Source organism: Burkholderia lata, from assembly GCF_902499335.1.
In the GTDB taxonomy this organism is placed as follows: Bacteria; Pseudomonadota; Gammaproteobacteria; order Burkholderiales; family Burkholderiaceae; genus Burkholderia; species Burkholderia lata_B.
The window spans coordinates 55,019-110,810 of record NZ_CABVQK010000004.1; the positions used below are offsets into that span (position 1 = coordinate 55,019).

Below are 55,792 nucleotides of genomic sequence, written 5' to 3' on the forward strand. Positions count from 1 at the left end.
ACCGCCGCCATCCCGGGCCGGCCGGCCTGCAACGCCGCTTCGAGCACGCCCGGTGCGACAAGACCCGCGCGGCTCGTGTTCACCAGCAGCGCGCCGGGCTTCATCCGGCCCAGATCCTCGGCGGTCACGATGCCGCGCGTGGCCGGCACGAGCCGCATGTGCAGCGAAAGCACGTCGCAGGTTTCGAAGAAGGTGCGCTTGTCCGGCGCCGTATTCCACCCGTCGTCGCGCGCACGCTGCAGCGATGCTTCGCGCGCCCAGACCAGCACGTTCATCCCGAACGCGGCGCCGTACCGGGCGACCTCCGCACCGATCCGGCCATAGCCGTAAATCCCCAGCGTGCGCCCGCGCAGCGTCCGCCCGACCCCGATCTGCCAGTTGCCCGCCTGCAGCGCGCGCATCTGCTGCGGAATCCGGCGCATCGCGGCGAGCACGAGGCCCCAGGTGAGCTCGGCGGCCGCGTAAGAAGGCGTGCCGGCATGCTGGTTCGACGACACAATCACGCCGTGCGCGGTGCATGCGTCGATGTCGATGTGCGGATAGACGCTGCGCTGGCTGATCAATCGCAGCTTCGGCAGCCGCGCGATCAGCGGTGCGCGAATCTGCGTGCGCTCGCGGATCAGCACCAGCACTTCCGTGTCGCGCAGGCGCTCGGCCAGCGCGTCGACGTCCTGCACGTGATCGTTCCAGATCGTGACCGCATGCCCGTCCAGCTTGCGAAAGCACGGCAGCGTGCGCAGCGTGTCGAAATAATCGTCGAGGATCGTGATGTTCATGGGGAGCGCTCCTGGCAACGCCGTCATCCTGAACCGGAAGCGCTTCGCACGGAAATGAATTTATCTTGCCGATTCCTGCATTTTTCTGATCGACCGATTTTTGCCATGCGCGGGCCTCGCACGCACGCTCACTGCGCTGCCGAGCGCATGTCCGGCGCCGTACCGGCAACGACCGGACACGATTGCGGCATTGCCTGCCCGAACAGCACGGCCAGCCCGCAAGCGGACGTGAACATGCCGAGACCGTCATGCCCGACACCCGGCACTTCGACGACCTGCTGCGCGAGATCGTCAGGATGCCGCTTCTTCAGGTAATCGAAATAGGCGAGCCCGCGTGCGAGCCGGTACGGGCCTTGCGCCATCGCCGCGCACGAACGGTCGATGAAATGCGTGTACGGATTCGTATCGGCCTGCCCGAGCAGGTACACGACGTGGCGCGCAACGTAACGCGTTTCGAGATCGCGCCCATCCTGCGACGCAACGTAAGGCGGCGCGGACTCCAGGCCGTACTTCCATTGCGTCGCCCGCGGGCAGGTGCCGCCGGCGATCGCGTCGGCATTCGGCCGTTCATCGTCGAAATACAGGTAGCTCGACGGATTCGCGACCACATAGCGCACCGCGATGCCGGCCCGCACCAGCGCATCGCCTTCGTGTCCGGCCACCGCATAGCGCTGCAGCAACTGCGCGCCGGCGGAATGGCCGATCACGACCACGGTCGACAACGCGGGATACAGGCTGCGGTCGGCGAAATGCGCCAGCAATGCGTCGAGCGCGGTGAACGAACTGATCGGCCCCGGCTGACGGGCCGCGTCGCCGCCCTTCCATCCCTCCTGCGTCCACGCCAGCGTCTGCGCGGGCAACGAAAACGCGCGCGTATCGGCGCGTGTCAGGAACTGCGGCGCGACGACCATCGTGCCCTTGCCGGCAGCGCCGGCCTTCTCGACGACCTTGAGTCCCGATGCGTAGTACGCGTCGGCATTGCGCAGCGTGCCGTGAATCACGATGAACACGCGTGTGACGTCGGGCACGGCCTGGTCGAGCGGACGATCGGCGTAGACGGGCAGCGCCGCGCTGCCCTGCGGCGTGTCGACGGTCAAGCGCTGGTCGGCGACGGCCTTGACCGGTGCGTCGAGGCGTGCGCGCTGCGCGGGCGTGGCGGCTTCGGCCGGACGCGCACCGCCCGGCACGCCGAGCACGGCGCTGGCTGCCGCGAGCGAAACAGCATATGACAGCGCTCGGGCGGCCGGCAGCACGCGCGAGAACCGGAGGCTTGCGAAGGCGACGGAAATGAGTGACATGGCGGCGGATCGAGTAGCAGGTATGACTTTAACGGCGATGGTCGCAGAATCCGTCGCGCGCTGCCGGACTGTTGCGGGAAGCTGGCCAGTCGGCCGGTTCTGCGCCGAGTTCGGCCTCCCGCCCATCCCCGGCATCAGCGTGCGTCGATCGCCTGGATGCCCGGCCAACGACCGAATGCCAACGTTACGCAACAGCGCTCTCGTTCAATTACAAATTCGGCACATTTAAAATAAAAATCAGAATAAATTATTTACACCCAATCAAATTTCAAAAATCCATCACATACAATACAACCGCCGATCCAGATAATTAATTAAAATCTTGATCTGCATCCCGTTTCAATTATCGATATTGTTTCAACAATAGATAAGGAGAAGCGATCATGGCTCAAGTTACGCTTTGGGGCAGTGTGCAGGGCAACGGCACGGTCGTGGATGGCTCGGGCGGATTCACGGTGAAACGTGAAAGCACGGGGACGTATCAGCTCTCGTTCAGCACCGCATTCACCAAGACGCCGGCGGCTACCGGGTCGCAATGGGGATACGGCGGCGGGCAGAACACGCTGGACAACGTGATCTTCCCGGCGCTTTCCGGCAGCGGGGCCACGATTCAAACCGGCGACTCATATGGAAAATACAGCGACCGGAATTTCAGTTTCGTCATTATCGGCACGATCAGCTGATACTCGATCGAATCTGCATTCATTCTGAAAACCGGGATTTCATGAAAATACCACTTCTTAAATCCTGAGCGAAATGCAGCCGCCATCGGTTCGTCAGCTCGACGAACCCGGGATGCCGGGATGAAGCCCGCGAATTCGTCATTTCGCGGACACCGATTCCCGGCGTCCGTCCTCGGACCCGCCAGCCGCCGGTGGGCCGATTGCACTGCGCTGGAAGCGGATCGTCAGGATCATCGACATCCCGACGATCGACAGGCTGGGTGCACGTCAGCCCGATGCTTCTGACGGATCGCGCTGCATCCGTTGCACGATCGCGTCCAGTTCGCCGATGTGCGTGGCCACCGCCTGCTTGCCCGCCTGCGCCCATCCGTCGAACGACGTCATCCCGCTCACTGCGCCGACGAACGCCATGCCGGCACGCTCGGCCGCCTGCGCATCCACCGCATGATCGCCGACGTAGATCGCCGAGTGAGCCGGCAGGCCAAGTCGCGCCAGTGCCTGCACGAGCCCTTCCGGATCCGGCTTGTGACGCTGCACGTCTTCCCCGCCGATCAGCACGTCGACGAGCGACTGCAAACCGTTGCGCTCGAGAATCGCCTCGATCCGGTAACGAAACTTCGACGACACGATCGCGACGGCGAGCCCTTGCTCTCGCAACCGGGCAAGCAGCGGCGGGACTTCGGGATAGATACGGGTGCCGGGCACCATGATCTCGTCGGCGCGCGCCACGAAGAGACGCGCGAACGCGTCGGCCCGCGCCGGCTCGGTTTCACCCGCCAGCAAGCGAAACATCTCGTGCAGCGGCAGCCCGATCACGGCACCGATCTGCGCCGGCGTCGCGCCGGCGGCATCCAGCTGATGCAATGCGTATTCCGTGCATTCGATGATCGCGGCGGACGAATCCGCCAGCGTCAGATCGAAATCGAAGATGACGGCCCGAACAGACATGAAAGGACTCCGCAAACAAAAATGGCGCGCGCACGATGCGCGAACCGGCATGACGTTGCGATGCGCACTGGCGTGTCGATCGATCAGCGTTCCTGACCGGATTGCTCGCGATCGGCCGCGTCGAACCCGTCCGGGTCGCGCTTCGCCCATTGTTTCGCCCACCCCAGCAACGGCTGCAGTGCCGCCTCGAGCCGCCGGCCTTCGGCGGTCATGCAGTAGCCGCCCTCGCCATGCTCGACGAGGCCCGACGCCTTGAGCTCGGTCAGGCGCGTGTTGAGCAGGCGAGCGTTCGTTGCGCAGGCTTCCTGCAGTGCACGGAAAGTGAGCGGCTCGCCGCGCAGCTCCCACAGGATGCGCAGCGTGGTGCGGCGCCCGAGCAGGTCCAGCACGACCATGATGGGTCGCCCTGTCGTCGATCCGCGAACGCGCTGTCCGATTTTCGGTGTGGTCATGCTTTACTTTTTAAAGCAATCGCCAGGCAGAGTCAATCGCTTGAATCGAGCCCCGCCTCTGCTTTACTTTTTAAAGCACGACGCCTACGCTTCCACGCATGCATCCTCTCAGGCACGGGGTTCACATGACTCAGCGCATTGCATCCGCATCACCGCCGTTCGCACCCGACATCGCCGCGTCGATCGACCGGATCATGCGGGGCCGCCCGCCGTTGCGCCTCTTCACCACGCTGGCGCGCGACGCGCGCCTGTTCACGAAGTTCTTCGCCGCTGGCCTGCTGGACAAAGGCCATCTCGACATCCGGCAACGCGAGATCGTCATCGACCGCACCACCGTGCTTTGCGGGTCCGAATACGAATGGGGTGTGCATGTCACCGTGTTTTCGGCGGCCGCCGGGTTGACCAGCGAGCAGATTCGCTCGCTGGCCCACGGCTCGGCCGACGACGCATGCTGGAGCGAGGAGGACCGGTTGCTGATCCGGCTGTGCGACACGCTGCATCGGCATTGCGACATCGACGACGACCTGTGGCACGCGCTGCGCCCGCATTTCAGCGACGAGGCGCTGCTCGAATTGCTGATGCTCGCGGGCTTCTATCGAACAGTGAGTTATCTCGCGAATGCACTGCGTCTGCCGCTTGAAGCTCATGCTGCGCGGTTTCCGACACCCCCGTCGGCGTGTGCGTTTCATTCCCGTGATTTGCCAACGGAGGATCGACCGTGATCACCGAAATCGTCTTCTTCAAGCTACAACCCGACGTCGATGTCACCATGCTGAAAGCCCGCTATGAAAGCACCGCGTCGAAGTGGGCGCAAAACCCGGATCTGCTGCACAAGTGGTATTTCTACGACGCGGCAACGCACGAAGGCGGCGGCGTGTACGTGTGGCGCACGCGTGAAGCCGCCGCGCGCTGGCACGGCGACGAATACAAGGCGATGGTCGAGCGGGTGTACGGCTTTCCGCCGGTGATACGCGTGCTCGATACGGTCGCGCATGTCGATGCGACGCAGGGGCGGTACGAGATCCTCGGCCTGCCCGACTAAGGGCCAGATCTCGCCGTTGCGGGGCGACACGCTCCTCACCCTCTGCATTCGCCACGATCTATCCCCGTCATCGCGTTTCGCTATCAACCCCATTGCCAACAATGCTTTCAAACATATCGTCAAGTTCCGATATAAGATTCGCCCATCGACGATACTTCGTTGCCTGACCGAAACGCCTACCCCATCCATGCCGACCGAACTCGACATCGACGCGATCCTGAAAGCGCTCTCGAACCCCGTGCGCCGGGAAATCCTCAACTGGCTGAAAACGCCGGGCGAGCATTTCCCGAACCAGACGCTGCCGTATGAACACGGCGTCTGCGCGGGCCAGATCGACGCGCGCTGCGGGCTGTCGCAATCGACTGTCTCTGCCCACCTCGCGACACTGCAGCGCGCGGGGCTCGTGACGTCGACGCGGATTGGCCAGTGGGCTTTCTTCCAGCGCAACGAGGCCGTCATCGACGCATTTCACGACGCCCTGCGCCGCGAACTCTAGTCAACACGGCCGAACCGGCCATGCGGAGCGCTGTCGCCCATGACGCGACGGTTTCCCGCCTTTCGTGAAGAGGTTATTTGCCATGCCCACACTGTTCGATCCCGTCACCCTCGGCGACCTGACCCTGCCGAACCGCATCGTGATGGCGCCGCTCACCCGCTCCCGCGCGGGTGCGGCGCGCGTGCCGAACGCACTGATGGCCCGCTACTACGCCGAGCGCGCCACGGCCGGCCTGATCATTACCGAGGCAACGTCGGTCACGCCGCAGGGCGTCGGCTACGCGGATACCCCCGGTATCTGGTCCGACGAGCAGGTCGAAGGCTGGAAACAGGTGACGCAGGCCGTGCATACGGCCGGTGGGCGCATCGTGCTGCAACTCTGGCACGTCGGCCGGATCTCCGACCCGGTGTTCCTGAACGGCGACCTGCCGGTCGCGCCGAGCGCGATCGCCGCCGGCGGCCACGTGAGCCTCGTGCGTCCGCAGCGCCCGTACGTGACGCCGCGCGCACTCGAACTCGACGAAATCCCGGGCATCGTCGCCGCGTACCGCAAGGGTGCGGAGAACGCGAAGGCCGCCGGCTTCGACGGTGTCGAGATCCACGGCGCGAACGGCTACCTGCTCGACCAGTTCCTGCAGGACAGCACCAATCGCCGCACCGATGCGTACGGCGGCCCGGTCGAGAACCGCGCCCGCCTGCTGCTCGAAGTGGTCGACACGGCGATCGACGTGTGGGGCGCCGGCCGCGTCGGCGTGCACCTTGCACCGCGCGGCGACGCGCACACGATGGGCGATTCCGATCCGGCGGCAACGTTCGGCTATGTCGCGCGCGAACTCGGCCGCCGCAAGATCGCGTTCATCTTCACGCGTGAGTCGTATTCGGGCGACCACTTGAGCCCGCGCCTGAAGGAAGCGTTCGGCGGCCCGCTGATCGCGAACGAGCAGTTCACGCTCGACACCGCGCAGGCCACGCTCGCGAACGGCAGCGCCGACGCGATCGCATGGGGCAAGCTGTTCATCGCGAACCCCGACCTGCCGCGCCGCCTCGAACTCGACGCACCGCTCAACAAGCCGGTGCCGGAGACGTTCTACGCGGAAGGCGAGACGGGTTATACCGATTACCCGGCGCTGAGCGACGCGGCCTGACGGCCGGGCAGCGCGTGTTCAGCCGCGTACGTCCGTGCGCATGAACACGCGCTGCGTCTCGTCGAGCCCGAGCGCGACGTGGTGCGCGCGGATCGCACGCAGCGCGGCGTCGAGCGTCGCGTCGTCGACGATGCCGAAACCCAGGCGCGCGTAGTACGGCGCATTCCACGGCGCGTCGCGAAACGTCGACAGCACGACCTCCGCGATGCCCTCCTGCGCGGCGCGCGCTGCTACCTGTTCGATCAGGCGCGCGCCGATCCGCTGTCCCGCATGCGACGGCGCGACATCCAGTTCTTCCAGATACAGCCGCTGCGCATCGAGCAGCCGGTAAAACGCGAACCCGACGCACGTGCCTTGCGGATCGACCGCGACATACGCGCGACCGTCGTCGATACGCACGAGCACGGCAGCCGCATCGGTCGGCTCGGCTTCGGCAATGTGGGTCATGCCGATTTCGCGAAACCGCTGCGCGGCGGCGACTTCCACGGCGGCCATCGCGGCCGCGTCTTCCCGCGTGGCGGGACGGATCAGAATCGATGCAGTCATGACGGAAATTCAGGCAGGCAGTCTGGAACGGCCGTCACTATAATCGAAACTTCATACGTTTCGAACGCCCGACCCACGAGGTTCGTCATGACGTTGTCCGCGCTCGCCGTCTTCGCTGTCACCCTGCTCGTCACCGCCGGCACGCCCGGGCCGAGCGTCGCCGCGCTGGTTGCGCGCGTACTGACGAACGGCGTGCGCGACGTGCTGCCGTTCCTCGCCGCCATGTGGCTCGGCGAAGCGCTGTGGCTCACGCTCGCGGTCGCGGGGCTGTCCGCGTTCGCACGCACGTTCGAGACAGGCCTGATCGTGCTGAAGCTGCTCGGCGTCGCGTACCTGCTGTTCCTCGCATGGAAGATGTGGATCGCACCGACCGAGACCAGCGCCGACGACCTGCCGCGCGGCCAGTCGCCGTGGCGCATGTTCGTCGCGGGCATGCTGGTCACGCTCGGGAATCCGAAGATCATGGTGTTCTATCTCGCGCTGCTGCCGACCATCGTCGATCTCACGCACGTCGGTGTGACCGCGTGGGCCGAGCTGGTCGGCACGATGCTCGCCGTGCTGATCCTTGCCGACTGCTTCTGGTCGCTGCTTGCGTCACGCGCACGGGCATTCCTGACGTCGGCGCGCGCCAAGCGGATCGCCAACCGCACGAGCGCGACCGCGATGGCCGGTGCGGCGGTGGCGATCGCGACGCGGTAAGCGCCACTGTCCGGCGCACATCGCGCCGTGCCCCTCCGTTGCCCCCGGGAACCCATATGAAAACCTGGCTATCGGCTGCCCTGCTCTGCCTGTCCGCCACCGTCGCGCATGCGGCCGGCGTCAAGTTCGTCAGCATCCCGGCCGACGCGGCCGGCCCCGAGCTGCGCGCGGCTATCTGGACGCCATGCGCAACCCCCGCGCAATCGCTCACGATCGGCCCGTTCCTGCTGAAAGGGCAACGCAACTGCCCGACCGTCGGCGACAAGCTGCCACTGGTCGTGATTTCTCACGGCCATGCCGGCACGTACTTCGGGCATCACGACCTCGCCGAAACGCTTGCCGACGCGGGCTACGTCGTCGCGGCGATCAACCATCCCGGCGACACGCATGCCGACACGAGCCGCGCGGCCGACCTGAGGGAACTGGCGGAGCGGCCGGAGGACATCAAGCGCCTGGTCGACTACATGCTGGCCAACGGGCCCGACGCCGCGCATATCGATCGTGCGCGGATCGGCTTCTTCGGCTTCTCGCGCGGCGGCTATACGGGCCTCGTGCTGGCCGGCGCCAATCCGGATTTCGTGCACGCGCACGTGGCCTGCCCGGACCCGACCTGGCTGATCTGCAAGCAGATCCGCGACCATGACCTGCCGCGCCAGCCGCTGACGCACGATCCTCGGATCAAGGCCTACGTGATCGCCGACCCGATGAACGAATTCCCGACCGCCGATACGCTGAAGGACGTGCACGCGCCGATCCAGCTCTGGGCATCCGAAGCGGGTGGCGACGGCGTGGAGCCGGAAACGGTCCCCGCGCTGGCCGGCATGCTGCCGCAACGACCGGAATTCCACATCGTGCCGAATTCCGCGCATTTCGCGTTTCTCGCGCCCTGCTCTGAATCACTGGCGCACAACTCGCCTGAAGTCTGTACCGATGCGAAGGGATTCGACCGCACGGCCTTCCACGAAACACTCGACGCGAAGGCGCTCGCGTTCTTCAGCGCCAATCTCCGTTAACAGCGAAACGTCTTGCGCCAGACGCCCGGCGCCGGCACATGGTCGTTGCACGCGATCAGCGCGCGCACCAGCGCCCAGTCATCGTCATCGCAGAAGTCGAGCAGCATCGCGCCATACGGGCCGTGCTGCTCGCGCAGTCGTTCGGTGAGCCGCACATGAATGCCCTGCACCCTGCCGTCGCCGTGCGCGACCACCGACGGATTCGCGCCCATCCCGGTCCCGCTGCAGAAGTTGATCGCCCAGCGGCCGCTATCCGGCGACGGCAAGTCCGTGAGCAGCGCATCGATCGCGCGCCACTTCCAGCCGATCGACGCGGCCACCGGCACGCGATATTCGTCCTGGATCACGAACGCGCCGTCGGGATGATCGATCGTGAACGTCGCGTTGTCGGGCCACGCGGTCAGGTCGATGCCGAGCGGCCGGCTGCTGCGAAAGCGGCGCAGCAGCACGATTGCGCCGCGCACGTCGCCGAGCGCGGGCAGCGTGCCGCCGGCATGCCAGCGCAGCCGCGGATGCCGGGCACGATGCGCGTCGAACGTCGCATCGAAACTGCGCGTACACGCGTGCGCCGGCCATTCGTCCTTCACCGACATCACGATGCATTCGCGCGGATGCGCTTCGAGAAAGCGCGCACAGGTTGCCAGCACGTCGTCGAACGTCATGCCGAGCGCGATGCCGCCGTGATGGATGTCGAATGCATCGCGCGCGTGCCGGCAGCGGATGTCGAGCAGCCGCACACCATGCGCGAGCTGTGCATCGAGCGGCGCACGCTGGGTGCGCACGAGCAAATCGTCGACGGTATACGCACAGGTGTCATGGCTGCCCGGTAGGGTCAGCGTATGCAGCAGCCGCGCATCGTCGAGCGCCGACATCCAGTCGGCGGGCGGCATGCACGTATCGTGGCTCGAAGGGATCATGAATCGATGAATGACAAGGAAAGAAAGCCGTGGGTAACGGCGTCGGATGTCGCGGTGCGGGCGGGCGTATCGCGCTCCGCGGTGTCGCGCGCGTTCTCGCCGACAGCCAGCATCGCACCGCAGACGCGTGAGCGCGTGATGGTCGCCGCGCGCGCGCTCGGCTACCAGGTCAACCTGATCGCGCGCGACATGATCACGCAACGCAGCAGCATGATCGGCGTCGTGACGGCCGGGTTCGAGAATCCGTTTCGCGCGCGGCTGCTGTCGGACCTGATGGCCGCGCTCGGGCAGCGCGCGCTCACGCCGCTCGTGACCAATGCGGAAGATCCGCGCCAGGTCCGGCAATCGCTCGAACAGCTGCTCAGCTACCGGATCGCGGGCCTCGTGATGACATCGGCGTCGCCGCCGCTGTCGGTCGCGCAGCAGTATCTCGAACACCGGATCCCGGTCGTGATGATCAACCGCGAGGCGAACCTGCCGGGCGCGGACATCGTCGTCAGCGACAACGCGGCGGGCGCCGTCCATGCGGCGCAGCGGCTCGTGCGGGCCGGCGCGCGCCGGCTCGCGTTCGTCGGGCCGCGCGGCGCGAGCTACAGCGCGCAGTCGCGCGCCACCGCGTTCGAGCATGCGATCGGGCGCGGCGACGCGTTCGACGCGACGCTCGCGCACGTGCTCGACACACCGTCCGATACGCATGCGAGCGGGATCGAAGCCGCGCGGCAACTGTTCGCGAGCGGCAAGCGGCCCGACGGCGTGTTCTGCTCGTCGGACCTGCTCGCGCTCGGCGTGATCGATGTCGCGCGCAGCGAATTCGGGTTGCGCGTGCCGGACGACGTGCGCGTGATCGGCTTCGACGACATCCCGGCCGCCGATTACGACGCGTATCGGCTCACGACGCTCCGGCAGGATACGCGCGGCCTTGCGCAGGCCGCAGTCGACCTGCTTGCCGACCGGATGCAGACGTTCGACGGCCCGTCGCGCACACGCATCGTGCCAGTCACGCAGGTAGTGCGGGCCAGCTGCGCATGACGGATTGAAATCGGGCGCGGCGACGCCGCGCGTCACTTCAGCCCGCCCGCGAACCCGCGCAACAGGTAGCGCTGCACGTAGCCGGCCACGGCCAGCGTGGGCAGCGACGCCATCAGCCCCGCACTCATCAGGTCGCCCCAGTCGATGCCGTTCTCCGTCACGTAGCCGGCAATCGCCAGCGGCAGCGTGAAGCGGCTCGGCGTCGACACGAACAGCAGCGCGATCAGGAATTCGTTCCACGCGGCGATGAACACGAAGATCGCGGTCGCGATCAGCCCCGGCGCACACAGCGGCAGCACGATCTGCACGAGCCGTCGCGCCAGGCCCACGCCATCGATGCAGGCCGCTTCCTCGTATTCGATCGGCACGTCACGCACGAACGCGAGCAGCATCCAGATCGCCATCGGCAGCGCGTAGATCTGGTACGCGAGCATCAGGCCGAGCGTCGAATCGAGCAGGTGCAGCCGCTTCGCGAGCGCGAACAGCGGCACCGCGATCGTGATCGGCGGCATCAGCTTCAACGCGAGCACGAGCACCAGGAACAGCAGGTCGAGCCGCGCCGGAAACCGCAGCCGCACGAGCGCGTACGCGGCCGGAAACGCGAGCGCCAGCGCGAGCAGCGTCGTGCCGAAGCCGACCAGCAGCGAATTGAACAGCGGCGCGCCGATACCGTTGGACCATACCGATACGAAATGTTCGAAGGTCGGCGCGGCCGGCCAGATCCGCAACGGATGATCGAGGCGTTCGAGCGTCGGCATGAACGCCGCGCCGGCCATCCACAGGCACGGCAGCAGCAACAGCACGAGCGCGGCGATGCGCAACGCCCACGGCATCGCGCGACCGAATGCGGCGCCCGGGCGGGCGCCCGTGATGCCTGCGGATTGCGCGGTCATGCGCGCCGCTTGCGAACCGTCTGCCATACGTACCCCGAGACCAGCAGCGCGGACGCCGCGAGCATCAGCACCGACGCGGCGCTCGCCGGCCCGACGTTGAAGAAGCGGAAGCCCGTGTCGTAGATATAAGTCGACAGCGTCTGCGTCGCGTTGCCGGGGCCACCGCCCGTCAGCGCATAGACCTTGTCGAACAGCTTGAACGTGTCGATCGAGCGCAGCAACATTGCGAGGCCGATCTGCGGCGCCGCGAGCGGCAGCGTGATGTCGCGCAGGCACTGCCACTCGCTCGCGCCGTCGGTGCGTGCGGCTTCGTACAATTCCTGAGGGATCGACTGCAGCCCCGCGAGCACGATCAGGAACGCCATCGGCGTCCACTGCCACACGTCGACGAGCGCGAGCGACCACAGCGCGAGATGCGGATCGGACAGCCAGCGCACGCCTTCGATGCCGAACGCCGCGAGCAGCGCGTTCAGGAAACCGTCGAAGTTGAGCCAGTTGCGCCAGATCGCCGAGCACACGAGCGTGGACAGCATCATCGGCAGGATCGCGAGCGGCAGCGCGATGCGCCGCCCCGGAAACGCGCGTACGAACAGCAGCGCGAGGCCGAAACCCAGCGCGACTTCGGCGAGCGACGCGACGATCGTGAAGCGCAGCGTGTTGCCGAAGCCGGCCGTGAACGCGTCGTCGCCGAGCACCGCGCGATAGTTCGCAAGCCCGGCGAATGCGCGGCGGCCGGCCGAGTAGTCGACCTGGCAGAACGAATCGATCAGCACCTGCGCGACCGGATACAGCGCGAGCGCGGCGAGCACCAGCAGCGCGGGCCCGAGCAGCGCGACGAACGGCAGGCTGCGGCCGAAGGCTTTCATGCGCCGCGTCCCGGCGAGGGTTCGAGACGCGCCGTCACTTGCCGGCCGCGGCCGTCGCCTGCGCGATCTTCTGTTGCGCCTGGCGCAGCGCGGCGTCAGGCGCGGCCTGCCCCGTCAGCGCGAGCTGCAGCTGGTCACCGAGAATGCTCTCGACCTGCTGCCAGTCCTTCACGCGCGGCCGCGCACGGCCGGCTTCGAGCGCCTTCAGCTGATCCGGATACCAGCGGTACTGGCGCACCAGCGCCGGGTCGTTGAACACGCTGCGGCGGGTCGGCGGAATGCCGATGCCGGCGAGGCGCGTCTGCGTGTCGCGCGCAGTCAGGTACGCGAGGAAATCCTGCGCGAGCTTCGCGTGCGGCGCGTCCTTCGGAATGCCCATCTGCCAGATGCCGAGCATCGGCGCCGGGCCCGCGGTCTGCCCGGGCGGCGGCTGCAGCGCGATCTGGCCGACCACGCGCGACTGCTTCGGATCGTCGAGCGCCGGCACCCACGCCGGCCACACCTCGATCGACTGCGCGGCCGTGCCGCGCTGCAGTGCATCGCGCACTTCCGCCGCGCCGTACACGTCGACATCCTTCGGCGCGGACGCCTTCAGCGCGAGGAAGGTCTTCAGCGCGGCCTGCGCTTCGCGCGAATCGATCGTCACGTTGCCGGCATGGTCGAACACGTCGCCGCCGTAGGCCCACAGGATCGGCAGGAAGCCCGTCACGACCGGGTTGCCCTTCGTGCCGCGGAACACGACGCCCGACACGCTCTTGTCCGCGCCGCCGACGGTCTGCGCGATCTTCAGCACGTCGTCCCAGTTGCGCGGCGGCTGCAGCTTGTACTTCGCGAGCAGGTCCTTGCGGTACGCGAACATCTCGACGTTGCCGACGATCGGCAGCGCGTACAGCGCACCGGCCGCGTTGCGGCCGAGCGCGACGGCGGACGGCACGAGATCGGCGTCCGCGAGCGACGCGGGCAGCGGCTTCAGCCAGCCGTTGCCGATGAATTCGGGTGCCCACGTGTCGTCCATCATCACGAGGTCGTACGCGCCGGTGCCTTCGCGCATCGACAGCTTGAGCTTCTGGTACAGGTTCGCGTTCGGCAGCTTGAGCAGCTCGATCTCGGTGCCCGGGTGCAGCTTGTTGAAGCCGGCGACGGCGTCGGCCAGCCCCTTGCCGTAGATGTCGTCGCGGCCTGCGATGACGAGATCCGCGGCAACTGCGTGCGTGGCGGCGAAGGACAGCGCAAGGGCGGCGGACAGCGCGCGCAGGCGGCTCAGCAAGGTCATGAGGTCTCTCTCGTTCGGCGTGATGACGGGACGGCCAGGCGTTGCACACGTGTGCAACGCGGGGGATGCTTGTGGCCGCCTGTAGCGAACGCCATTGTTCACGCCAATCGTTAAGAATTTATGGCACGCGGCGGAAGAGGCCGCCGCCGTGCCCGGCCTCCCCGGCCGCCTGGCGGGTCCAGCCCCACCTCCCCGGCCGGATCTCCCCGGCCGGATCAGAAGTTCACGCGGATCCCGGCCATCACCGCCAGTTGCCGGCTGGAGTTGCTGTTCGCGAGCACCGGTATCTGCGCGTAGTTCACCGCGTTGCCGTTCGCGTCGGTGCCGAGCCCCTTCCCGCTCGCGATCTGGCCGATCGCGACCGCATACAGCGCCGTGCGCTTCGACAGGCTGTAGTTCGTGCCGACGTTCACCTGGTGGAACCGCGTCGTGCCGCGCCCGTCGGTATGCGCGGCGTTGAAGATATAGGCGACGCCGCCCTGCAGCGCGGGCGTGAACATGTAGGTGGCGTTCAGTTCGCCGATGTCGAACGTGAACGCCTGCGTGCGCGGCTGCGCGGCGGTCGAGAAATAGCGGCTGTCGCCGAGACGCGTATGCGTATAGGTGAGCGCGATCGTCGCATCGCCGAACGTGACCGACCCGCCCGCGCCGAACGCGCGCATCGAGCCGGCGTCCTGCAGCAGGCAGTACATCGCTCCCGGGTTGCTGCACGCGAAATCGCCGATGTAGCCGCTCGCGCCGCCGAGCGCCGCGTCGAGCGGCTGGTGCAGGTCGAGGTAGCCGACCGAGAACGCGACCGGTGCACGCGTGTAAGTCGCGGCCACCGCATAGCCGCGCTTCGCGGAGAAATCGCCGGCCTGCCCGCCGAAGCTGAACGTGCCGCCGAACGTGAGGCCGTTGAAATCGGCGCTGGTGAACTTCACGGCATTGTTGAAGTTGAACGCGGCGTTCAGGTTGTCGACGTCGCCGAGGTGCGAGCCGTACGGCGTCGCCCAGTTGTTGCTCGACACGTATGCGCCGAGCATGTCGGTGTACGAGTCGTACTGGCGGCCGAGGCCGAGCGTGCCGATGCCGTCCTGGCGCAGCCCGACCCACGCCTGCCGGCTGAAGGCCGTGCCGCCCTGCAGCGCCTGCCCGTTCGCCGACAGGAACTGCTGCTCGAGCGTGAACACCGCATTGAGCCCGCCGCCGAGCGGCTCGGCACCCTGGAAGCCGAAGCGCGACGGCACGAGGTTGCCGCCGCCCATCTGCCACGCATGGCCGCCGCCCGTGCTGCCGTCGGCGCGCGTGAACTGCTGGTTCGTCGAGTAGATGATGCCGGTGTCCACGGTGCCGTACAGCGTCACGCTGCCCGAGGTCTGCGCGTGTGCGTGCATGCAACCCAGTGTCGCCGCAGCCGCGGCCAGTCGTCGTCCGATCTTCATGCCCCGCCCCTCTGTTGTCATCGATTCGCAGTGCAGATCGATGGAGTTATCGATATGGGTGACAGGACTCTATCCAGCGAAAATTCAGGACCTCTATCGCAAATCGGCAAACAGTGGCACACATGGCCCGCGACGTCGCCCGGCGACGCCGTCGCGGCGCGCGTGCGTCATTCTGGGCGCGTCGTCTGGGAAGGCAGCTCGCCGAACAGGTCGCGATACTCGCGCGCGAAATAGCCGAGGTGCGTGAAACCCCAGCTCGCGGCCGCCTCGCCGACGCCGAGCTGCTGCACGGACGTCGTGCGCAGCATGCGGCGCACCGCGTTCAGCCGGATCGTGCGCAGATAGCCGACCGGCGTGACGTCGGCCACGCGTTGGAAGCTCGTTTGCAGCGTGCGGCGGCTGCAGCGCAGCGCGCGGCACAGTTCGAGCACGGTGACGGGTTCCTCGGGCCGGTCGCGCAGATGCTTCTCGCAACGGCTCACGATGTCGCTGTAGGTGGCGTGCGTGATGTCGCGGCGCTCGACGCCGATGCCCTGCTCGAGCGCATCGAGGAACATGCCGAGCATCGCGTCGCGGAACATCTTGCGGGTGGCCGCGTATTCGAGGTGGCCCGGATTGCGCTGCGCATCGTCGATCAGCGCCGACAGCCGCACGCCGAGCGCGACGCCCTGCTCGTCGGACAGCCGCGTCACGTGGCGCAGCTTGCGCGCGCCGGATGCGCCGAATTCGGCTTCGCACAGCTCGTCGACCATGTCGGACGCCGCGCTGATCCCGACGAGCCCCATCCCTTCCGGCGTGTGGAATTCGAAATCCTCGCCGGCGCGCAGCGCGAGCAGCGCATAGCCGTCGACGGGCTGGCCCTGGAACGTGCCCGCGAGCGGCACGGACAGCGGCACCGCGAGCGACGTGCGCCCGGCCGGCGCGAGCCCGGTTTGCGCGACGCGCCGGTTGGTCGTTTCGCGGAAGAAGTGAAAATCGTCGTACAGCACCTGCGTGACGGTGCCCTTGAAGCGGCCCGGCGTCATCTGGCGGTAGACCTGATGCCAGCCCGCGATCGCGAGCCCGTGATCGTGCACGTCTTCGTGTGAGCGTGACTGGAACAGCATCGGCATCTCCGGTAAAACCCTTAAACGCGGCCGCCGGTTCCCCGGCGCGCAACGCCACAGCTTACCCGTGCAAAATCCTGCGTAGTGCGGTTTCGAACGCAAGACAGGCCGCCGACAGCGCAGTGGCCTGCTCGCCCGTCAGGCGAACGTAGCGGCGGAACGACGGCATCCGGTTCACGACCTCGCTGCCGCCGAACGGCACGATCGCGAGCGTCCAGCGGCCGTCGCGCGCGTCGATCGTGCAGTCGGTCAGGTGCAGTGGCCGCAGCGCATCGGCCAGCAACGGCTCGGCGACCAGCGCGGCCACCGTGTCGACGAATCCGCGGTCGCATCCCGGCGCAGCCACCGCGTCGATGCCCGTGCGGCGCAGCCAGCCGGTCTGGCGCACGCGCGCGCTGCCCTGCGCGGCCGGGCCGCACGCGGTTGCCGCCACCTTCACGCTGACCGTATGCATCAGGAACTGGCGGTCGACACGCTCGTCGACGCTCACGCGCACGCCGTTCGGCAGCCGGGCCGTCAGGCTGCCGGCGCCATCGGCATCGCGCTCGGCGCGCAGGTCGGCCAGCACGCGCGCGGCGATCGCACCGGGCCGATGGCCGGGCGGCGGCGCATCGGGCGCCGCGCGCCAGCGGGCGAGCGCGGCCTTCACGACGCGACGTGCTCGTTGCGCAGCACTTCCTCGACCGGCACCGGCTTGAACGGATGCCGGCGCTGCACGACGAGCGTCCAGAACAGTGCGTACAGCGCGGTGAGCCCGAGCATCGCGCCGAACGGCACGTAGATGTCGCGCGCATTCATCCCGGGCGGCGTGATGTACCAGATCGCCAGGATGATGCCGACGCTCGATACGATCTGCGGCAGCGGGAACAGCGGCGAACGGTACGGGCGCGGCAGGTCAGGCCGGCGAATCCGCAACATCACGACCGACGCGGTGACGAGCAGGTACGCGGTGCCCCACGCGCAGGTCGCGGCGAGCACGAGGTGCAGGATGCTGTCGAGATTGCCGTTGATCAGCCACGCGTGGAAGATCGGCACGATCGCCGCCGCGACGATACCGACCACGGGCGTCTTGAAGCGCGGGTGCAGATACGCGAAGCAGCGCGGCAGCGCACCGTCGATCGCCATCCCGTACAGGATGCGCGGCAGCCCGGCCATCAGCGTGTTGATCGTCGCGGCGCCCGCACAGAGGAACGCGATGCCGAACCAGATGCGGCCGAACGGCCCAAGCACCTGCAGCGCAAACGCGGGAATCGCACCCGGCGTGTCGAGCAGGTGCGTGAGGCCGTCGGGGCTCACCGGCACGTTCGCGACCTGGCGGCGGATCGCCGCGCCGTACAGGAACATGCAGATCGCGACGCCGACGAGGCCGAGCGCCATCGCGCGCGGAATCGTCTTGCCCGGCGATTTCATCTCCGGCGCGAGCGGCGTGACGAACTCGCAGCCGACGAACATGAACATCGCCATCCCGACGAGCGACAGCACCGCCGGCACCGACGTGCCGACTTCCGAGCCGCCGAACCAGCCGTCGAGATGCACGGCCGGCGCGGCCGCGAGCCCGAGGATCCCGAAGATCATCAGCGACAGCCACATGCCGGCCGTCAGCACGATCTCGAGCTTGCTGAACACCTTGATGCCGATGATGTTGGTGATCGCGAACGTGACGACGAGGCCGACGCCGACGAGCCACGAGCTGTTGTGCTTCTCGAACGCGGCATTCAGCGATTCGAAATTGACGAGCGCCATGATGCCGCTCAGGATCGTTTCCGCCGTGCCGGCGAACACGTGCACGAGGAAATACGCGGAGATCGTACCGGTGATCGCCCAGAAGCGGCCGAGCCCGCACGACAGGTAATCGTAAACCGAGCCGGCCGTCGGCAGCATCGCGGCGGCTTCGGAGAAGGTCGTCGCCTGCGCCTGCATCATCACGAACGCGATGATCATCGCGACCGCGAACGCCCAGCCGCCCATCCCGAAGCCCGACGTCGCGGTGAGAATCACCGGGCTTGCCATGATGAGGCCGACGGCACTCGCCAGCGCGGTCGGAAAACCGACCGCACCCGCGTTCAGCGCCGTGCCGCCACCCGCTTCAGCCGGCGTGCCGGCGGGCGTGCCGCCCGCTGCGCCGGTAACTCCTGACCATCCCGACATCCCTGTCTCCTTCCTGTGTCGACCCTGGCCGCCGCTTCGTCGGCGACCGGGGTTCCATGGCATTGCGGTCAGCCCGGGGCGGCGCTTCAGCGCTTCGATTCCCGGGCCCCCTGTCGATCACACCTCGATCCGATGTCGAAAAAATACGCAGGCAAAATAATCCGGTCATAGCGCAAATCGGCAAACCGGCGACAGCTGTACTGCCCGCCGCCGGCGTGCCGTCACGCTGTCATGCCATCACGCGAACGGCACGGCCTCGAAGCCCGCCGCCAGCGCGTCGACGATCCGGTCGAGCTGCTCGCGCTGGATCACGAGCGGCGGCGACAAGATGATCTTCGTGCCGACCGGGCGCACCAGCACGCCGTTCTCGCGCGCGACTTCCGCGACCGCGTTCGCATAGCCGGACAGCGGGTCGATCGGCTCGCGCGTGTCCTTGTTCGCGACGAGGTCGAGCGCGAGCATCAGCCCCTTGCCGCGCACCTCGCCGACCGCCGCGAAGCGTTCCGCGAACGGCTTCAACGCTTCGAGCAGATACGCGCCCTGCTTCGCCGCGTTCGCCGGCAGGTCTTCCTTCACGACGATGTCGAGGCTCGCGATCGCGGCCGCGCATGCGACCGGGTGGCCCGCGTACGTGTAGCCGTGCATGATCGCGCCGCCGAAGTCGGCGTTCGCGGCGAACGCGTCCTCGATCCGCGCGTTCACGACCGTCGCGCCGAGCGGCACGTAGCCCGACGAAATCCCCTTCGCGAGACACATGATGTCCGGGCGCACGCCCCAGCCGCGGCTGCCGAACATGCTGCCGCTGCGGCCGAAGCCGGTCACGACTTCGTCGGCGATCAGCAGCACGCCGTACCGGTCGCACACCTCGCGCACGAGCGGCCAGTAGTTGGCCGGCGGCACGATCACGCCGCCCGCGCCCTGGATCGGCTCCGCGATGAACGCGGCGACCGTGTCGGGGCTCTGGAACTGGATCTCGCGCTCGAGCATTTCCGCGCAGATCCGGCCGAGTTCTTCGGGATCCTGCGTGAACGGGTTGCGGTACAGCCACGGTGTCTCGACGTGGAAGCAGCCGGGCAGGTTCGGCTCGTAGTTGCGGCGGAACACCGTATTGCCGTTCACCGACGCGCCGCCGAAGTGCGTGCCGTGATAGCCCTGCTTCAACGAGATGAACTTCGTGCGGTCGGCCTGGCCGCGCACCTTCCAGTACTGGCGCGCGATCTTCAGCGCGGTCTCGATCGAATCGGAGCCGCCCGAGCTGTACAGCACGCGGCGCATGCCTTCCGGTTCGAGCATGTCGATCACCTTCTTCGACAGTTCTTCCGCGCGCGGATGCGAAATGCCGTCGAACAGCTGGAAGTATTCGAGTTCGTCGAGCTGGCGCACGATCGCGTCCTTCACTTCCTGACGGTTGTGGCCGACGTTCACGTTCCACAGGCCCGCGACGCCGTCGACGAGCTTGCGGCCCTCTTCATCGAACACGTAGCAGCCGTCGCCGCGCACGATGCGGATCGGCTTGCGTTGCTTCATCTCGTTCGGGTGCACCATCGGATGCCAGAATTTCGCTTCGTTGTAGCTCATTGCAGTCTCCACTGTCGGATCGTTTGAACCTGGGTCGTTCTGGTTCAGGGTTCGAGGTTCGGGGTTGATGCCGCGCGTCAGTGCGCGATGCAGACGGATTTGGTTTCGGTGAAGCCTTCGATCGCGTACTGGCCGAATTCGCGGCCGATGCCCGATTGCTTGTAGCCGCCGAACGGCATCGACGGGTCGAGCGGGATATGGCAGTTCACCCACACGGTGCCGGCCTCGATCTGCGGCACGAGGTTCATCACGCGCTTCAGGTCGTTGCTCCAGATGCTCGCGGCAAGTCCATACGGCGACGCATTCGCGAGGCGCACCGCATCGGCCGCGTCGTCGAACGGCACGACGACGATCACCGGGCCGAACACTTCGTCGCGCACGATCGCGCTGTCCGGATGCGGATCGGCGATCACGGCGGGCTTCACGTAGTAGCCGGGCAGGTCGTCGGCCGGCGTGCCGCCCGCGAGGAACGTCAGGCCCGCGCGGCGCGCGCCTTCGATGTGCTGGACGACCTTGTCGCGGTGGTGCGCGGAGACCAGCGGGTTGATTTGCGCGGTCGTGTCGAGGCCCGCGCCGAGCTTCATCGACTGCGCGACGCCCGCGAGGCCATCCGCGAGCTGGGCGAACTTGCTGCGGTGCACATAGATGCGCGACGCAGCCGCGCACACCTGCCCCTGGTTGAAGAACGCGCCGGCGGCGACGCCGTCGAGCGCCTGCGCGACGTCGATGTCGTCGAGCATCACGATCGGGTTCTTGCCGCCCAGCTCGAGCGAGAAGCGCGTCATGTTCTGCACGGCCGCCGCGCCGACCAGCTTGCCGGTCGCGGTCGAACCCGTGAACGAGATCTTCGCGATCGACGGGTGGCTCGCGAGCGCCGCACCGCACACACGGCCGCCGGTGACGACGTTGAACACGCCGGGCGGCACGCCGGCTTCGAGCGCGAGTTCGGCCAGGCGCAGCGCGGTGAGCGGCGTTTCCGGCGACGGCTTCAACACGATCGTGCAGCCGGCCGCGAGCGCGGGGATCAGCTTCCACACGGCGATCATCAGCGGGAAATTCCACGGCACGATCGCGGCGACCACGCCGACCGGCTCCTTGCGCGTATAGGCCGTATAGCGCGCGCCGGGCGGGAACGGGATCGACACGTCGAGCGTCTGGCCGGTGATCTTGGTCGCCCAGCCGGCCATGTAGCGCACGTATTCGACGCTCGCGCCAACTTCGATCGCGCGCGACACGTGGATCGACTTGCCCTGGTTCAGCGTTTCGAGCTGCGCGAGCGTTTCGGCATCGCGCTCGATCAGGTCGGCGAGTTTCAGCAGGATGCGTTCGCGATCGGCCGGGCGCAGGCCGCTCCACACGCGGGTGTCGAATGCGCGCTTCGCGCTGGCGACCGCGCGGTCGACGTCGCGTTCATCGGCGTCCGCGACCGTCGCGAGCCGCTCGCCCGTCGCGGGGTCGTACACGTCGAGCCGCGCGGCCGCGTGTGCGGGCTGCATTTCACCGTCGATGAAGAGGCCGAAATCGCGCGCAACGAAGGTGCGCACGGTGTCGCTGACGGCGACGAAATTCGTGGTGCTCATGGGCGTCTCGAGGATTGTCGTGGCTGGACCGCATGCGCACGGGCACGCGGGCGTCGTTCCACTGTATCGACGAGGGTTCGCGCCCGGTGAGCGCAAATTGGCAGCGCGTGGGCGCTGAGCGGACGGGTTCGAACCCCGCCGGGCTGGCTGGCGGTCGAGGCAATCAGTCGGCCCGGGACCGACGTCGGTCACCCACTGACGCTCATGCAGCCCGCTTGACCGACCAGTTCGTTTTCCTTCGCACTACCCGATGTAAACAGGCAAAAGCTGGCGCCGAGGTCGCTTTCGAATTCCATCAGGAAGTCCAGTCGGCCGTCGCGATCGAGGTCGCCCGCCCAGATCAGCGACGCGCTGAACGGCGGCGAGCTGCCGTCGAAGTCATGCAGGACCGACCGCTTGCCGTCGCCTTCTGCAATCACCGCACCGGATACCGTGTGGCGCAGTGCATACCGGCGGCCATGAAAGCCGAAGCGCAGCGGGCTGGCGCCGGGCTCGATCGCCCTTCCGTCCTTCGGAAACGCCAGGTTCGCCGCGTCGACCTTGCCCTGCCTGAGCGACTTGCAGCGGAACAGCGCCACGGCTTTTCCGAGGTTTGACTTGATGTCGACGATGTCGCCGCTCGGCTGCGACGGTTCGAACCGGACGGTTGCGAGTGCGAGCTTCCAGCGATTCCCGGCCGGAATCAGCCCGAGCCACCCGCCTCCGGGATAGTCACCGGCCTCGCCGACGTCGTCCGGGGCAATCCGGGTCGGTTGAAGCACGAGACAAGGATCGGGCTCACTCTCTTGCGCGCAGGCCGTCGAGGCCGTCGCGGCACCCAGCAGGAAAAGCAGCACGGCCAGCAGCACTTTGGCGTTGGTATTCATGAATCGGCGATCGCGAAAGGTTCGAAGTCCGGACCGCAATTATCCGACGAATTACAGGAACAGCGCCCCGACCAGTTCCGTGCGGTTCGACACGCCGAGCTTGCGGAACATGCGCATCAGGTGCGTCTTGACGGTCGGCTGGCCGAGCGCGAGATCGCGGGCGATCTCCTTGTTCGAGCGGCCGTCGCGCACCAGGCGCGCGATCTGCTCCTCGCGGTAGGTCAGCCGCTCCTCGCAGCCGATCCGGTGGATCCCGCGCCGCGCGCGCAGCAGCGGGCTCAGCGCGGCTTCGGCAACGGGCTGCAGCCGTGCGAGCGCATCGATCTCGCCGGGCGCGAACCGCCCGGCCGTGCTGTTGCCGGCCACGCCCTCAAGCGTTTCACCCGCCCCGAAGCGCAGCAGCGAGAACGCGCCGACCGTCCGGCCCGCATCACGTAGCCAGATCTCGACGACGTCGGCCACGTCGTGCCGCCGCAGGAAACGGGTCCAGTACGCGGACGCGTCGCGTCTTTCGTCAGGCAATTGGGAAGCGAGCGTGACGACCGCGCACTCGCCTGCCGCGCAGCGCGACGGATGCAGCGGATCGAGCATCCGGTAGCGCGCGACATAGGTGCGATGCATCGATTCCGGCATCCCGAACAGCTCGAAATCGGCCGGTTCGCCGCTCTGGTCGAGCCGGTAGAACACGATCGCGGACGGGCTCGCGAACGCGTCGAACGCGTCCACGCACGCGCGCAGCGCGCGTTGCCAGTCGGCGGCGTCCTGATCGGCGGGAGTGGTTGGGGTCGGCATGGTGGAATCGGCTGGCGGGCGAACCTATCGAAGATCGAAGTTCGGGCCAGCCTACCGGCGCCGAAAAGCGCCGGTGAGCACAAATCGGCAAATCGTCCCGGCCCGGCCGGCATCGCGGATTCGGCCGGGACGATGCGGGCGCGCGACGGTACGCGCGCCGCTTTCAGCGTGCGTTCGCGGCGAACGTGTCGCAGGCGCTCAGCTCGCCCGACTCCATCCCGCGCCGCAGCCAGTACACGCGCTGGTCGCTGGTGCCGTGCGTGAAGCTCTCCGGTACGACATAGCCCTGCCCTTGCTGCTGCAGCCGGTCGTCGCCGATCGCGGCGGCGGCTTTCAACCCCTGCTCGAAATCGCCGGGTTCCATCAGCCGCTGGTTCGCGCGCTGCGCGTTGTTCGCCCACACACCGGCAAAGCAGTCGGCCTGCAGTTCCATCCGCACCGACAGCGCGTTCGAGTGAGCCTGGCTCGCCCGCCGGCGCGCGGCGTCGACCTTGTCGGAAATGCCGAGCAGGTTCTGCACGTGATGGCCGACTTCGTGCGCGATCACGTAAGCCTGCGCGAAATCGCCGCCCGCGCCGAAACGCGTGCGCAGTTCGTCGTAGAAGCCGAGATCGATGTACACCTTGCGGTCGCCCGGGCAATAGAACGGCCCCATCGCGGTCTGGCCCGTGCCGCATGCGGTCGGCGTCGAGTTCTTGAACATCACGAGCGTCGGCGGCTGGTACTGCGCGTGCAACTGGGTATTGAACACGCCCGTCCACGTGCGCTCGATATTGCCGAGCACCTTGCGCGTAAATACCGTGCCCGCATCGTTCGCCGGCGCGCCCTGCCGCTGCGCGGGCGCGGGCTGCGCCTGCTGCTGGCGGCCCTGCAGCGCCGATGCGCCTTCGAGTATCACGCGCGGGTCGATCCCGAAGAAATACGACGCGGCGAACGCAACCACGATCGTGCCGATGCCGATCGTCGCGCCACGCCCGCCGCCGAACCCGCCGGCGCCGCGGCGATCCTCGACGTTCGTGCTTTCCCTTTCGTCGTCCAGCCTCATAGCCGGCCCTCCCTGTTCTTGTCGATGATCCGGCGCGCGAGCGCGCCACCGGGCGATATGTTGTCGTGGCACGATCCGTCGGCCGATGCCATGCGCGTCGGGTGCGCGCACACGCCGGGATCGCCGGCCTGCCGCTCCGCTCGCACGACGGAATCGGCCGACCGATGTGCCGCGCGTCGATACGCGGCCCGCCCGCGCTATTCTGCCGGGCTTTCGTGACTTATCGCAAAAATGTGGAGGATAGAGTGATTCGGCGCCGGACATCGTCAGCCTTTGCAAAATGGCCCGCTGCCGCCCCGGTCGCCAGGACGCGGCCCGCGTTCATCCTTTCGGCTGATACCAGCGCTCGCCCGCGCCGCCTAAAGTGACCGGAAACGACACCTTTCCGGAGCACGACATGACCCACCCACAACCCCGCACGATCGCGATCACCGGCGCGGGCACCGGTATCGGCGCCGCGTGCGCGCGCCGCTTCGCCCATCGCGGCGACCGCGTCGTGCTGATCGGGCGGCGCCAGGCGCCGCTCGACGCGCTGGCCGCCGAAACGGGCGGCCTCGCGCTGGCCGGCGATGCCGCAAGCACCGCCGACTGGGCCCGCTTCCTGCCGCAGATCGCCGAACGCTTCGGCCGCGTCGACGCGCTCGTCACGTGCGCGGGCGGCCACGGTCTCGGCCGCGCGGACGAGACCGACGACACGCAGTGGCGCGACGCAATGCACGCGAACCTCGACACCGCGTTCGTCAGCGCACGTGCTTGCCTGCCCGACCTGATCGCGCAGCGCGGCAGCATCGTGCTGGTCGCGTCGATCGCCGCGCTCGCGGCCGGGCCCGGCGTGTGCGGCTACACGGTCGGCAAGCACGCGCTGCTCGGGCTCGCGCGGTCGCTCGCGCGCGACTACGGGCCACACGGCGTGCGGGCAAATGCGGTGTGCCCCGGCTGGGTACGCACGCCGATGGCCGATGCGGAAATGGAACCGCTGATGTCGGCGCACGGCGACACGCTCGACGGCGCGTATGCGCGTGTCAGCGCCGACGTGCCGCTGCGGCGCGCGGCCGACCCGGACGAGATCGCGGCCGTCTGCGCGTTCCTCGCATCGCCGGACGCATCGTTCGTGACCGGCGCGACGCTCGTCGCGGACGGCGGCGCGATGGTCGTCGACGTGCCGACGCTCGCGCTCGACAAGCTTTGATGCGTGCTGGCACGCCGCCCGCGTGACGCACACATCGCAGGCGGCGTTTCGTGCACGTCCTCCTGCCCTTTACCACCCGCCCCCGCACCGGCCACCGCACGCGCATCGCGGCATCCGCTCGTTTCCCGCCTCCGAAAATCCGCTACCATCGACCGATCCCGCCGCCCTGCCCGGCACCGCCTTACTGTTTGAACGTCGATGAACATCCGGTTTCTTGAAACCTTCGTCTGGCTCGCGAAGCTGGAAAACTTCCGGCTCACGGCCGAAAAACTGCACACGACGCAAGCTGCCGTGTCGAGCCGCATCGCGTCGCTCGAGGAAGCGTTCGACGTGCGCCTGTTCGATCGCAACACGCGCTCGGCCACGCTCACGCCCGCCGGGCGCCGGATGCTCGCGTACGCGGAGCGAATCGTGCGGCTCGACGGCGAAATGCGGCGCGACATCGATGCGGCGAGCGACGCGGGCCTGATCCGGATCGGCGTGATCGAATCGATCGTGCACAGCTGGTTCCCCGCGCTGATGGCGCAACTGCGCGAGCGCTATCCGCGCCTCGACGTCGAGATCACGAGCGACACGACGCTGCACCTGATTCGCCTGCTCAGCACCGACGGCGTCGACCTGATCCTGCAGACCGACCCGGTGCCGGGCCCCGATTTCACGAACCTGCCGCTGTGCGAATTCCCGGTGCGCTGGGCGGCCAGCCCGCGCCTCGGGCTCGGCGGCCAGGCGCTCGACGTCGCACGCCTGGCCGAATTCCCGATCATCAGCTTCTCCCGCCACTCGGGGCCGCACGCGACGATCGAGCGGTTGTTCGCCGCCGTCGAGCGGCCGGCCAGCATCAACTGCATCACGTCGGTCGCCGCGATGATCCGCCTCGTTGCCGACGGCTTCGGCGTGGCCGCATTGCCGCCCGCGATCATCGGGCGCGAGTTGCACGAAGGCGCGCTCGAACTGCTCGACGTCGCTCCCGAATTCCCCGCACTGCCGCTCGTCGCGACGTATCGCAGCCAGGGCCTGCCGGTAGCCGCGCGCATCGCGGAACTGGCCAGCGAAGTCGCACGCGCGATGGCGGCCGCCGCGAGCCACGCAAGGACGGCAGCGCCGGCCACGACCGACAGCGTGGACAAAACACCCGCCCGTCCCGCGACGAAAACGAAAACCAAAGCCAACACACCGGCGAAAGCGAAGCGCACGACGCAAGCCGCACCGGCCGCCACGCCCCCCGCGAAACGCCGCCCGCGCCGCTCATAAGAAAACCTGTTCACCGCGAATTTGTTTTCTTGTTGGACGGGCGCGGCCCGTCTTCGGGAAACTGCGGTTCCTGACACACCCCCGTCACGAGGAACCCCGCGATGACCCGCCTTTCCCTTCCGCACGGCCAGCTTTGCGTCTGGACGGATATCGACGCCGCGCACGAAGCCGATTTCAACGCGTGGTACGACCGCGAGCACATGCAGGAACGTGTCGCGATTCCCGGCTTCACGCATGCGCGGCGCTTCCGTGCAACCGATCGCGGCCCGCGCAAGTACCTCGCGCTGTATGTGACGGACGCGCTCGACGTGTTCCATGGCGACGCGTACCGGCGCGCGTTCACGCAGCAGACCGCATGGTCGCTCGCGAACTTCGAGCGCATGACGGGCACGCAGCGACGCGTCGGAGAACTGACGATCGAGGCCGGTAACGGCGAAGGCGCGCATCTCGCGCTGTTCGTGCTGCCGCCGGATCGCATCGACGTACCGCGGCTGCGCGAGCGCTTCGACGGCGCACTGCACGAACCGGGCATCCACGCCGCGCGGCTCTTTTGCACCGCGCCCGAGCTGTCCGCGCCGATCGGTGCCGATGCGGCCGCCCGCCCGGCCGCCGATGCGCTCGTGCTGATCGAAGGCAGCGATGCGGCCACGACACGCCGCGTGGCCGCATCGCTCGCCGGGCACGAAGACGTCCGCACCTTCGACCTGCTGTGGCGCGCCGCCGCACCGCTGCATACGGCACGCGGCAACGTCGAAACCGAGGCCGCTACCGCTGCCGCCCTGCCGGCCTGATCGCCCACGCCGGCCGCACCGCAGGCGCGATGCCCGCCAGCGCATCGGCCCGGCGTTTCATCCCGTTCCCCGTCACGACATACCCGACACCATGAGCACTCTCGCCCAGCCCGCCGCCCACGCGCCCCGTCGCGTCCGCAACAGCCGACTCGCGACCGCGAGCATGATCGGCACGTCGCTCGAGTGGTACGACTTCACGATCTACAACACGCTCGCCGCGCTCGTCTTCAACCACCTGTTCTTTCCGTCGGTCGATCCGCTGGCCGGCACGATCCTCGCGTTCTCGACCTATGCGGTCGGCTACGTATCGCGTCCGCTCGGCGGCTTCGTGTTCGGCAATCTCGGCGACCGCATCGGCCGCCGCGCGGTGCTGATGCTCACGCTCGTGCTGATGGGCGTGACGACCGCGCTGATGGGCGCGCTGCCGACCTACGCGCAGGCCGGCATCCTGAGCCCGATCCTGCTCGTCGCGCTGCGCTTCGTGCAAGGTGTCGCACTCGGCGGCGAATGGGCCGGCGCGGTGCTGCTGTCGGTCGAGCACGGCGACCAGGAGCGCCGTGGGCTGTCCGCGTCGTGGACGCAGATCGGCCCGTCGTTCGGCACGCTGCTCGGCACCGGCTGCATCGCGCTGGTGACGCTGTCGACCACGTCGGGAGACTTCCTGTCGTGGGGCTGGCGCGTGCCGTTCGCGGCCAGCGCGCTGCTCGTCGTGTTCGGCTTCTGGCTGCGGCGCGGCGTCGACGAAACGCCGCAGTTCGAGCAACTCGCCGAATCGCACGCGACCGCCGAGGTGCCCGTCGCGGACGTGCTGAAGTACCACTGGAAACGCCTGCTGATCGCGGGCGGTTCGCGGATCGGTTCGGACGTGCTGTATGCGCTGATCGTCGTGTTCACGCTCACCTACGTGACGACCGTGCTGCACCTGTCGCGCCCCGTCGCACTGACGGCCGTGATGATCGGCACGGCCTGCAATGCGCTCGCGGTGCCGTTCTTCGGCGCGCTGTCGGACCGCTTCGGCCGCCGGCCCGTGTATCTCGCGGGCGCGCTCGCCGGCATCGTATGGGCGTTCGTGTTCTTCGCGATGCTCGATTCGGCGCGGCCCGGCGCGATCGTCGCGGCCGTCGCGATCGGCCTCGTGATCCACGCGGTGATGTACGGCCCGCAGGGCGCGTTCGTGACCGAACAGTTCCCGACCCGCGTGCGCTATGCAGGCTCGTCGCTCGCATACACGCTTGCGGGCATCGTCGGCGGCGGCTTCGCGCCGCTCGTGATCGCCGCGTTGTTCCGGCAGACGGGCACGACGACGGCCGTATCGCTGTACGTCACCGCCGCGCTCGTCGTCACGTCGATCGCGCTCCTCGCCGCCCGCGAAACCGCGCACAAGCCGCTCGCGGATTGAGCGTCGCCGCCAGCCGATTCATTCCTTCGCACTTCAAACGGATACCCGCATGCAAACCCTGTCGTTCAACGTGATTTCCCGGCAAGGCGCGCCGACCACCGTCAACGCCGAGATCGAACGCGTCGTGATCGCCGGCTGGGCCGGGCGCGATCCGGCGGCGATCCGCGCGCATATCGACGAACTCGCGGCGCTCGGCGTCGCGCCGCCGTCGACCACACCCTGCTTCTATCGCGTATCGGCCGCGCTGCTCACGCAGGCGCCCGCGATCGGCGTGCTCGGCGCACGCTCGGGCGGTGAGATCGAATGCGTGCTGGCCGACAGCCCGGCCGGCACGCTCGTGACCGTCGGCTCCGACCATACGGATCGTGAAGTCGAAGCCTACGGCGTCGCGGTGTCGAAGCAGGTGTGCGCGAAGCCGCTCGGCCGCGACGCGTGGCTTTACGCGGAAGTAGCGGATCACTGGGATGCGATCGAGATGCGTTCGTGGCTGATCTCGCGCGATGGCGAGCGGACGGCGTACCAGCACGGCGCAGCAAGCGGCCTGCTCGCGCCCGACGTGCTGTGGCAGCGCTTCGACGACCGCCGCACGATGCCCGCGCGCTGCGCGATGTACGGCGGCACGGTCGCCGTGCATGGCGCGATCGCGGCGATGGGCGACGGCGATGCGTTCGAGATGGAACTGCACGATCCAGTGCTCGGGCGCAGCCTTCGGCACCGCTATGCAGTGGAGATGTTGCCGGTCGTGGCATAACGGGCGATGAGGCGCGGCACACCGGCGCGGCAGCGTCCTGTCGCCGCGCCTGCCGCTGCTAGTACGGCTGAAAGCAGTGATAGTCCGGGAAGTTGATCTGCGAGTTGTTGCAATACAAAACACCAGCCAGGTCGGTGCACCCGCTCAATGCGAACATAATTGCCCCCGCAACCGACACTTTCCATCCGAAATGCAACATTGCGCACCCGTTTTCGCTTTTTTCGACGTTGATCGACATGATGCTCATCGGACGCGCCCGGGTATGTGGAAAATTGTTGTGCCGCGTGTGCTTCGGTTCGCGACGACGCCTCCCCGTGCCCGGGCGCAGGCCGAGGCACGAGCAGGCGGACGGTGTGTCGCCGGCCCTGGCGCACGCAACGACGGCGGGCACGGAGCACGCCGCCGCCCGTCACGCCTTGAACGTGATCCACGGCTTCAGCCGGACCGCGCTGCGAATGAGGCCGGCCTGCTCCTGCGCATCGATCACGGGCCCGATCGGCTTGTAGGCTTCCGGCGCTTCCTCGATGCGGCGCTCGTCGCGCAGCGTGACGCAGCGCCACGTGCCCGGCGCCTGCTCCGTGCGCATGCGCCGTACCGCCTGCCGGCGCACGCTGCGGCCGGCACCGTGGCTGCATGACCACAGCCAGTCGGGGTGGCCGAGCCCGGTCGCGAGAAACGACGCATCGCCCATCGATCCGGGAATCAGCACGAGATCGCCGTCGCGGGCGGGCGTCGCCCCCTTGCGATGGATGTTCATCCCGTTTTCGCGCAGCACGACGTTGTGCGGCACGTCGACCACGAGTGCCGAGCGGGTCTCGCCGGTGAGTTCCGCCAGTTCCTTGCGCACCATCTCGGCAAGCACGACACGGTTGAGCCACGCATAGCGCGCGGCCGTGCCCATCGCGACGAGGTATTCGCGCGCCAGTTCGCCGGAAAGCCCGTACAGGCCGCTTTCCGGATGCCTGACGCCCGCCGGCCACGCCGCGCGCGCCCGGTCCATCCAGCGGCGCCCGACGTAGAAACCGACATCGCGCGAACCGCTGTGGATCATCACGACGACATCGTCCTTCGCGAGTCCCGCACGGTAGGCCGCATGCCGATCGAACACGGCGTCGACCACCTGCAGTTCGACGAAATGATTGCCCGACCCGGGTGTACCGAGGCAAGGATCGCGGAATACCTCGCGCGACCCGACGTGTGCGTCCGGCGCGTATTTCGCGCTGCCGCCGAACCGGTCGAGGCCGATGCACGACGACAGTTCGTCGATGAGCCGGTCGCGGTCGACGTGCTGCCAGAGCCCCTGCTGCGCGACGCGATCGACGAATGCCGCCGGGCCCGCATCGAACAGCGCGCGGAATGCGTCGCTGGCGACCGGCACGTCGCGCCGATCCGCGAGAATCGCACGCGTCAGCCGCTCGACCAGCGCCGTCTCGAACGGCGCGAGCGCCGACCGCTTGAGGCCCGTGGTGACGAGACGCATCCCGCAATTGATATCGGTGCCGACCGCAGCGGGAATCACGAACGCGTCGTCGGTCGCGACGATCGACCCGACGGGCGCGACTCCGCCCGGATGAAAGTCGGGCGTCGCGCACGCCTTGCACACGCCCTGATGGCCATCCGGCGAACGGACGGCCGCGAACGCGAGCAACTGCTGAACGGCCTTCTCCTCGAGCGGGAGCGAATCGGGCAACAGGACGGACGCCTGCGTCAGTTCATTGCGCAGGTGATAGATGCCGGCGTGATAGTCGACATGGATGCCTTGCCGTTGCAAGGCCTTTTTTAAGCGAGGAAGAGTAGACATCGCTGCTGGAAATGAAAAAGGTACGACGCGACCCCCGGCTTTCCGGCGGTCGTGGGTACCTTCCTGCAGCAGCGTCGAGGAAGGGAGCGCGGATCATAGCAGAACGCGCTTGCGTTCGCGACCGCCGTTGCTCACTTGAGACACCCGAGCCCCGCCAGCGTCGCCTCCACCGCCGTGTCGAGCGGCGTCACCGGCTCGCGGCCGAGCACCGCGGTTACCCGCGCGTTGTCGAGCCGGATCGATTCGCGCCACAGGTAGCGCATCTCGAGCAATTCGCGCAGCGTCGTGACGAACGGCGCCGCGACCCACACGAACCACCACGGGAACTTGCGCACCGTCGGACGCAGCCCGTGCCGCTGCGCGACGCGCCGTACGGCCTCCGCCATCTGCGTGCCGTCCGCATCCCAATGTCCGCCGAGGTGAAAGCGTGCAAACGGTTCCAGCGTGTCGCGCCGCTCGATCAGCTCGACCATCGTGCGCGCGGCGTCCGGCACATACGACCATTGATGCCCGATGCCGTCCCGCCCCGGCACGCTGATGGCCGCAACCGGCTGCCCGGCCTTGACGAACCCCGCCGCGAACCAGCTGTTGCCGGTGAGCTTCGGCCCGAAGAAATCGCCGGCGCGCACGATGATCGTGCGAACGCCCTGCCCGGCCGCATCCTGCAGCCGGCGCTCCAGCTCGACGCGGATCGCGCCCTTGCGCGTCGACGGATGCTGCGGCGCATCCTCGACCAGCACCGGAAACGCATCGGCACCGTAGTTGTAGACCGTGCCCGGCAGCACGACGGTGGCGTGCTCCGCCTTCGCCGCCGCGATCGTGTTGTCGATCATCGGCAGCACCTGCCCGGCCCAGTTCCGGTAGCCAGGGGGATTCACCGCGTGCACGATCACGCTGCAGCCGCGCGCGGCCCGGACGACTGCATCGCGGTTCATCGCGTCGCCGCGCATCCATGCGATGCCGTCGCGCTCCACGACCTCGGCGTCGAGCCCGCGCTTCAGCGCGCGCACCTGCCAGCCCGCATCGCGCAACTGCCGAGCGACTTCCCCGCCAATCCCGCCGCTCGCGCCGAGCACGAGTGCCTGTCGTTGCGTCCCGCCCACGTGGTTCGTCATTGCCGCTCTCCTTGAATGAACTTCCTTGATGACACGCGTTCTGGCGCGCCATCGGCTATCAAGGAATTGCCGAACCCAATCGATCAGCTATACATTTATGTATGACCACCGATCTGAACTGGGAACGCTACCGCACCTTCCTCGCCGTGCTGACGGAAGGCTCGCTGTCGGGCGCGGCGCGCGCGCTCGGCATCACGCAGCCGACGGCCGGCCGCCACGTCGCGGCGCTCGAGGCCGCGTTCGGCCAGACGCTGTTCACGCGCTCGCCGTCCGGCTTGCTGCCGACCGAGGCGGCGCTCGCGCTGCGCGGCCATGCGGAGGCGCTGCGCAGCGCGGCGGCCGCGTTCGAGCGCGCGGCCGCGAGCCACGGCGCCGGCGTGCGCGGCATCGTGCGGATCTCCGCCAGCGACGTGATCGCCGTCGAAGTGCTGCCGCCGATGCTCGCGCAATTGCGGCGCAACCATCCGGGTCTCGTCATCGAACTGGTGCCGACCGACCGCATCCAGGACGTGCTCAAGCGCGAGGCCGACATCGCGGTGCGGATGGCGTCGCCCGCGCAGGAAGCGCTCGTTGCAAGACGCATCGGCGAAATCGAGGTCGGGATGTATGCGCGCGACGACTACCTGGCGCGCAACGGTGCGCCCGCGACGATCGATGAACTCGCGCATCACGCGCTGATCGGCTTCGACACGGTCACGCCGTTCATCCGCTCGGCGGGCCACAGCATGCCGCTGTGGAAGCGCGATGCGTTCTCGCTGCGCACCGACAGCAACCTCGCACAGCTCGCGATGATCCGCGCCGGCTACGGGATCGGCTTCTGCCAGACCGGGCTCGCGAAACGCGACGCGCGGCTCGTGCGCGTGCTGCCGGACGGGCCCGCGATGCAGCTGGAAACCTGGGTCGTGATGCACGAGGACCTGCGGACGAGCCCGCGCTGCCGCGCGGTGTTCGATGCGCTGGCCGACGGGCTGCGTGCGTATGCGAATGGCGAAACCGTCGAATAGACGGTTCGCGGCGACGGTCACGAACGAAGTGAACGAAGCGCCCGAGCGGCGCTATTCGTAGATTTTCCCGGCGAACAGGATGTCCGCCATGCGCCGCCATGGATTGTCGGGCACGTCGTAGAAGCGCAACCCATCCTCCGATGCCTCGGCCCAGTCGACCATTGCGTCCAGGTACTCGCCGATCGAATGGTTTTCCCAGCCGAGCGCGGCGCGCGAGTACGGCGACGGCGGCACGTCGGCCTCGAGCTGCCGCTCCTTGTTCCAGTCGTGGCCGAGCACGCGCAGGAAGTGGATCAGCGAGCGTTCGTCGATCACGCGTTCCAGCGCATCCTGCAGCTTCGCGGCCATCTGGCGTTGCAGTTCGTCGTTCATTTTTTGTCCCCTGGCGCGCCTCTCAGGTACGCGCTGCCGCATGTCGTGCGGCCCGGTTTTACATCAGCAATTGCCGCGACAGCACCTCGCGCGCCTGCGTGACGGTCTCGCGTTCGCCGGGCATCGGCGGCGTCAGCGAAAACACCGCGTCGGGCAGCGGCGGCAGCCGGTATTTCGCGCCGAGCCGCATCAGGCCCTCGCCGATCGCCGACGCGCACAGGCAGCCCACCCCGAGCCCCGCCGCCAGCATCGACTGCAGCCCCGCGACCCCCGACGCGCTGTGCACGAGCCGGTACGGCATGTGCTGCTCGTCGAGCGAGCGCACCGCGACCTGATGCATCATGCAGTCGTCCGGCAGCAGCACGAGCGGCAGCGGCTCGGGCAACTGCTCGGCGAGCGCGGGCGATGCGACCCACGACAGCGGCTCGCGCCGCAGCACCCAGCGCGTATCGGCCGACGCCGGCCGGAACGGCCCGCTCGACAGGTTCATCACCACGCCGAGATCGACCTGCCCGCGCGCATGCGCCGCCTCGATATCCGCGCTCTTCATCGCGCTGACGTGCAGGCTCAGCTGCGGGTAGCACTCCCGCAGCCGTGCGAGCAGGCCCGCGACTTCGTTGGTCCGGTAGTAATCGGTGATCGCGACGCGCAGCTCGCCCTTGATCGCCTGCCCGCGCACTTCGTCGAACGCGGCCTCGTTCAGCGCGACGATGCGCCGCGCGTGCTGCAGCAGCCGCGAGCCGGCGGGCGTCGGCTCGACCCCGCGCTTGCTGCGCACGAACAGCGGCACGCCGGCGCGCGATTCGAGCTTGCGCACCTGCTCGCTGACCGTCGACTGCGACAGGTGCAGCAGCGGCGCGGCGGCTGTCAGGCTGCCGGCGTCCGCGACCGCCGCGAAAGTACGCAACTGATCCAGGTCGAAACCGCGCATCGCCATGCTCCATCCATCGAATAACCCGATGGATGCTACCACCAATTCCCGCTTTTCCGATTCATTGACACCACCCAGAATGGGGGTCAATCGCCCGTCCACGGCCGAACCGGCGCTTCCTGCGTCGCGTCCGGCGTGAATGTGGCACTCATTCTTTCGGACCTGCTTCCATGACGAACGACACCCTTGCCCCCTGCGTGCCGGCCGGCCCGGCCGCCGCGGCGGCGCCGCGCAGCCACCACGGCTGGGCGCTGGTGGTCCTGCTGGTTGGCGCGATTTTGCCGCCGCTCGACTACTTCATTGTGAATCTCGCGCTGCCGGCCATCCGCGACGGCATCGGCGCGCGCCCGGCCGAGCTGCAGCTGGTCGTGTCGGCCTACGCGTGCGCGAATGCCGTCGTGCAGATCACCGGCGGCCGGCTCGGCGACCTGTACGGCCGCAAGCGCATGTTCATGATCGGGATGGCCGGCTTCGTCGTCGCGTCGACGCTGTGCGGGCTCGCCGGCAGCGGCGCGGTGCTGGTCGGCGGCCGCGTGCTGCAGGGCCTGTTCGCCGCGATCCTCGCACCGCAGGTGCTCGCGACGATCCGCAGCGTGTTCAGCCCGCAGGAGCAGGTGCGCGTGATGGGCTTCTACGGTTTCGTGTTCGGCCTCGCGGCCGTGATCGGCCAGCTCGGCGGCGGCGCGTTGATCAGCCTGCATCCGTTCGGGCTCGGCTGGCGCGCGATCTTCCTCGTCAACCTGCCGATCGGCATCCTGGCGCTGATCGGCAGCTGGCGCTTCATCCCGGAAAGCCGGCCGCCGAAAGGCCAGCGCATCGACGTCCCCGGCATGGCGCTGCTGTCGCTGTTCCTGCTGATGCTCGTCTACCCGCTCACGCACGGGCGCGAGGCCGGCTGGCCGCTGTGGATGGTCGCGTGCCTCGTCGGCGCGCTGCCGATGCTCGGTGCGCTGCTGGCGGTCGAGGCGCGCCGCCTCGCGAGCGGCCACGATCCGCTGCTCGACGTGCGCCTGTTCCGCAATCCCGTCGTCGCGCTCGGGCTCGTGCTGGCGTTCCTGTTCTATACGCTGAGCGCGTTCTTCCTGAGCTACGGGATCTACCTGCAGGGCTGCCTGAACTGGTCGCCGCTCGCGTCGGGGCTCGCGATCCTGCCGCTCGGGCTCGGCTTCCTGTCGAGCCCGCTGCTGATGCCGCGACTCGTCGCCCGGTTCGACGGCTATCGCGTGCTCACGCTCGGTTTCGCGATGCTCGCGGCCGGCGTCGCGACGGCCGCCGCGCTGGCTGGCGCGGCAGCACCGGGCCCCGGCTTCTACGCGGGGATCGCGGCGATCGGGATCGGCCAGGGCCTCGTGCTGCCGTCGGTCGTGCGGATCGTGCTCGCGGAAGTCGACACGGCGCGCGCGGGGGTCGCATCCGGCATGGTCACCGCGATGCTGCAGATCGGCGCGGCGGTCGGCGCGGCCACGCTCGGCGGCGTGTTCTTCGCCCGGCTCGGCGCGCATCCGGCCGCGCTCGATTATGTTCAGGGCTTCAGGACGTCGATGTTCGCGCTGACGGTCGTGCTGCTCGTGTGCGTGGCGCTGTCGGCAATGCTCGGGCCGCTGCATCGGCGGCTGCATGCAGGCACGTAAGCGGGACGGGAATCGTGGCGACGGCAGGGGTCTGACGCGGAAACGGTGCAGATGTAGCGACTCGCCTAGCGCCGGCTTATGCGTGATGCTTGCGTTGCGCCTGACGCGCTTCCCATTCGGCCAGCTCGACGCGATAGCGCGCGAGTGCTTCGTCGTAGAGATCGAAGACGCACGGCGAACAGCCGCTGTTGCAGCAGTCTTCCAGTTCGGGTTGGATGGGCGGGGTCGGACGGGGATCGTCGACGGACGGATCCCCGGAAGATTGGTTCGGCACGGCGTGGTCCGGTGAAGTAAGACGATCAGTATAGGTCGATCCGGGCCACCGCCGCTTCCAGCAGGCCGAACGGCTAGACGATTGTCAGTTCGATGTGCATCGGCGACGCGACCGTCGACACCGTCGACGTCGCCAGGTCGATCACACGCATCACCGTATCGTCATACGTCCGGAAGTAATACTTGCGCGCCTCCAGGTCGGCGATCGTGGTCCACTGCGTGTATTCGTAGACCGGCGTGTCGTGATCGACTTCCTCCTTGATCCACCCTTTCGGAATGTCGAACGTATTGATGATGTGTTCGGCCAGCCGGATCGCGTCGGCGCCGCTATGCGGATTTTCTGCGTACGTCGCGTACCCGACCGCGCGCACGAAACGCGACGCCGGCGTGATGTCGCCGGGCAGGCCCAGCATCCCGTAGCCCTGGCCATACGCCTTGAGCTTCACGTGTTTCGCGTCGCGCGACAGCGACAGCGTCCTGCTCGATGGCGTGACGCGCGACAGGTTCAGGTAGTTGTGCAGGTTGGTGCAATGCCAGTCGAACGGCGGCGAGTTGGTCATCACGCCGAGCGGGTTGTCGTGGACACGCAGTTCGCCGCCGACCGGCTCGACGACGAGCGATGCGCCGCTCGCGTCATGCAGCGTGTAATGCAAGGGCGGCGCGCCGTCGAATGCGGGGTGCGGGATATCGGCGACGACGATGCCGTCGAGCGCCTGCTTGACGTCGCTCACGCTGTCGAAGCCGGTCAGCGCCCAGGTGAGGAAATCCCACGGCGCCAACGCGCGCGCCGTGTTCTCCGGTGTCAGCGCCGGATACTCGGCGAACTCCGGGAAGTAGAGCATCCCGCCGGCCAGCCCCGCCTCGTTGATGCCGTCCACCAGGATCGGCATCTTCAGCCCGTTCATCCCGATCGCCTTGTACTTCGTCGTCCAGCTCTTGCCCTGCTTGCCGAGCGGCGGCGACGCGTACAGCGTCTTGCCGGCCTCGATGACGATCGGGACCGAACCCAGATCCTCTGCGAACTCCATGGTTCTGCCATAGACGACGTGCTCATCCAGCGTGCGGATCACAAAACTCGTACACATGTTGTTTTCCTTGTTTTGACGAGAAGCAATAGCAGGCGCGTGATCGGCCCGCCCCTCGGACCATGCGCGTCCCCGACCGCGGAATGCGCGTGTGAATCATATCGGTGCAGACGTGCTCCAGGCTCGAATCCCCGCAGAATTACTGCTACGTCAACAGTCGAATCGATTCACACCGCGAAAGAAAAAATATCGCCGCCCGGGAGCCGCCCGATCGGGACAGGCGGTTCGCACCGGCCGCAGGGAGCGCGAAAGCGAACGCATCCATAATGGCGAGACGATCGACGACATCAATCCGCTGTGCCCGACCCATTCACGCCACACAGGAGCTGCGTCATGGCCGAAGCCGTGAATCCACCGGAAGTCTGGGCGCCGTTCGGCGCGTTCTCGATGGCCGTGATCCAGGGTGATGGCCGGATCGTGCATCTGAAGGGGCAAGTGGCGCTCGACCGCGACGGCCAGGTGGTCGGCCACGGTGACATGCGCACGCAGGTGCGCCAGACGCTCGACAACATCCGCGCCGTGCTCACGACGATGGGCGGGCAGATGCAGGACGTGATCTCGCTCGTTCACTACGCGACCGACATCGATGCCTTCATGCAGGCCGGCGACATCCGCAAGACGTATTTCGCCGAGCCTTATCCCGTGACGACGACCGTCCAGGTCGAGCGTCTTTACCATCCCGATCTGCTGATCGAGATCACCGCTGTGGCTGAAATTCCGCTGGCGCGGTTTCGCCGGCCTGCATCGCGCGCGTAAATCAGCGATGCGGCGCCGCGCCTTATGACGCGCCGGCCGTAGCATTCCCGACCGGCGCGCCTGCCCAAAACCCACCCGCTTACTTCACCTGCGCGCCCGGCTTCACGGCCCCCGCGCCCACCTTGTCGGCCAGCGGCTGCCACGCGGCACCGAGCGAATACCAGTCGACGCGGCGCGTGAGCGTCATGATGCCGGCAAGGATCGCGAACAGCAGCAGCGAACCGAGCATCAGCGCGTTGTCTTCCGACAGCAGCAACCCGTAGAGTGCCGCGTACAGCACCGCGAGCAGCGCCGCGAACACCGCGCCGCGCTTCACGCTGTGCAGCACGAACGACAGGTAGAAGGCGAGCAGCCCGATGCATGCACCGCTCGCCGCGAGATACGCATACGCGAACCTGATGTGTTCGGACAGGCTCAGCAGCAGCAGGAAGAACAACGCGAGCGACAGGCCGACCAGCGTGTACTGGATCGGGTGAATGCGCAGCCGCTTCACGAGCTCGTACATGAAGAAGCTCGCGAACGTGAGCATCACGAACAGCGCGCCGTACTTCGTCGCGCGTTCGGCCTGCAGGTAGACGTTCACAGGTTCGATCACCGACACCGACGCCATTTCGATCGCGCCTTCCCCGTCGCCGGATGCGATCTGCTCGCGCGCCTTCGTGTTGAACGACGTCACGCGCCAGTTGCCGGTGAAGCCGTGCGCATCGACCGTGCGGTTGTTCGGCAGGAACGCGCCGTCGAAACTCGGATGCGGCCACGACGATTTCAGCGAGAAATCGTTCTGGTCGCCCACCGGCGCGAACGCGACGGAATCCGCGCCGCGCAGCGGCAGGTCGATGCTGAACGGCACGGCCGCCCCCGCGCTTGCATCCGCCAGCGCCGCGAGATCGACGTTCGCGTGCACGCCCTGGCGCAGGCTGGCCAGCCGCGTGCCCTGCTCGACGTCGAAGCGCGCGCCGCCGATGCGCAGGTCGGGCTGCGCGGTCAGCCCGCGGATGTCGCCGATGCCGATCGCGACATAAGCGTCGTCGACCTTGAAGCTCACGTGGCCGTCCGCCTGCGGCAGCTTCTTCAGGTCCGGCAACGGCAGCGTGCCGGACATCCTGCTTGCCAGCTCGTAGACCAGCGCCTTGTGGATGCCACGATAGCGGACGCTGGTCGTCAGCGTGCCGTCGACGTTCAGCGTCTTCGGAAACACGAGCAGGCGCTTCGTCTCGCTTCGCAGGCTCGTCTTGGCCGCGCCTCGTGGCGGCGAATCGTCACGCACGCGCGTGACTTCCGTGTAATGCACGACGAGCACCGGCCCCGCCACCGTCTGCGGCCCCGCATAGCTCGACCAGATGCTCTGCAGCGCATCCCTGCGATACGCGGAACGTTCCTGCACGATGCTTTGCACCATCTGCAGCGGGATCAGGATCAGCAGCGCGAGAAACGCGGTGATCGCGAATTTGAACAACAGGACTCGATTCATGGCCGACAAGTACCGGAGTAAAAGGGTACGGTCAGCATGAGCGGCCCCGGTGAAGGGCGATTGAAGCCGGCGTGAAGTGAATGTGTGGCGAACGTGAAGCGCGGTCAGCCGGCCGACGGCAGCGTGAGCGTCGCGCACGCGCCGCCTTCGTCGCGGTTCGCGAGCGCGACCTGGCCTCGGTGCAGCATCGCGACTTCGCGGACGAAACACAGCCCGAGGCCCGTGCTGCGATCCTGCCCGTCGGGGCGCGGCAGCGAATAGAAGCGCTCGAACACGCGCGCCAGTGCGTAGTCGGGCACGCCGGGGCCGTCGTCGGTCACGCGCACGACGGCGACGTGCGCCCTGCCCGCCGGCTGCCGCTCGAGCGTGATCCGGATCGTGCTGCCTTGCGGTGCGAAATCCAGCGCGTTGTCGAGCAGGTTGCCGAGCGCCTGGCGCAGCAGGAACGGATCGCCTTCGACGACCGCAGGGTCGGCCGGGTCGTGCGCGTCGATCGACAGGTTCACGCCGCGCTGCCGCGCGCGCGGCTCGATATCGTCGACGAGCTGCTCGAGCACCGGCCGCAGCGCGACCGGTTCGCGCACCGACAGGCGCTGCTTCTGCTCGACTTCGGCAAGCGCGAGCAGCTTGCGGATCATCAGTTCGAGGCGGCCGGCCTGGCGGCGGATGTTCTCGGTGAAACGCCGCCGGTTCGCAACCGGCATGTCTTCCTGCAGCAGTTCGGCCGCGCCGCTGATCGCCGCCAACGGGCTTTTCATCTCGTGTGTGAGCGTGTGGATGTAGGTTTCGACGTACTGCCGGTCCTCCAGCCGCTGATGCATGCTTTCCACCGCGCGCCCGAGCTCGGCCAGCTCGCTCGCGCCCTGCAGCGGCATGTCGGCCCGCTCGCCCGCCGCGATCGCGCGCGCATAGCGCTGCAGGCGCCGCAGCCCGACCACCAGCCACCACGTGCAGGCCACGCCGATCAGGATCGCGCCGCCCATCAGCAGCGCACCGTACAGCATGATCTTGCGCTGGCTGCGCGCGATGAACGGCGCGACCGTCTGGTTCGGCTTCGCGATCGTCAGCACGCCGATGATCTCGTTGCCGCGCCGGATCGGCGCCGCCACGTGCATCACGGTGCTGCTGTCGTCGTTCGGATCGCTGCGCGTGCTGCGCGCGCCGTACTCGCCGCGCAGCGTCCGATACACGTCGTTCCAGCGCGAATAGTCCTGCCCGACCGCGCGGCCGGACGAGTCGTAGCGCACGATGCCGTGTGCATCGGTGATGTAGAGACGGTAGCCGATCGCGTTCTTTTGCACGCCCCACACGTTCGCGCTGACCGGGTGTTCGTGCAGATTCGAGAGCTGCCGCGCGAACGCGCCGTTGGCGATATGGCCGTTCGCCATGTCGTCGGCGGCCAGCGTCGCGAGCACTTGTGCGGTATCGACGAGCGTATCCTCCATCGCCTCGCGCACGCCGGGCTTCACTTCCTGCACGAACACGCGCAGCGTGATCAGCGCGGCCAGGCCGACGATCAGGAAAAAGCCGAAGAAGATGCGCAGGCCGATATGCATGGGCGGTGCCGGTCGTTACGGTTGCAGCGAATAACCCATCCCGCGATGCGTGCGGATCGGGTCGCGCTCGGGGTCGATCGCGCGCAGCTTCGCGCGCAGCGTCTTGATGTGCGTGTCGACCGTGCGGTCGGCCGAATCGAATGCCTCGTGCCACACGAGGTCCATCAATTGCTCGCGCGAATAGATACGCCCCGGATGCCGGACCAGCAGCGCCAGCAGCCCGAATTCGTAGCGCGTGAGGTCGAGTGCGTGCCCGAGCCACGACACGCGCGCGCCATCGGTATCGAGCGTGAAACCCGGTGCGATCGTCTCGGCTGGCGCCGGCGCGGGCGCGGGTGTCGCTTCGGGTGCGGCCGTCCGGTAGAAACGCCGCAGGATCACGCGCACCCGCGCCGCCAGCTCGCGCGGCGAAAACGGCTTGACCACGTAATCGTCGGCACCGATTTCGAGCCCGACGATCCGGTCGATTTCATCGTGCCGCGCAGTGAGGAAGATCACCGGCACGTCGGAGAACGTACGAAGCCGCCGGCACACCTCGAAGCCGCTGAGATCCGGCAGGCCGACGTCGAGCACGACGAGATCGAAGCGCGTGTCGCGCAGATGGTCGAGCGCCGCCTGCCCGAGCGTGCAGTGGACGGTCTGCATGCCGTCGGTGCCGAGGGCGTAGATGATCGTGTCCGCGATCGCCACTTCATCTTCGACGATCAGGATATTGGGTTGATGCATGGTCTCAGGCTGGGCTCGCGCAATCCGGTGCGACATTGTACGCACGGCCGGCCGCGGCGCGAGCCCCTGCCCGTCGTGCTATGCCACGCGGCCGGTCACCGGAATCGACGCGCCGGTGATCGCCTGCGCGTCGGCCGACAGCAGGAAGCCGATCGTCGCCGCGATCTGCTCCGGCCGCACCCAGCGCGTGAAATCCGCGTCAGGCATGTCCGCGCGGTTCGGCGGCGTATCGATGATGCTCGGCAGGATCGCGTTCACCGTCACGCCGCGGTCGAGCAGTTCGGCCGCCAGCGCCTCGGTGAGCCGCGCGACGCCGGCCTTCGCGGCCGCGTACGCGCCCATCCCCGTGCCGGCCTTGAACGCCGCGCCCGCGCCGATGTTGACGATGCGCCCGGACGGGTTCGCCAGCAGGTGCGGTAGTGCGGCCTTCGACGCGTTCAGCGCGGTCTTCACGTTCAATTCGTACATGCGGTCCCACGTGGCGGCATCGCCGTCGGCGATCGTCTGCCACACGAACGCACCCGCGATGTTCAGCAGCGCATCGACCCGGCCGAATTCGCGCTGCACGGTATCGAGCGCCTGCGCGGCGGCCTGCGGATCGACGAGATCGATGCCGCCGATGCGCAATGCATCAGCCGGCACGCCGGGCAGCGCCTGCGCCGCCGGGGCCGCGCCGCGGCCGATCAGCGCGACGCGCGCGCCGCGCTCGCCGAGCCACGCGGCTGTCGCGACGCCCAGATGACCGAATCCGCCGGTGATCGCGACTGCCTTGCCTTTGAAATCGTGTTCCATCGATGTTTTCTCCTGGATCGAGGGTTGCTTGATGATGCGTGTCGAATGAGTCATGCCGGCCGCGGCATGCATGCGCGGCCGGCAATTTGCCACAGCGTAGCGCCGTTCACGCATCCGTGCGCACCGCGACGAGGCTGCGACGGCGCAGTTCCTCCGTCGTTTCGCCCTGGTTGTCCGGGCGCCAGCCCGGCGGCAGCAGTACGAAGCGGATCGCGGTCCACACGTCGCGGGCCGTTGCGACGTCGCGGGCGAGGCTCGCCCAGTGCTCGAGCTCGACGACGAACGGATTGCGCGAGCGGGTCGGCGTGACGAGGCCGAAACGGCACGGCTCGTCGGCGCGCTCGGCGACATAGGTGCCGAACAGCCGGTCGAACACGACCAGCACGCCACCGTAGTTCGCATCGAGATAGTCGAGATTCGACGCGTGGTGCACGCGGTGCGCGGACGGCGTATTGAACACATATTCGAACCAGCCGAGCTTCGGCATCCACGTGTTGTGCAGCCAGAACTGGTACAACAGGTTGAACGACAGGATCGCGAGCACGGCTTCCGGACGCACGCCGAGCCACACGAGCGGCGTGAAGAACATCGCGGCGCCGGCGATCTTGCCAGTCCAGCCGAGGCGAAATGCGGACGACAGCGTCAACTGGTTCGGCGAATGGTGCACCGCATGGGTCGACCAGAAGAAGCGCACGCGGTGCGACGCGCGGTGATACCAGTAGTAGCAGAACTCCTGGCCGACGAACACGAGCAGCGCGAGCGCAACGCTGTGGAGCGGGATCGTGAAGAGCCGGTGCGCCCACGCGAGGTCGAACAGCGGCGTGGCGAGCGACAGCGGCACCAGCGCGAGCAGCTTGCGGCCCGCAAGATCGGCGAGCGACAGCCACACCTCGTTCCAGTCGAACGGTTCGGGCCCGCGGGCGCGGCGCCAGGTGAGCACGGCCGCCTCGACGAGCGAGACGGCGACGATGAAGAGCGTCACGTAGTACGCGAGCTTTCCTGTAGTGGTGAGCATGATGGGCCTTTCCTCCGGTTGAGTCGGACGCGTCATCGGCTGCACGGGCTGCCATCGCGTCGAATGGAACGCACTGTAGTGGGCGGGGAACGGAAAGGCCACGCGGGAAATATGTCGCCGTATGTCGTGGGGAGAGGTGATCGGGGTGTGCGTGGCGGGCGCGGACGCTTGTGGGCTGGAGCCGGGCTGGTTTGTTGATGCGCGTATGTGTGTCCGGCGGGAAATGTGTCGCCGCATGTCGCGGGGGAAGGTGTTCAGGTGGTGCGTGGCGGGCGCGGGCGCTTGTGGGCTGGAGCCGCGCCGGGTTGGGGCTGCGTGTACGTGTCTACGCGGCGAATTTGTTTCCGCATGCCGAGGGGAAGGCGTTCAGGTGATGCATGGCGAACGCGGGCGCTTGTGGACTGGAGCGTGGCTGGCTCGTGGCTGCGGGTATATATGTCCGCGGAAAATGTGTCGCCCGTGACGAAGCCGGTCGACGGGGTACACAACATGACATTGGCCGACGGATAAGCTCTACGCGACCTATGAACACTGTCGTTACCGATCGGAAGGAAGCCGATTCCTCGGACGGTATGCGACAGCGGCGCCCCGTTACGGAGAAGCCCGTTCCAGTCGCATGTGGCGTACTGCATGCGTTCAATTCGCGTGATGCGGCTCGACACGAAACACGCGTGAATCGGCCGGCAAATATGTCGCCGCATGTCGGCGCGACACATTTTCGCGCTGCGCACGACACGTTCCGCACCCTCGCCGCGGCACGCTGCCCGCACGCGATCGCATCGCCGTCCGCCTTGCCCCGCGCGGCATGCCCGCGATCGGCGCGGACGGCGCACGCATTCGTCGTACCGCGAAACCGCACGGCACGTGTAACACCGCGACATCTTTTATGACGCGACGGGCGCGCGTCATCGCCCTAAAGTTCGTCCGGTCGCCACGCCACTGCGTGCACCGAAACGAACCGCAAGGACACCCGATGAAAACCCGCTTCCTCGTCACCGCCGTCGCACTCACCCTCACCTGCGCGCCGGCCTTCGCCGGCTGGGCCGGCCACGGCACCGCGTACACGCCGCGCGGCACCTACAACGGCGCGCACGCCGGCTCGTGCGGCGGCGGCAGCTGCTCGCATGCAGGTGGCGTGATCGGCCCCGGCGGCGGTATCGCGACCAACACGGGCACCGTCACGCGCACCGCGCCCGGCCAGTTCTCCAACAGCGGCACGGCCGTCGGCCCGAACGGGCGCTCGGTCCAGCACAGCGGCGACACGAGCTGCGCGGACGGCACCTGCTCGCACACCGGTTCAATGACGGGCTCGGACGGCCACAGCGCAACAACGTCGGGCAGCGTGACGCGCAACGGCCCGGGCCAGTATTCGTCGAGCGGCACGATCACGGGCTCGAACGGCAACACGGCCAGCCATACGGCGTCGACGAATTGCGCGGGCTCGACCTGCTCGCGTTCGGGCACCGTGACGGGCACCGACGGCGGAACCGTCACGCATTCCGGCAGCGCGACGCGCGTGGCGCCGGGTGTCGTGACGACGTCGGGCGGCTCGACGATCGTCCACGGCGGCACGGTCTCGACCGGTGGCACGACCGTGATCCACGGCAGCACGGCGGCAGGCGGCGCGGTCGTCGTGGCCGGCGGGACGGTGCCGGTTCCTGTCCCGGTGCCGGTGCCCGTGGTGGCGCCTTCGGCGGCCGCGGTGGTCGTGACGGCCCCGACGCCCGCTACCACGGTCGCTGTCGCGGCACCTGCACCGGCCGCCGTCGTGGTCACGCCCCCGCCGCCCGTGCCGGCCGCCGTCATCGTCACGCCGCCGCCCCCGCCGAAGGTCGTGCGTGTTGCGCCGCCGAAGGCTGTCGTCGTCACGCCCGCGCCGCGCGTCGTCTACGTCGCACCGCCGCCGCCGAAGGTCCTGTACCTCGCGCCGCCGCTGCCGCGCTCCGTGTACGTCGCCCCGCGCGCCGTGTATGTCGCTCACCCGCCGCGCGCCGTCATCTGGGTGCCCGCCCACTGGGCCGGCCGCGTGTGGGTGCCCGCGCACTGGGCATGACCCGGCGCCGCTTCGTTTAACCCAGTTTCGTTTTCCATCCGTTTCATCAACCACCCGGCCGGCGCAGACCGCTGGCCACGCAAGGAGAAACCCCATGAAGTCCATCAAGAAGATGATTGCCGTCGTCGTTTTGTGTATCGTCTCAGCAGCAGCGTCGGCCCAGCAGGTGCCGCCCGGCGCGGCGAACGGCGGTGCACGCGTCGAACGTGCGCTGATGCAGTTGCAGACCCGCTTCGCCAGCGCGAACACGACGCACGACGGCAAGCTCACCCGCGAACAGGCCGCCGCGGGCATGCCGATGGTCGCGCAGCATTTCGACGAAATCGATACGCAGCACAACGGCTACGTCACGCTCGAGCAGCTCGCCGGTTTCATGCGCCAGCGCATGGCGGCCCGTTGAACCCGCACGAGAATCCGGCCGCGCACGCACCGGGAGGCAAGCGATGGAACAGTCCTGCAGGATCGTCGTGCTCGACGATGAAGCCGAGTTGCGCAACATGCTGCAGCGCTTCCTGACCGGCCACGGCTTCCAGGTCCGCGCGGTCGCCGACGGCAAGCGGCTCGACCGCCTGCTGCAGCGCGAACCGTACGACCTGCTGGTGCTCGACCTGATGATGGAGCCCGAGGACGGCCTGAGCGTGTGCCGGCGCCTGCGCGCCGAAGGCCAGACGCTGCCGATCCTGATGCTCACCGCGAAAGGCGACGCCGCGGACAAGGTCGTCGGCCTCGAGACGGGCGCCGACGACTACCTGGCGAAGCCGTTTCTCCCCGACGAACTCGTGGCCCGCGTCCGCGCGCTGCTGCGACGGCAGAAGATGGCGGCCGGCGAACCGACGGTCACGTCGCAACAGTTGCGTTTCGGTGCATTCACGTTCGACGTCGGCCAGCAGACGCTGATGCGCGACGGCACGCCGGTCGAGATCCATTCGGCGCAGATGCTGCTGTTGCACGCGCTCGGCTCGTCGCCGAACCGCGCGGTGAGCCGCGAGAACCTGCTCGCCCGCGCACGCGGACGCGACCATGCCGCACTCGACCGCAGCGTCGACGTGCAGATCCTGCGGCTGCGCCAGATCGTCGAGGACGATCCCGGCAAACCGCGCTTCATCAAGACCGTCTGGGGCATCGGCTACATGCTCGTGGCCGGCATCGAGCCGTGATGCGCATCCCGCTGCCGCGCTCGCTGCTCGCGCGCAACATCGCGCTGCTGGTGGCGCTCGTCGCACTGTCGCTCGCCTGTTCGCTCACCGTGCTGCTGCACTACGTGCAGCGCCCGCGCATCGAGCGGGCCTCGATCATCTTTTCCGACTACGTGCAATTGCTCGACCGTACGCTGGCCGGCATGCCGCCCGATGCGGGCCGCGCGGTCATCGCGCAGTTCGGCGGCCAGGCCGCGCCGCCGCCCGCCGTGTCGCCGCATGCACCGACCCTGGCGGCCTTCTTCCGCACCTGGCAGCGCGACGTATTCGTGCAGGCGCTCGAACGCCATCTGCCGCCAGATCTTCCGGCGCGCTGGCAATCGGGCGACGACGAGCGCCTGTGGATCCGCCTGCATGCGGCCGGCTCGCCTGTCTGGGTGCCGCTGCCGATGGCCGCCGACGCGCAGGCGAGCGGCATCACGACGGCGCTCGTGCTGTCGATCGGACTGGCGCTGCTCGCGGCGCTGACCGGCTACCTGATCCAGCTCCACCTGAACCGGCCGCTCGACGCACTGGCGCGCGCGGCGCAGCGCGTCAGCGCGGGCGAGCGCCCGCCGCCGCTACCCACCGACGGCCCGACCGAAATCGCCGACGTGAGCCGCGCGTTCAACCAGATGGCCGACGCGCTGCAACAGGCGGAAGCGACCCGCTCGCTGATGCTGGCCGGCGTGTCGCACGACATCCGCACGCCGCTCACCAAGCTGCGCCTGGCGATCGCGATGGCGCTGCCGCGTGGCACGCACGACGCGCTCACCACGTCGACCGAGCATTACCTCGATCAGATCGATACGATCCTGCAGCAATTCATGGACTACGCGGGCAGCGGCGAGCGCGAAACGCCGCAAACCGGCGACTTGAATGCGCTGATCGGGCAGCTCGTCGCGGATTTCGCGGGGCTCGGCCACGAATTCGACTTCGACGAAGGCGAGGTGCCCGCGTTCGCATTCCGTCCGATCAGCCTGATGCGGCTGCTGATGAACCTGATGCAGAACGCGGTCGTCTATGGCCGGACGGGGCTCAGCGTGCGCACGTGGACCGAACGCGGCATCGCGTATGCAGTGGTCAGCGATCGCGGCAACGGGATCGGCGCGGCCGAACTCGAACGGCTCAAGGCGCCGTTCAGCCGGGGGGCGAACGCACGCAGTCATGCGGGCGGTACTGGCCTCGGCCTCGCGATCGTCGAGCGGATCGCCCGCCTGCACGGCGGCTCGCTGACGTTCCGCGACCGCGATGGCGGCGGGCTGGAGGCCGTCGTCGCGTTGCCGCTCGATTCGTCGGGGGCGGTGCGGCGGTCGCTGACGGGCTGACGGGCTGACGGGGTGTTTGCCTGTCAGCCTGCCTTAATGTCTGACAGTTCGCGGGTCTGCCTGTCTGCCTGTCTGCCTGTCTGCCTGTCTGCATGTCTGCATGTCTGCATGTCTGCATGTCTGCATGTCTGCATGTCTGCATGTCTGCATGCCTGCCCGTCTGCCCGTCTGCCCGTCTGCCCGTCTGCATGTCTGCATGTCTGCATGTCTGCATGTCTGCATGTCTGCATGTCTGCATGTCTGCATGTCTGCATGCCTGCATGCCTGCATGCCTGCATGCCTGCATGCCTGCCGTGCGCATCCTCACTCAGCCGCACATGACATGCGCCGACATAATTCCTGCGTGGCGCAGCACGCCCGACCTCCGCATACTTGCGCCTGCGTGTTGCGCAACGGCATGAAACCTCTCCCCAGCCAGCGATCACGCCCCGCTTCCGATCGTTCGCGTTCCTGAATGCCGCGACAGTATCGGCAACTTCATCCAGGCCACGGAGATCGACATGTTTTCTTCCCTTCACGCACTTGCTGCCCACGCCAAACGTCTGACCAGTGTCGCGCTGATCGCCGGCACACTCGCGATGACCGGCTGCGCATCGACCGCGACTACGGCCATGACCGCGGCGCCGGCAGCCCGCACGCAGACGCAGGTTCGCGCGGACGTCGTCTATGTGTCAGCGTTCGACGTGGACACGACCGACGTCAAGGTCGACGGCGGGATGATCAGCAAACTCGCGACGCTCGCAAGCAGTTCGTCCGCCGACGCGCAGCGCCAGCAGAGCGCGCTGAAGACCCGCGAGCAGCTCGCCGACGCACTCGTGCGCGAACTCCGGTCACAAGGCATCCCCGCGCTGCGCGGCCCGGTGCCCGACGGACGCGACGCGCTGGTCGTCGAAGGCCGGTTCGAGTCGATCGACGCCGGCAACCGCCGCCGCCGCACGCTGATCGGGCTCGGCGCGGGCAAGAGCGAAGTGAAGGCATCGGTCACCGTGCTGTTCCAGCCGGCGCATGGTGCGCCGCAGCCGCTCGGCACGTTCTCGTCCAGCGCGAACAGCGGCCACCTGCCCGGCATGGTGGAAACCGCCGGGGTCGGCGCGGCGGCCGGCCGCCTCGCGACGTCGGCAGCGGTTGGCGCCGGCCTGCATGGCGTATCGGAAGTGAAGCACGACACAGTGGCGTCCGATACGGACCGCCTCGCGCGCTCGATCGCGAAGCAACTCGCAACGCAGAATGCGGCAAATGCATGGCTGCCGACCGTGTCGGCAAGCTGACGCACCGGGCCTCCGGCCGCGAGGCCCGGTGGGCACGCAGGCGAGCGGCCGGGCATAATGCGCGAGGCCGGTCCGGCGCCGCCCGCCGCGACCGTGCCGCCCCACCCGATGGCCCGCGCCATCCCCGTCCCGAATCCTGAACCTCAACCCGTCAACTCAATGCAAGTACTCGTCGTAGGAACCGGCAAGCTGGCCAGCGAGCTGCTCGACGCGCACCGGCTCGATCCGGCAACCTGTCGCGTGATCCCCTGGTCCGACAACGCGCGCGACGATGCGCAGCGTAGCGACACCAGAACGATCGTCGTGCATGCCGGTTCCGGCCGCGAACTCCCCGACGTCATCGCGTTCTGCGAGGCCACCGCATCGCCGCTCGTCGAGCTGTCCACCGGCTCCGAACTCGAAACCGGCTCGCATGCTTTCCCGATCGTGCTGTGCCCGAACACGAACATCCTGATGCTCAAGTTCATGAGCATGCTGGAAACCAGCGGTCACCTGTTTCATGACTGCCTGATCAGCCTGACCGAGTCGCACCAGGCCGGCAAGACGTCCGTCCCCGGCACGGCCGTCGGGATCGGCCAGTCGCTCGGCGTGCGGCCGGAAGACATCCGCTCCGTGCGCGACCCGGACGTGCAGCGCAGCGAATTCGCGGTCGCCGACGATCAGCTCGGCCGCCACGCGATTCACCGGATACGCATCGACGACGGTGCGTGCAGCCTGCAGTTCGAATCGCGCGTGGTGGGCGCGACGCCTTACGCGGACGGTGTATCGCGCATCGTCGACGCCGTTCGGCAGCACGATCTCGAGCACCGCCGCTATTCGATCGTCGAGTTCATCCGCAACGGCTGGCTGTAGTCGCGGCGATACGCGGCGAGCGGCACGCGCGCGTCGCGTCGCAGACGCTTTTAGCGCAACGCAAGAAGGGGTTAGGTGCCGATTTCCGTGGATATCGTCGATCGCGCGATCCGCGACATCCGGGCCACCGTGAATCTCGCCGCCCGGCACCTGACGTCCCGCATGGCCGGCGGTCAAGATCACGCCAGCCGGCTTCGCCGCCACGGCCGCTCGGGAAATTCGACGAGCAATCGTCCTTCTGCATTCGCTGGTAAGTTATCGGGCGAGATCCATTCGCCGGGATGGGGCGCGAGTCACCGCTCACACCGGCGCTTGAACCGCTACCATCGACATCCGCCCGACAGGAGCCCAACCGATGACCCGCCCCGATTTCATCAAGCACTGGACCGAGCTCGAAGAGCCGGAAGCGCACTGCTATCGCGGCGACACCGAGCCGATGGCGCTGGATGCACCGCTTTCCGCCGCGCTCGGCATCACGCGTATCGGCATTCATCACGTGAGGCTTCTGCCGGGCCGTCGGACGTCCTATCCGCATGCCGAAAGCACCGAGCAGGAATTCGTGTACGTGCTCGAAGGCAAGCCCGATGTCTGGATCGACGGCGTGCTTTACCCCGTTGCAGAAGGCGATTCCGTCGCGTTCCCGGCGGGCACCGGCATCTGCCACACCTTCATCAACAACACGGAGGACGAAGTCCGGCTGATGGTGATCGGTGAACGTCCGCGCGACGACAACCGCATTCGCTACCCGATGAACGAGGCGTATGAGCTGACCCGCGCGGACCGCTGGGTGGACTGGCCCGCCAGACCGCTCGGTGACCATGACGGGATGCCGGACTGACGCCTGCGCCGTTGCCCCCGACGGAACACGCCGACCCAGCCGCGCGAGCTCGCAGCAGGCCGCCGGGACCACCCTGTTCCGCCGGCCGTTACCCGGTCCCCCTTCACTCGCCCCCAAGCACCGCCCCGCTCTCGGGCAGCGTCGCACCGCCATCGACGACGATCGTCTGCCCCGTGATGTACGCGGCATCGGCCGACGCGAGAAACAGCATCGCGTTCGCGATATCTTCCGGCTCGCCCATCCGCGCGAGCGGAATGTCGCGCGCGATCTGCGCCGCGACCGATGCGTCGCCGAGATTGCCGGCCGCCGGCGTGCGGATCATGCCCGGCTCGACACCGTTGACCGTCACGTTGCGGCGCGCGAGTTCCAGCGCCGCCGCGCGAATGAAGCCGTTCACGCCGGCCTTCGACGCCGCGTAATGCGCGAGCCCCGGATACACGACACGCGGCCCCGTCACCGACGACGTGACGAGCAACCGCCCCGCTCCCGCGCGTTCGAATGCCGGCAACGCGGCCTGCGCGAGCCAGAACAGCGCCGACAGATTGACCGACAGCGTCCGGTCGAGCGTCGGCTCGTCGATCTGCGTGAACGGCGTCAGCGGAAAGTACGCGGCATTGTGGACGACCACATCGAGCCGGCCGCCGTCGCGCTCGACCGCCGCGACCAGCGCGAACAGGTCGTCACGGCTGGCGGCGTCCACCCGGTAGGCGCGCGCCTCGCCGCCCGTGCTCGCGAGCGCATCGGCCTGCGCGGCGGCGGCCTCGCCGTTCAGGTCGGCCAGCGCGACGAACGCGTCGGATTCCGCGAAACGGTGTGCGATCGCCGCGCCGATCCCCTGCGCGGCGCCCGTGACGAGCACGACGCGCCCGCTGAAATCCGCACGCAGGCGGCCACTGCCCGGCACGGCATTCATCGCTGCGCCTCGCCGTCGAGCGGATGCACGGTGTCGTTCAGCACCTGCGCATGAGCGCCGATCGGGAAGTTCGACAGCGTGCCGAAATCGCCGCCCTGATAACCGAAGATCTTGCCGTCGGTCTTGCGCTGCGCGAGGTCGATCAGCACGACGCCGAGCGTCGGCACCACCTTTTCGCGCCACACGAACAGATACAGCTCGTCTGCAATCCTGAAGTAATGGCAGCGATCGACATCGGCCAGCCCGCCTTCGACACCCTGCAGGCACTGCCATGCGTAGAAATTCTCGTTCAGGTAGATGTGCTCGTAGCATTCGGTCGGGCTGTAGCGGTACATCGTGCGCTTGCCGATCAGCTCGCGCGTGGGCCCGTGCAGCGGCCCCGGCTGCGTGTGGCCGCCGAGCGTGCCGTGCCGGAACTCGGCCTCGACGCCCGTCAGCGGCAGTCCGCGCGCAACCCGCGTGAACGCGTCGATGCGCGTGTCGGCTTCGGTCGGCAGCGTGCCGACCACCGACGTCCAGACGCCGTTGTCGAAATCGATCACGAGACTGACCGACGTCGCGCGTGCGGCCGAATCGATGTAGTCGACGAAGTACAGCCCGTCGCGCAGCCGCGTCACGCGGCACGGCTCGCGGCCGCCCGTGTCGGTTGCCGCGTCGCGCCACTGCAGCGCGCCGGGCTCGAACGTATAGACGCGCCACGCGCCGGATGCGTCGCCGAGCGCAATCGTACGCCCGGCGAGCGCGTCGACGGATGCGAGGATGTTCGCTTCCGGCGCGAAGCCGTCCGCGAGCGCGCCAACCTGAATGAATACCGGATCCTGTCGTTCCACCTGCCGTCTCCCGCGCAGCTTCAGGCCCGGCGGGCCGTGTACGCTGCTCATGTGCACATGGTGCGGGCTGCGCGCGCCGCGCGGTATCGGCCAAAAGGATGAAGGGCGCGCGGTGCCGGAACGCGCTAAAGTGCACGAAATCCGCGCCGCGACCGGCGCGAGGAGCGCACATGCACCGCGTCACCCATTACCGACGGACCGGCGAAGGCATCGAGGCAATCAGCCTCGAATCCGACCGCGCGTTTCCGCGCCACGCGCACGACGAATTCGGGGTCGGCGTGATCGTCAGCGGCGCGCACCGGTCGTGGAGCGGCCGCGGGCAGGTCGACGCGCTGGCCGGCGACGCGATCATGGTCAACCCGGGCGAGATGCACGACGGCTCGCCGATCGAGGCCGGCACGGGCCGGCACTGGCGGATGCTGTACCTCGCGCCCGCGCTGATCGCGGGCGTCGCGGCGGAAGAAGGCCTCGGCGGCGTCGAACTGGCGCACCCGGCGGTACGCGACGCGCGGCTCACGGCCGCCGTCGGCCGGCTGCATGCACGCATCGTCGCGGGTGAATCCCAGCCGCTCGCCCGCGACGAGGCGCTCGTGATGCTCGTCGCCGGGCTGCTCGCACGGCACGCAAACCGCGCGCTGCCGGTGGCGGGCGTCGCACCGGCAATCCGTATCGCCCGGGAGCGGCTCGACGGGGCGCCGGCCGCCCCCGTTTCGCTCACCGAACTGGCCGACCTGAGCGGCGTCAGCCGCTTCCAGCTGCTGCGCGGGTTTGCCCGTGAACTCGGCATCACGCCGCACGCCTACCTGATCCAGTCGCGTGCGCGGTTGGCGCGCGCGCTGCTGGCCAGCGGCCTGCCGATCGCCGATGCCGCGGCCGAAGCCGGCTTTGCCGACCAGAGCCATTTGACGCGTGCGTTCGCGCGCCAGTTCGGGATCACGCCGGGGCGGTTCACGCAGGCCGTTTGACGCCGCCGCCATCCCGCGGGACGCGCCGCCACGCACACCGACCTCGAAGGCAGCGGCCACATCGACAGCAGCGGTAACTGTCGCCCGCCCCCTTGGCACAAGCATGCCGAGTCGCGCGCTCCGTATTCGACACCCCCGCGCGCGCTGCAATTTCGTTCAAGACGCCCACGGCCGCCGTACGCGACGATGCGGCGCATGAAGACACGACTGATTGGCTATCTCTATCTCGCCGCCGCGATGGCGGGCGTCGGCAGCACCGTCATCGCGAGCCGTCTCGCGGCGGGCGGCCTGCCACCGTTCGCGGCCACGGCGCTGCGCTTCCTGATCGCGACGCCGCTGCTGTTCGCGCTGATGCGCGCGCAGCGCATGCGCTGGCCACGCATCTCCCCGGGTGACGCCGTGCTGCTCGTCATCCAGGCGGCGGCAGGCGGTGTCGGTTATACGGTCCTGCTGATCTGCGGCACGACGCTGTCGTCGCCGCTCGATGCGGGCGTGATGCTCGGCACGCTGCCCGCGATGTCGACGCTGATCGCGGCCGTCGTGCTGCGCGAGCGGCAGACGCCGCGCGACTGGGTGGCCGCCGCGCTCGCAACGGCCGGCGTGCTGTTCGTCACGTTCGCGCCCGGCCAGGCGCTGCCGTCGCTCCGCACGCTTGCCGGCGATGCGCTGGTGCTGGCCGCCGTCGCGTGCGAAGCCGTATTCATCCTGCTCAACCGGCGGCTGGCCGCACCATTGCCGCCGCTGGCGCTTTCCACCGCGATGTCGGGCCTCGGCTTCGTGCTCGCACTCGTGCCGGCCGCGTTCGAATGGCACGCGGTGGCAACCGGCTGGACCGTCGGCGCCGTGTCGGCGATCGCCTACTACGCGCTGGTGCCGACCGTGCTCGGCTACCTGTGCTGGTATGCGGGTTCGGCGCGCACGAGCGGCACCGAGGCCGCGCTGTTCACGGCGGTCGCGCCGGTCTCGGCCGTGCTGTTCGCGGTCGCGCTGTTCGGCGAAACGCTCAACGGCACGCGGGTCGCGGGCATCGCGTTGGTCGTCGCCGGC

Annotated in this window: 55 protein-coding genes and 1 pseudogene (2 of these 56 cut by a window edge); 25 read left to right on the forward strand and 31 right to left on the reverse strand. The window is 68.1% G+C overall.

All coding sequences use genetic code 11. The annotated features are described in order from the left end of the window. Both BCO18175_RS10840 and BCO18175_RS10845 read right to left on the reverse strand, forming a co-directional pair. A pseudogene (locus BCO18175_RS10840) lies at positions 1-776 on the reverse strand (D-2-hydroxyacid dehydrogenase family protein) (its annotated part extends 190 nt beyond the left edge of the window); the annotation flags it as partial. A 128-nt stretch (positions 777-904) separates the two neighbouring features. Then, positions 905-2,074 (reverse strand): alpha/beta hydrolase, encoded by a 1,170-nt coding sequence (locus BCO18175_RS10845; RefSeq protein ID WP_174980629.1) that lies wholly within the window; start codon positions 2,072-2,074, stop codon positions 905-907. 383 nt (positions 2,075-2,457) lie between these two features. Between BCO18175_RS10845 and BCO18175_RS10850 the strand changes: the two genes are divergently transcribed. Continuing rightward, positions 2,458-2,757 carry a hypothetical protein gene (locus tag BCO18175_RS10850; RefSeq protein ID WP_254599159.1) on the forward strand — a complete coding sequence of 100 codons (300 nt, stop codon included), beginning with the start codon at positions 2,458-2,460 and terminating at the stop codon, positions 2,755-2,757. 267 nt (positions 2,758-3,024) lie between these two features. Here the strand turns inward: BCO18175_RS10850 and BCO18175_RS10855 are convergent, their stop codons facing one another. Both BCO18175_RS10855 and BCO18175_RS10860 read right to left on the reverse strand, forming a co-directional pair. Beyond that, positions 3,025-3,705 carry an HAD family hydrolase gene (locus BCO18175_RS10855; protein ID WP_174980630.1) on the reverse strand — a complete coding sequence of 227 codons (681 nt, stop codon included), beginning with the start codon at positions 3,703-3,705 and terminating at the stop codon, positions 3,025-3,027. Between the two features lie 83 nt (positions 3,706-3,788). Beyond that, complete coding sequence (locus BCO18175_RS10860) at positions 3,789-4,100, reverse strand: winged helix-turn-helix transcriptional regulator (protein WP_254608038.1); 312 nt, start codon at positions 4,098-4,100, stop codon at positions 3,789-3,791. A gap of 251 nt (positions 4,101-4,351) precedes the next feature. Between BCO18175_RS10860 and BCO18175_RS10865 the strand changes: the two genes are divergently transcribed. The 4 genes from BCO18175_RS10865 to BCO18175_RS10880 all read left to right on the forward strand — a co-directional run bounded on the left by BCO18175_RS10865 (position 4,352) and on the right by BCO18175_RS10880 (position 6,839). Beyond that, positions 4,352-4,879: a carboxymuconolactone decarboxylase family protein gene (locus BCO18175_RS10865; RefSeq protein ID WP_254608039.1), complete on the forward strand. Its 528-nt coding sequence runs from the start codon at positions 4,352-4,354 to the stop codon at positions 4,877-4,879. Further along, on the forward strand, positions 4,876-5,199 hold the full coding sequence (locus BCO18175_RS10870) for a YdhR family protein (RefSeq protein WP_174980633.1): 324 nt from the start codon (positions 4,876-4,878) through the stop codon (positions 5,197-5,199). Before BCO18175_RS10865 ends, BCO18175_RS10870 begins: the two co-directional genes overlap by 4 nt. A gap of 187 nt (positions 5,200-5,386) precedes the next feature. Beyond that, on the forward strand, positions 5,387-5,695 hold the full coding sequence (locus tag BCO18175_RS10875) for an ArsR/SmtB family transcription factor (RefSeq protein WP_011354559.1): 309 nt from the start codon (positions 5,387-5,389) through the stop codon (positions 5,693-5,695). An 82-nt stretch (positions 5,696-5,777) separates the two neighbouring features. Further along, a complete protein-coding gene (locus BCO18175_RS10880) occupies positions 5,778-6,839 on the forward strand; it encodes an alkene reductase (protein ID WP_174980634.1) in 1,062 nt (353 codons plus the stop codon). Positions 6,840-6,857: 18 nt separating this feature from the next. On the opposite strand, the gene BCO18175_RS10885 is transcribed toward BCO18175_RS10880, so the two are convergent. Next, positions 6,858-7,385 (reverse strand): GNAT family N-acetyltransferase, encoded by a 528-nt coding sequence (locus BCO18175_RS10885; protein ID WP_174980635.1) that lies wholly within the window; start codon positions 7,383-7,385, stop codon positions 6,858-6,860. Between the two features lie 87 nt (positions 7,386-7,472). Here BCO18175_RS10885 and BCO18175_RS10890 point away from each other — a divergent pair, with 87 nt between their 5' ends. Further along, positions 7,473-8,084 (forward strand): LysE family translocator, encoded by a 612-nt coding sequence (locus tag BCO18175_RS10890; protein ID WP_174980636.1) that lies wholly within the window; start codon positions 7,473-7,475, stop codon positions 8,082-8,084. A gap of 56 nt (positions 8,085-8,140) precedes the next feature. Next, entirely contained in the window at positions 8,141-9,097 is a 957-nt protein-coding gene (locus BCO18175_RS10895; RefSeq protein WP_174980637.1) for an alpha/beta hydrolase family protein, read from the forward strand. Here BCO18175_RS10895 and BCO18175_RS10900 read toward each other — a convergent pair. Further along, entirely contained in the window at positions 9,094-10,014 is a 921-nt protein-coding gene (locus BCO18175_RS10900) for a phosphatidylinositol-specific phospholipase C (RefSeq protein WP_174980638.1), read from the reverse strand. The genes BCO18175_RS10895 and BCO18175_RS10900 overlap by 4 nt on opposite strands. 6 nt (positions 10,015-10,020) lie before the next feature. On the opposite strand from BCO18175_RS10900, the gene BCO18175_RS10905 reads away from it, so the two are divergent. Then, positions 10,021-11,043, forward strand: a complete 1,023-nt coding sequence (locus BCO18175_RS10905; RefSeq protein ID WP_174970368.1) for a LacI family DNA-binding transcriptional regulator — start codon at positions 10,021-10,023, stop codon at positions 11,041-11,043. Between the two features lie 32 nt (positions 11,044-11,075). On the opposite strand, the gene BCO18175_RS10910 is transcribed toward BCO18175_RS10905, so the two are convergent. From BCO18175_RS10910 to ypfJ, 12 genes are all read right to left on the reverse strand, one after another. Then, positions 11,076-11,936: a carbohydrate ABC transporter permease gene (locus BCO18175_RS10910; protein WP_174980639.1), complete on the reverse strand. Its 861-nt coding sequence runs from the start codon at positions 11,934-11,936 to the stop codon at positions 11,076-11,078. Further along, positions 11,933-12,802: a carbohydrate ABC transporter permease gene (locus tag BCO18175_RS10915; protein ID WP_174945852.1), complete on the reverse strand. Its 870-nt coding sequence runs from the start codon at positions 12,800-12,802 to the stop codon at positions 11,933-11,935. Before BCO18175_RS10915 ends, BCO18175_RS10910 begins: the two co-directional genes overlap by 4 nt. Positions 12,803-12,836: 34 nt before the next feature. Further along, complete coding sequence (locus BCO18175_RS10920; protein ID WP_174980640.1) at positions 12,837-14,075, reverse strand: ABC transporter substrate-binding protein; 1,239 nt, start codon at positions 14,073-14,075, stop codon at positions 12,837-12,839. A gap of 215 nt (positions 14,076-14,290) precedes the next feature. Beyond that, positions 14,291-15,499, reverse strand: coding sequence for a porin (locus BCO18175_RS10925; RefSeq protein ID WP_174980641.1), 1,209 nt, complete (start codon positions 15,497-15,499; stop codon positions 14,291-14,293). Between the two features lie 167 nt (positions 15,500-15,666). Then, the gene (locus tag BCO18175_RS10930; RefSeq protein WP_041493501.1) at positions 15,667-16,605 is read right to left on the reverse strand and encodes a helix-turn-helix domain-containing protein; all 939 of its coding nucleotides are present in this window, start codon (positions 16,603-16,605) and stop codon (positions 15,667-15,669) included. A gap of 61 nt (positions 16,606-16,666) precedes the next feature. Next, positions 16,667-17,254, reverse strand: coding sequence for a DUF3156 family protein (locus tag BCO18175_RS10935; RefSeq protein WP_174980642.1), 588 nt, complete (start codon positions 17,252-17,254; stop codon positions 16,667-16,669). Continuing rightward, the gene (locus tag BCO18175_RS10940; protein ID WP_174914916.1) at positions 17,251-18,753 is read right to left on the reverse strand and encodes an APC family permease; all 1,503 of its coding nucleotides are present in this window, start codon (positions 18,751-18,753) and stop codon (positions 17,251-17,253) included. Before BCO18175_RS10940 ends, BCO18175_RS10935 begins: the two co-directional genes overlap by 4 nt. A 237-nt stretch (positions 18,754-18,990) precedes the next feature. After that, on the reverse strand, positions 18,991-20,331 hold the full coding sequence (locus BCO18175_RS10945; protein ID WP_011354541.1) for an aspartate aminotransferase family protein: 1,341 nt from the start codon (positions 20,329-20,331) through the stop codon (positions 18,991-18,993). A 77-nt stretch (positions 20,332-20,408) separates the two neighbouring features. Then, positions 20,409-21,911: an aldehyde dehydrogenase family protein gene (locus tag BCO18175_RS10950; RefSeq protein ID WP_174980643.1), complete on the reverse strand. Its 1,503-nt coding sequence runs from the start codon at positions 21,909-21,911 to the stop codon at positions 20,409-20,411. A 188-nt stretch (positions 21,912-22,099) separates the two neighbouring features. After that, positions 22,100-22,777, reverse strand: a complete 678-nt coding sequence (locus tag BCO18175_RS10955) for a hypothetical protein (RefSeq protein WP_174980644.1) — start codon at positions 22,775-22,777, stop codon at positions 22,100-22,102. 51 nt (positions 22,778-22,828) lie between these two features. Beyond that, positions 22,829-23,569 (reverse strand): helix-turn-helix transcriptional regulator, encoded by a 741-nt coding sequence (locus tag BCO18175_RS10960; RefSeq protein WP_174980645.1) that lies wholly within the window; start codon positions 23,567-23,569, stop codon positions 22,829-22,831. 163 nt (positions 23,570-23,732) lie between these two features. Next, on the reverse strand, positions 23,733-24,614 hold the full coding sequence (gene ypfJ / locus BCO18175_RS10965) for a KPN_02809 family neutral zinc metallopeptidase (RefSeq protein ID WP_174980646.1): 882 nt from the start codon (positions 24,612-24,614) through the stop codon (positions 23,733-23,735). A 397-nt stretch (positions 24,615-25,011) separates the two neighbouring features. Here ypfJ and BCO18175_RS10970 point away from each other — a divergent pair, with 397 nt between their 5' ends. The 5 genes from BCO18175_RS10970 to BCO18175_RS10990 all read left to right on the forward strand — a co-directional run bounded on the left by BCO18175_RS10970 (position 25,012) and on the right by BCO18175_RS10990 (position 29,995). Further along, positions 25,012-25,803: an SDR family NAD(P)-dependent oxidoreductase gene (locus BCO18175_RS10970; protein ID WP_174980647.1), complete on the forward strand. Its 792-nt coding sequence runs from the start codon at positions 25,012-25,014 to the stop codon at positions 25,801-25,803. A 198-nt stretch (positions 25,804-26,001) separates the two neighbouring features. Next, positions 26,002-27,054, forward strand: a complete 1,053-nt coding sequence (locus BCO18175_RS10975) for a LysR family transcriptional regulator (protein WP_174980648.1) — start codon at positions 26,002-26,004, stop codon at positions 27,052-27,054. A 101-nt stretch (positions 27,055-27,155) separates the two neighbouring features. Then, positions 27,156-27,845, forward strand: a complete 690-nt coding sequence (locus BCO18175_RS10980) for a DUF4286 family protein (RefSeq protein ID WP_174980649.1) — start codon at positions 27,156-27,158, stop codon at positions 27,843-27,845. A 79-nt stretch (positions 27,846-27,924) separates the two neighbouring features. Further along, a complete protein-coding gene (locus BCO18175_RS10985; protein WP_174981393.1) occupies positions 27,925-29,244 on the forward strand; it encodes an MFS transporter in 1,320 nt (439 codons plus the stop codon). A gap of 49 nt (positions 29,245-29,293) precedes the next feature. Then, positions 29,294-29,995 carry a DUF2848 domain-containing protein gene (locus BCO18175_RS10990; protein ID WP_174980650.1) on the forward strand — a complete coding sequence of 234 codons (702 nt, stop codon included), beginning with the start codon at positions 29,294-29,296 and terminating at the stop codon, positions 29,993-29,995. A gap of 409 nt (positions 29,996-30,404) precedes the next feature. On the opposite strand, the gene BCO18175_RS10995 is transcribed toward BCO18175_RS10990, so the two are convergent. Together BCO18175_RS10995 and BCO18175_RS11000 are read right to left on the reverse strand one after the other, a co-directional pair. Further along, positions 30,405-31,796, reverse strand: a complete 1,392-nt coding sequence (locus BCO18175_RS10995; RefSeq protein WP_174980651.1) for an RtcB family protein — start codon at positions 31,794-31,796, stop codon at positions 30,405-30,407. A 131-nt stretch (positions 31,797-31,927) separates the two neighbouring features. After that, entirely contained in the window at positions 31,928-32,911 is a 984-nt protein-coding gene (locus tag BCO18175_RS11000; protein ID WP_174980652.1) for an NAD-dependent epimerase/dehydratase family protein, read from the reverse strand. Between the two features lie 101 nt (positions 32,912-33,012). Here BCO18175_RS11000 and BCO18175_RS11005 point away from each other — a divergent pair, with 101 nt between their 5' ends. Then, entirely contained in the window at positions 33,013-33,915 is a 903-nt protein-coding gene (locus BCO18175_RS11005) for a LysR family transcriptional regulator (protein WP_174980653.1), read from the forward strand. 51 nt (positions 33,916-33,966) lie between these two features. On the opposite strand, the gene BCO18175_RS11010 is transcribed toward BCO18175_RS11005, so the two are convergent. Together BCO18175_RS11010 and BCO18175_RS11015 are read right to left on the reverse strand one after the other, a co-directional pair. Beyond that, complete coding sequence (locus tag BCO18175_RS11010; protein WP_174980654.1) at positions 33,967-34,287, reverse strand: DUF7660 family protein; 321 nt, start codon at positions 34,285-34,287, stop codon at positions 33,967-33,969. Between the two features lie 58 nt (positions 34,288-34,345). Further along, positions 34,346-35,218 (reverse strand): LysR family transcriptional regulator, encoded by an 873-nt coding sequence (locus BCO18175_RS11015; RefSeq protein WP_174970352.1) that lies wholly within the window; start codon positions 35,216-35,218, stop codon positions 34,346-34,348. Between the two features lie 170 nt (positions 35,219-35,388). On the opposite strand from BCO18175_RS11015, the gene BCO18175_RS11020 reads away from it, so the two are divergent. Next, on the forward strand, positions 35,389-36,849 hold the full coding sequence (locus BCO18175_RS11020; protein WP_174980655.1) for an MFS transporter: 1,461 nt from the start codon (positions 35,389-35,391) through the stop codon (positions 36,847-36,849). Positions 36,850-36,925: 76 nt separating this feature from the next. On the opposite strand, the gene BCO18175_RS11025 is transcribed toward BCO18175_RS11020, so the two are convergent. Both BCO18175_RS11025 and BCO18175_RS11030 read right to left on the reverse strand, forming a co-directional pair. Continuing rightward, the gene (locus BCO18175_RS11025) at positions 36,926-37,123 is read right to left on the reverse strand and encodes an oxidoreductase-like domain-containing protein (protein WP_174980656.1); all 198 of its coding nucleotides are present in this window, start codon (positions 37,121-37,123) and stop codon (positions 36,926-36,928) included. Between the two features lie 73 nt (positions 37,124-37,196). After that, a complete protein-coding gene (locus tag BCO18175_RS11030) occupies positions 37,197-38,207 on the reverse strand; it encodes a choloylglycine hydrolase family protein (protein ID WP_174980657.1) in 1,011 nt (336 codons plus the stop codon). Positions 38,208-38,540: 333 nt separating this feature from the next. Here BCO18175_RS11030 and BCO18175_RS11035 point away from each other — a divergent pair, with 333 nt between their 5' ends. Next, entirely contained in the window at positions 38,541-38,963 is a 423-nt protein-coding gene (locus BCO18175_RS11035) for a RidA family protein (protein ID WP_174980658.1), read from the forward strand. Between the two features lie 79 nt (positions 38,964-39,042). Here the strand turns inward: BCO18175_RS11035 and creD are convergent, their stop codons facing one another. The 5 genes from creD to BCO18175_RS11060 form a co-directional block, all read right to left on the reverse strand. After that, entirely contained in the window at positions 39,043-40,434 is a 1,392-nt protein-coding gene (gene creD, locus BCO18175_RS11040) for a cell envelope integrity protein CreD (RefSeq protein WP_174980659.1), read from the reverse strand. Between the two features lie 104 nt (positions 40,435-40,538). After that, a complete protein-coding gene (gene creC / locus BCO18175_RS11045) occupies positions 40,539-41,990 on the reverse strand; it encodes a two-component system sensor histidine kinase CreC (protein WP_174980660.1) in 1,452 nt (483 codons plus the stop codon). A gap of 15 nt (positions 41,991-42,005) precedes the next feature. Further along, positions 42,006-42,716, reverse strand: a complete 711-nt coding sequence (gene creB, locus BCO18175_RS11050) for a two-component system response regulator CreB (RefSeq protein WP_174980661.1) — start codon at positions 42,714-42,716, stop codon at positions 42,006-42,008. A gap of 78 nt (positions 42,717-42,794) precedes the next feature. Continuing rightward, positions 42,795-43,508 (reverse strand): SDR family NAD(P)-dependent oxidoreductase, encoded by a 714-nt coding sequence (locus tag BCO18175_RS11055; RefSeq protein WP_174970346.1) that lies wholly within the window; start codon positions 43,506-43,508, stop codon positions 42,795-42,797. 106 nt (positions 43,509-43,614) lie between these two features. After that, complete coding sequence (locus tag BCO18175_RS11060; RefSeq protein ID WP_174980662.1) at positions 43,615-44,523, reverse strand: sterol desaturase family protein; 909 nt, start codon at positions 44,521-44,523, stop codon at positions 43,615-43,617. A 973-nt stretch (positions 44,524-45,496) separates the two neighbouring features. Between BCO18175_RS11060 and BCO18175_RS11065 the strand changes: the two genes are divergently transcribed. The 7 genes from BCO18175_RS11065 (at position 45,497) to BCO18175_RS11095 (ending at position 52,037) form a co-directional block, all read left to right on the forward strand. Continuing rightward, positions 45,497-46,576, forward strand: coding sequence for a hypothetical protein (locus BCO18175_RS11065; protein ID WP_174980663.1), 1,080 nt, complete (start codon positions 45,497-45,499; stop codon positions 46,574-46,576). Positions 46,577-46,670: 94 nt separating this feature from the next. After that, positions 46,671-46,976, forward strand: coding sequence for an EF-hand domain-containing protein (locus BCO18175_RS11070; RefSeq protein ID WP_122947597.1), 306 nt, complete (start codon positions 46,671-46,673; stop codon positions 46,974-46,976). A 43-nt stretch (positions 46,977-47,019) separates the two neighbouring features. After that, positions 47,020-47,733, forward strand: a complete 714-nt coding sequence (locus BCO18175_RS11075) for a response regulator (RefSeq protein WP_174914961.1) — start codon at positions 47,020-47,022, stop codon at positions 47,731-47,733. Continuing rightward, entirely contained in the window at positions 47,733-49,079 is a 1,347-nt protein-coding gene (locus BCO18175_RS11080) for an ATP-binding protein (protein ID WP_174980664.1), read from the forward strand. The genes BCO18175_RS11075 and BCO18175_RS11080 overlap by 1 nt, the downstream gene beginning before the upstream one ends. Positions 49,080-49,579: 500 nt before the next feature. Then, positions 49,580-50,347 carry a DUF4410 domain-containing protein gene (locus tag BCO18175_RS11085; RefSeq protein WP_174980665.1) on the forward strand — a complete coding sequence of 256 codons (768 nt, stop codon included), beginning with the start codon at positions 49,580-49,582 and terminating at the stop codon, positions 50,345-50,347. A gap of 159 nt (positions 50,348-50,506) precedes the next feature. Further along, positions 50,507-51,199, forward strand: coding sequence for a dihydrodipicolinate reductase (locus BCO18175_RS11090; protein ID WP_174980667.1), 693 nt, complete (start codon positions 50,507-50,509; stop codon positions 51,197-51,199). Between the two features lie 355 nt (positions 51,200-51,554). Next, complete coding sequence (locus tag BCO18175_RS11095) at positions 51,555-52,037, forward strand: cupin domain-containing protein (protein ID WP_174980669.1); 483 nt, start codon at positions 51,555-51,557, stop codon at positions 52,035-52,037. 103 nt (positions 52,038-52,140) lie between these two features. On the opposite strand, the gene BCO18175_RS11100 is transcribed toward BCO18175_RS11095, so the two are convergent. After that, entirely contained in the window at positions 52,141-52,950 is an 810-nt protein-coding gene (locus BCO18175_RS11100) for an SDR family oxidoreductase (protein ID WP_174980671.1), read from the reverse strand. Next, positions 52,947-53,780: a molybdenum cofactor biosynthesis F family protein gene (locus BCO18175_RS11105; protein WP_174981395.1), complete on the reverse strand. Its 834-nt coding sequence runs from the start codon at positions 53,778-53,780 to the stop codon at positions 52,947-52,949. The genes BCO18175_RS11100 and BCO18175_RS11105 overlap by 4 nt, the downstream gene beginning before the upstream one ends. Before the next feature lie 170 nt (positions 53,781-53,950). On the opposite strand from BCO18175_RS11105, the gene BCO18175_RS11110 reads away from it, so the two are divergent. Both BCO18175_RS11110 and BCO18175_RS11115 read left to right on the forward strand, forming a co-directional pair. After that, on the forward strand, positions 53,951-54,745 hold the full coding sequence (locus tag BCO18175_RS11110) for an AraC family transcriptional regulator (protein WP_174980673.1): 795 nt from the start codon (positions 53,951-53,953) through the stop codon (positions 54,743-54,745). Positions 54,746-54,940: 195 nt separating this feature from the next. Further along, positions 54,941-55,792: the 5' portion of a DMT family transporter gene (locus tag BCO18175_RS11115; protein ID WP_254608041.1), read on the forward strand. 117 nt of this gene lie beyond the right edge of the window; the window shows 852 of its 969 coding nt (coding positions 1-852); its start codon is at positions 54,941-54,943; its stop codon lies beyond the right edge, outside the window.

Bases quoted from the DNA above. Each gene is read 5' to 3' on its own strand.
- BCO18175_RS10930 (WP_041493501.1), bottom strand. From the start codon at position 16,605: ATGCTGTTCCAGTCACGCTCACACGAAGACGTGCACGATCACGGGCTC.
- BCO18175_RS11000 (WP_174980652.1), bottom strand. From the start codon at position 32,911: ATGACGAACCACGTGGGCGGGACGCAACGACAGGCACTCGTGCTCGGC.
- BCO18175_RS11055 (WP_174970346.1), bottom strand. From the start codon at position 43,508: ATGGAACACGATTTCAAAGGCAAGGCAGTCGCGATCACCGGCGGATTC.
- BCO18175_RS11080 (WP_174980664.1), top strand. From the start codon at position 47,733: ATGCGCATCCCGCTGCCGCGCTCGCTGCTCGCGCGCAACATCGCGCTG.
- BCO18175_RS10955 (WP_174980644.1), bottom strand. From the start codon at position 22,777: ATGAATACCAACGCCAAAGTGCTGCTGGCCGTGCTGCTTTTCCTGCTG.
- BCO18175_RS11030 (WP_174980657.1), bottom strand. From the start codon at position 38,207: ATGTGTACGAGTTTTGTGATCCGCACGCTGGATGAGCACGTCGTCTAT.
- BCO18175_RS10910 (WP_174980639.1), bottom strand. From the start codon at position 11,936: ATGACCGCGCAATCCGCAGGCATCACGGGCGCCCGCCCGGGCGCCGCA.
- BCO18175_RS10975 (WP_174980648.1), top strand. From the start codon at position 26,002: ATGAACATCCGGTTTCTTGAAACCTTCGTCTGGCTCGCGAAGCTGGAA.
- BCO18175_RS11015 (WP_174970352.1), bottom strand. From the start codon at position 35,218: ATGCGCGGTTTCGACCTGGATCAGTTGCGTACTTTCGCGGCGGTCGCG.
- BCO18175_RS11100 (WP_174980671.1), bottom strand. From the start codon at position 52,950: ATGAATGCCGTGCCGGGCAGTGGCCGCCTGCGTGCGGATTTCAGCGGG.
- BCO18175_RS10860 (WP_254608038.1), bottom strand. From the start codon at position 4,100: ATGGTCGTGCTGGACCTGCTCGGGCGCCGCACCACGCTGCGCATCCTG.
- BCO18175_RS10970 (WP_174980647.1), top strand. From the start codon at position 25,012: ATGACCCACCCACAACCCCGCACGATCGCGATCACCGGCGCGGGCACC.
- BCO18175_RS10915 (WP_174945852.1), bottom strand. From the start codon at position 12,802: ATGAAAGCCTTCGGCCGCAGCCTGCCGTTCGTCGCGCTGCTCGGGCCC.
- BCO18175_RS10980 (WP_174980649.1), top strand. From the start codon at position 27,156: ATGACCCGCCTTTCCCTTCCGCACGGCCAGCTTTGCGTCTGGACGGAT.
- BCO18175_RS10855 (WP_174980630.1), bottom strand. From the start codon at position 3,705: ATGTCTGTTCGGGCCGTCATCTTCGATTTCGATCTGACGCTGGCGGAT.
- creB (WP_174980661.1), bottom strand. From the start codon at position 42,716: ATGCATCAACCCAATATCCTGATCGTCGAAGATGAAGTGGCGATCGCG.
- BCO18175_RS11070 (WP_122947597.1), top strand. From the start codon at position 46,671: ATGAAGTCCATCAAGAAGATGATTGCCGTCGTCGTTTTGTGTATCGTC.
- BCO18175_RS10895 (WP_174980637.1), top strand. From the start codon at position 8,141: ATGAAAACCTGGCTATCGGCTGCCCTGCTCTGCCTGTCCGCCACCGTC.
- BCO18175_RS11035 (WP_174980658.1), top strand. From the start codon at position 38,541: ATGGCCGAAGCCGTGAATCCACCGGAAGTCTGGGCGCCGTTCGGCGCG.
- BCO18175_RS10900 (WP_174980638.1), bottom strand. From the start codon at position 10,014: ATGATCCCTTCGAGCCACGATACGTGCATGCCGCCCGCCGACTGGATG.
- BCO18175_RS10995 (WP_174980651.1), bottom strand. From the start codon at position 31,796: ATGTCTACTCTTCCTCGCTTAAAAAAGGCCTTGCAACGGCAAGGCATC.
- BCO18175_RS10865 (WP_254608039.1), top strand. From the start codon at position 4,352: ATGCGGGGCCGCCCGCCGTTGCGCCTCTTCACCACGCTGGCGCGCGAC.
- creC (WP_174980660.1), bottom strand. From the start codon at position 41,990: ATGCATATCGGCCTGCGCATCTTCTTCGGCTTTTTCCTGATCGTCGGC.
- BCO18175_RS10945 (WP_011354541.1), bottom strand. From the start codon at position 20,331: ATGAGCTACAACGAAGCGAAATTCTGGCATCCGATGGTGCACCCGAAC.
- BCO18175_RS10990 (WP_174980650.1), top strand. From the start codon at position 29,294: ATGCAAACCCTGTCGTTCAACGTGATTTCCCGGCAAGGCGCGCCGACC.
- BCO18175_RS11065 (WP_174980663.1), top strand. From the start codon at position 45,497: ATGAAAACCCGCTTCCTCGTCACCGCCGTCGCACTCACCCTCACCTGC.
- BCO18175_RS11110 (WP_174980673.1), top strand. From the start codon at position 53,951: ATGCACCGCGTCACCCATTACCGACGGACCGGCGAAGGCATCGAGGCA.
- BCO18175_RS10875 (WP_011354559.1), top strand. From the start codon at position 5,387: ATGCCGACCGAACTCGACATCGACGCGATCCTGAAAGCGCTCTCGAAC.
- BCO18175_RS10880 (WP_174980634.1), top strand. From the start codon at position 5,778: ATGCCCACACTGTTCGATCCCGTCACCCTCGGCGACCTGACCCTGCCG.
- BCO18175_RS11090 (WP_174980667.1), top strand. From the start codon at position 50,507: ATGCAAGTACTCGTCGTAGGAACCGGCAAGCTGGCCAGCGAGCTGCTC.
- BCO18175_RS10950 (WP_174980643.1), bottom strand. From the start codon at position 21,911: ATGAGCACCACGAATTTCGTCGCCGTCAGCGACACCGTGCGCACCTTC.
- BCO18175_RS11095 (WP_174980669.1), top strand. From the start codon at position 51,555: ATGACCCGCCCCGATTTCATCAAGCACTGGACCGAGCTCGAAGAGCCG.
- BCO18175_RS10845 (WP_174980629.1), bottom strand. From the start codon at position 2,074: ATGTCACTCATTTCCGTCGCCTTCGCAAGCCTCCGGTTCTCGCGCGTG.
- BCO18175_RS11005 (WP_174980653.1), top strand. From the start codon at position 33,013: ATGACCACCGATCTGAACTGGGAACGCTACCGCACCTTCCTCGCCGTG.
- BCO18175_RS10940 (WP_174914916.1), bottom strand. From the start codon at position 18,753: ATGTCGGGATGGTCAGGAGTTACCGGCGCAGCGGGCGGCACGCCCGCC.
- BCO18175_RS10885 (WP_174980635.1), bottom strand. From the start codon at position 7,385: ATGACTGCATCGATTCTGATCCGTCCCGCCACGCGGGAAGACGCGGCC.
- creD (WP_174980659.1), bottom strand. From the start codon at position 40,434: ATGAATCGAGTCCTGTTGTTCAAATTCGCGATCACCGCGTTTCTCGCG.
- BCO18175_RS11085 (WP_174980665.1), top strand. From the start codon at position 49,580: ATGTTTTCTTCCCTTCACGCACTTGCTGCCCACGCCAAACGTCTGACC.
- BCO18175_RS10850 (WP_254599159.1), top strand. From the start codon at position 2,458: ATGGCTCAAGTTACGCTTTGGGGCAGTGTGCAGGGCAACGGCACGGTC.
- BCO18175_RS11010 (WP_174980654.1), bottom strand. From the start codon at position 34,287: ATGAACGACGAACTGCAACGCCAGATGGCCGCGAAGCTGCAGGATGCG.
- BCO18175_RS10890 (WP_174980636.1), top strand. From the start codon at position 7,473: ATGACGTTGTCCGCGCTCGCCGTCTTCGCTGTCACCCTGCTCGTCACC.
- BCO18175_RS10960 (WP_174980645.1), bottom strand. From the start codon at position 23,569: ATGCCGACCCCAACCACTCCCGCCGATCAGGACGCCGCCGACTGGCAA.
- BCO18175_RS11020 (WP_174980655.1), top strand. From the start codon at position 35,389: ATGACGAACGACACCCTTGCCCCCTGCGTGCCGGCCGGCCCGGCCGCC.
- BCO18175_RS10925 (WP_174980641.1), bottom strand. From the start codon at position 15,499: ATGAAGATCGGACGACGACTGGCCGCGGCTGCGGCGACACTGGGTTGC.
- BCO18175_RS10905 (WP_174970368.1), top strand. From the start codon at position 10,021: ATGAATGACAAGGAAAGAAAGCCGTGGGTAACGGCGTCGGATGTCGCG.
- BCO18175_RS10920 (WP_174980640.1), bottom strand. From the start codon at position 14,075: ATGACCTTGCTGAGCCGCCTGCGCGCGCTGTCCGCCGCCCTTGCGCTG.
- ypfJ (WP_174980646.1), bottom strand. From the start codon at position 24,614: ATGAGGCTGGACGACGAAAGGGAAAGCACGAACGTCGAGGATCGCCGC.
- BCO18175_RS11060 (WP_174980662.1), bottom strand. From the start codon at position 44,523: ATGCTCACCACTACAGGAAAGCTCGCGTACTACGTGACGCTCTTCATC.
- BCO18175_RS11075 (WP_174914961.1), top strand. From the start codon at position 47,020: ATGGAACAGTCCTGCAGGATCGTCGTGCTCGACGATGAAGCCGAGTTG.